The organism is Diaminobutyricibacter sp. McL0608, assembly GCF_039613825.1.
Lineage (GTDB): Bacteria > Actinomycetota > Actinomycetes > Actinomycetales > Microbacteriaceae > Diaminobutyricibacter.
Genome location: NZ_CP154826.1, coordinates 4,084,990 through 4,141,070 on the forward strand (window position 1 = coordinate 4,084,990; position 56,081 = coordinate 4,141,070).

General features: G+C 68.7%; 57 protein-coding genes (2 of these 57 only partly in view). 30 read left to right on the forward strand and 27 right to left on the reverse strand.

The window, feature by feature from the left end:
• Together AAYO93_RS19595 and AAYO93_RS19600 are read right to left on the reverse strand one after the other, a co-directional pair.
• Positions 1-470, reverse strand: partial view of an NADPH:quinone reductase gene (locus AAYO93_RS19595; protein ID WP_345762872.1) — the 5' end (the start) only. The gene continues 562 nt to the left of window position 1, outside the view; 470 of the gene's 1,032 nt are visible here — the first part of the coding sequence; its start codon is at positions 468-470; the stop codon falls past the left edge of the window.
• Between the two features lie 307 nt (positions 471-777).
• Positions 778-1,965 (reverse strand): MarP family serine protease, encoded by a 1,188-nt coding sequence (locus AAYO93_RS19600; protein ID WP_345762873.1) that lies wholly within the window; start codon positions 1,963-1,965, stop codon positions 778-780.
• Positions 1,966-2,100: 135 nt separating this feature from the next.
• On the opposite strand from AAYO93_RS19600, the gene AAYO93_RS19605 reads away from it, so the two are divergent.
• The 3 genes from AAYO93_RS19605 to AAYO93_RS19615 all read left to right on the forward strand — a co-directional run bounded on the left by AAYO93_RS19605 (position 2,101) and on the right by AAYO93_RS19615 (position 5,206).
• Complete coding sequence (locus AAYO93_RS19605) at positions 2,101-3,306, forward strand: sensor histidine kinase (RefSeq protein ID WP_345762874.1); 1,206 nt, start codon at positions 2,101-2,103, stop codon at positions 3,304-3,306.
• Positions 3,303-4,013: a response regulator transcription factor gene (locus AAYO93_RS19610; RefSeq protein WP_345762875.1), complete on the forward strand. Its 711-nt coding sequence runs from the start codon at positions 3,303-3,305 to the stop codon at positions 4,011-4,013. The genes AAYO93_RS19605 and AAYO93_RS19610 overlap by 4 nt, the downstream gene beginning before the upstream one ends.
• A gap of 221 nt (positions 4,014-4,234) precedes the next feature.
• Positions 4,235-5,206: an aldo/keto reductase gene (locus AAYO93_RS19615; protein WP_345762876.1), complete on the forward strand. Its 972-nt coding sequence runs from the start codon at positions 4,235-4,237 to the stop codon at positions 5,204-5,206.
• 96 nt (positions 5,207-5,302) lie between these two features.
• Here the strand turns inward: AAYO93_RS19615 and AAYO93_RS19620 are convergent, their stop codons facing one another.
• The 3 genes from AAYO93_RS19620 to AAYO93_RS19630 all read right to left on the reverse strand — a co-directional run bounded on the left by AAYO93_RS19620 (position 5,303) and on the right by AAYO93_RS19630 (position 7,555).
• The gene (locus AAYO93_RS19620; protein WP_345762877.1) at positions 5,303-5,977 is read right to left on the reverse strand and encodes a copper resistance CopC family protein; all 675 of its coding nucleotides are present in this window, start codon (positions 5,975-5,977) and stop codon (positions 5,303-5,305) included.
• A 1-nt stretch (position 5,978) separates the two neighbouring features.
• The gene (locus AAYO93_RS19625; RefSeq protein WP_345762878.1) at positions 5,979-6,800 is read right to left on the reverse strand and encodes a YcnI family copper-binding membrane protein; all 822 of its coding nucleotides are present in this window, start codon (positions 6,798-6,800) and stop codon (positions 5,979-5,981) included.
• A gap of 125 nt (positions 6,801-6,925) precedes the next feature.
• Positions 6,926-7,555 carry a hypothetical protein gene (locus tag AAYO93_RS19630; RefSeq protein WP_345762879.1) on the reverse strand — a complete coding sequence of 210 codons (630 nt, stop codon included), beginning with the start codon at positions 7,553-7,555 and terminating at the stop codon, positions 6,926-6,928.
• Positions 7,556-7,736: 181 nt separating this feature from the next.
• On the opposite strand from AAYO93_RS19630, the gene nhaC reads away from it, so the two are divergent.
• Genes nhaC through AAYO93_RS19645 form a run of 3 tightly spaced genes read left to right on the forward strand, consistent with a single transcriptional unit; the run spans position 7,737 to position 11,978 of the window.
• Positions 7,737-9,212, forward strand: coding sequence for a Na+/H+ antiporter NhaC (gene nhaC / locus AAYO93_RS19635; protein ID WP_345762880.1), 1,476 nt, complete (start codon positions 7,737-7,739; stop codon positions 9,210-9,212).
• A gap of 33 nt (positions 9,213-9,245) precedes the next feature.
• Positions 9,246-10,703, forward strand: a complete 1,458-nt coding sequence (locus AAYO93_RS19640; RefSeq protein ID WP_345762881.1) for a basic amino acid/polyamine antiporter — start codon at positions 9,246-9,248, stop codon at positions 10,701-10,703.
• Between the two features lie 30 nt (positions 10,704-10,733).
• The gene (locus AAYO93_RS19645; protein WP_345762882.1) at positions 10,734-11,978 is read left to right on the forward strand and encodes an arginine deiminase; all 1,245 of its coding nucleotides are present in this window, start codon (positions 10,734-10,736) and stop codon (positions 11,976-11,978) included.
• A 19-nt stretch (positions 11,979-11,997) separates the two neighbouring features.
• Here the strand turns inward: AAYO93_RS19645 and AAYO93_RS19650 are convergent, their stop codons facing one another.
• A complete protein-coding gene (locus tag AAYO93_RS19650) occupies positions 11,998-12,345 on the reverse strand; it encodes a UBP-type zinc finger domain-containing protein (RefSeq protein ID WP_345762883.1) in 348 nt (115 codons plus the stop codon).
• 71 nt (positions 12,346-12,416) lie between these two features.
• Between AAYO93_RS19650 and AAYO93_RS19655 the strand changes: the two genes are divergently transcribed.
• Together AAYO93_RS19655 and AAYO93_RS19660 are read left to right on the forward strand one after the other, a co-directional pair.
• On the forward strand, positions 12,417-15,458 hold the full coding sequence (locus AAYO93_RS19655; RefSeq protein ID WP_345762884.1) for an alpha-mannosidase: 3,042 nt from the start codon (positions 12,417-12,419) through the stop codon (positions 15,456-15,458).
• Positions 15,459-15,565: 107 nt separating this feature from the next.
• Entirely contained in the window at positions 15,566-17,086 is a 1,521-nt protein-coding gene (locus tag AAYO93_RS19660; protein ID WP_345762885.1) for an arylsulfotransferase family protein, read from the forward strand.
• Here AAYO93_RS19660 and AAYO93_RS19665 read toward each other — a convergent pair.
• From AAYO93_RS19665 to AAYO93_RS19685, 5 genes are all read right to left on the reverse strand, one after another.
• Positions 17,076-18,164, reverse strand: a complete 1,089-nt coding sequence (locus tag AAYO93_RS19665; protein ID WP_345762886.1) for a YihY/virulence factor BrkB family protein — start codon at positions 18,162-18,164, stop codon at positions 17,076-17,078. The two genes, AAYO93_RS19660 and AAYO93_RS19665, sit on opposite strands and share 11 nt — an antisense overlap.
• Positions 18,151-18,471 (reverse strand): DUF3618 domain-containing protein, encoded by a 321-nt coding sequence (locus AAYO93_RS19670; protein WP_345762887.1) that lies wholly within the window; start codon positions 18,469-18,471, stop codon positions 18,151-18,153. The genes AAYO93_RS19665 and AAYO93_RS19670 overlap by 14 nt, the downstream gene beginning before the upstream one ends.
• Entirely contained in the window at positions 18,468-18,896 is a 429-nt protein-coding gene (locus tag AAYO93_RS19675) for a phage holin family protein (protein WP_345762888.1), read from the reverse strand. Before AAYO93_RS19675 ends, AAYO93_RS19670 begins: the two co-directional genes overlap by 4 nt.
• A gap of 75 nt (positions 18,897-18,971) precedes the next feature.
• Positions 18,972-19,457 carry an SRPBCC family protein gene (locus tag AAYO93_RS19680; RefSeq protein ID WP_345762889.1) on the reverse strand — a complete coding sequence of 162 codons (486 nt, stop codon included), beginning with the start codon at positions 19,455-19,457 and terminating at the stop codon, positions 18,972-18,974.
• Positions 19,454-19,807: an ArsR/SmtB family transcription factor gene (locus tag AAYO93_RS19685; protein ID WP_345762890.1), complete on the reverse strand. Its 354-nt coding sequence runs from the start codon at positions 19,805-19,807 to the stop codon at positions 19,454-19,456. The genes AAYO93_RS19680 and AAYO93_RS19685 overlap by 4 nt, the downstream gene beginning before the upstream one ends.
• Before the next feature lie 188 nt (positions 19,808-19,995).
• Between AAYO93_RS19685 and AAYO93_RS19690 the strand changes: the two genes are divergently transcribed.
• Genes AAYO93_RS19690 through crcB (AAYO93_RS19700) form a run of 3 tightly spaced genes read left to right on the forward strand, consistent with a single transcriptional unit; the run spans position 19,996 to position 21,333 of the window.
• Complete coding sequence (locus AAYO93_RS19690) at positions 19,996-20,508, forward strand: universal stress protein (RefSeq protein ID WP_345762891.1); 513 nt, start codon at positions 19,996-19,998, stop codon at positions 20,506-20,508.
• Positions 20,509-20,515: 7 nt separating this feature from the next.
• Positions 20,516-20,959 carry a fluoride efflux transporter CrcB gene (crcB, locus tag AAYO93_RS19695; protein WP_345762892.1) on the forward strand — a complete coding sequence of 148 codons (444 nt, stop codon included), beginning with the start codon at positions 20,516-20,518 and terminating at the stop codon, positions 20,957-20,959.
• The gene (gene crcB, locus AAYO93_RS19700; RefSeq protein WP_345762893.1) at positions 20,956-21,333 is read left to right on the forward strand and encodes a fluoride efflux transporter CrcB; all 378 of its coding nucleotides are present in this window, start codon (positions 20,956-20,958) and stop codon (positions 21,331-21,333) included. Before crcB (AAYO93_RS19695) ends, crcB (AAYO93_RS19700) begins: the two co-directional genes overlap by 4 nt.
• A gap of 4 nt (positions 21,334-21,337) precedes the next feature.
• Here crcB (AAYO93_RS19700) and AAYO93_RS19705 read toward each other — a convergent pair whose 3' ends face one another.
• From AAYO93_RS19705 to AAYO93_RS19715, 3 genes are all read right to left on the reverse strand, one after another.
• Positions 21,338-22,531 (reverse strand): glutamate--cysteine ligase, encoded by a 1,194-nt coding sequence (locus AAYO93_RS19705; protein WP_345762894.1) that lies wholly within the window; start codon positions 22,529-22,531, stop codon positions 21,338-21,340.
• 53 nt (positions 22,532-22,584) lie between these two features.
• Complete coding sequence (locus AAYO93_RS19710; RefSeq protein WP_345762895.1) at positions 22,585-23,418, reverse strand: class II glutamine amidotransferase; 834 nt, start codon at positions 23,416-23,418, stop codon at positions 22,585-22,587.
• Positions 23,419-23,561: 143 nt separating this feature from the next.
• Positions 23,562-23,936, reverse strand: coding sequence for a nuclear transport factor 2 family protein (locus AAYO93_RS19715; RefSeq protein ID WP_345762896.1), 375 nt, complete (start codon positions 23,934-23,936; stop codon positions 23,562-23,564).
• 136 nt (positions 23,937-24,072) lie between these two features.
• Here AAYO93_RS19715 and AAYO93_RS19720 point away from each other — a divergent pair, with 136 nt between their 5' ends.
• Positions 24,073-24,405, forward strand: a complete 333-nt coding sequence (locus AAYO93_RS19720) for a YciI family protein (protein WP_345762897.1) — start codon at positions 24,073-24,075, stop codon at positions 24,403-24,405.
• A 122-nt stretch (positions 24,406-24,527) separates the two neighbouring features.
• Here the strand turns inward: AAYO93_RS19720 and AAYO93_RS19725 are convergent, their stop codons facing one another.
• Complete coding sequence (locus tag AAYO93_RS19725; protein WP_345762898.1) at positions 24,528-25,163, reverse strand: RBBP9/YdeN family alpha/beta hydrolase; 636 nt, start codon at positions 25,161-25,163, stop codon at positions 24,528-24,530.
• A 151-nt stretch (positions 25,164-25,314) separates the two neighbouring features.
• On the opposite strand from AAYO93_RS19725, the gene AAYO93_RS19730 reads away from it, so the two are divergent.
• From AAYO93_RS19730 to AAYO93_RS19755, 6 genes are all read left to right on the forward strand, one after another.
• A complete protein-coding gene (locus tag AAYO93_RS19730; protein WP_345762899.1) occupies positions 25,315-25,752 on the forward strand; it encodes a DUF3060 domain-containing protein in 438 nt (145 codons plus the stop codon).
• Positions 25,753-25,754: 2 nt separating this feature from the next.
• Positions 25,755-26,576: an ABC transporter ATP-binding protein gene (locus tag AAYO93_RS19735; protein WP_345762900.1), complete on the forward strand. Its 822-nt coding sequence runs from the start codon at positions 25,755-25,757 to the stop codon at positions 26,574-26,576.
• A gap of 114 nt (positions 26,577-26,690) precedes the next feature.
• Positions 26,691-27,761, forward strand: coding sequence for a type III polyketide synthase (locus tag AAYO93_RS19740; RefSeq protein WP_345762901.1), 1,071 nt, complete (start codon positions 26,691-26,693; stop codon positions 27,759-27,761).
• Between the two features lie 47 nt (positions 27,762-27,808).
• Positions 27,809-28,354 (forward strand): isoprenylcysteine carboxyl methyltransferase family protein, encoded by a 546-nt coding sequence (locus AAYO93_RS19745; protein WP_345762902.1) that lies wholly within the window; start codon positions 27,809-27,811, stop codon positions 28,352-28,354.
• Positions 28,351-29,412, forward strand: a complete 1,062-nt coding sequence (locus AAYO93_RS19750) for an NAD(P)/FAD-dependent oxidoreductase (protein ID WP_345762903.1) — start codon at positions 28,351-28,353, stop codon at positions 29,410-29,412. The genes AAYO93_RS19745 and AAYO93_RS19750 overlap by 4 nt, the downstream gene beginning before the upstream one ends.
• Positions 29,413-29,580: 168 nt before the next feature.
• On the forward strand, positions 29,581-29,856 hold the full coding sequence (locus AAYO93_RS19755) for a ParB family protein (RefSeq protein ID WP_345762904.1): 276 nt from the start codon (positions 29,581-29,583) through the stop codon (positions 29,854-29,856).
• 131 nt (positions 29,857-29,987) lie between these two features.
• Here AAYO93_RS19755 and AAYO93_RS19760 read toward each other — a convergent pair whose 3' ends face one another.
• The 6 genes from AAYO93_RS19760 to AAYO93_RS19785 all read right to left on the reverse strand — a co-directional run bounded on the left by AAYO93_RS19760 (position 29,988) and on the right by AAYO93_RS19785 (position 34,947).
• Positions 29,988-30,371 (reverse strand): hypothetical protein, encoded by a 384-nt coding sequence (locus AAYO93_RS19760; RefSeq protein ID WP_345762905.1) that lies wholly within the window; start codon positions 30,369-30,371, stop codon positions 29,988-29,990.
• A gap of 308 nt (positions 30,372-30,679) precedes the next feature.
• Positions 30,680-31,657 (reverse strand): phosphotransferase enzyme family protein, encoded by a 978-nt coding sequence (locus AAYO93_RS19765; protein ID WP_345762906.1) that lies wholly within the window; start codon positions 31,655-31,657, stop codon positions 30,680-30,682.
• Positions 31,658-31,804: 147 nt separating this feature from the next.
• Complete coding sequence (locus AAYO93_RS19770) at positions 31,805-32,482, reverse strand: HAD family hydrolase (RefSeq protein WP_345762907.1); 678 nt, start codon at positions 32,480-32,482, stop codon at positions 31,805-31,807.
• A gap of 37 nt (positions 32,483-32,519) precedes the next feature.
• Positions 32,520-32,939 (reverse strand): SseB family protein, encoded by a 420-nt coding sequence (locus AAYO93_RS19775; RefSeq protein ID WP_345762908.1) that lies wholly within the window; start codon positions 32,937-32,939, stop codon positions 32,520-32,522.
• On the reverse strand, positions 32,939-33,634 hold the full coding sequence (nucS, locus tag AAYO93_RS19780; RefSeq protein ID WP_345762909.1) for an endonuclease NucS: 696 nt from the start codon (positions 33,632-33,634) through the stop codon (positions 32,939-32,941). The genes AAYO93_RS19775 and nucS overlap by 1 nt, the downstream gene beginning before the upstream one ends.
• A 56-nt stretch (positions 33,635-33,690) precedes the next feature.
• Positions 33,691-34,947 carry an MFS transporter gene (locus tag AAYO93_RS19785; RefSeq protein WP_345762910.1) on the reverse strand — a complete coding sequence of 419 codons (1,257 nt, stop codon included), beginning with the start codon at positions 34,945-34,947 and terminating at the stop codon, positions 33,691-33,693.
• 130 nt (positions 34,948-35,077) lie between these two features.
• Between AAYO93_RS19785 and AAYO93_RS19790 the strand changes: the two genes are divergently transcribed.
• Together AAYO93_RS19790 and AAYO93_RS19795 are read left to right on the forward strand one after the other, a co-directional pair.
• Positions 35,078-36,145: a LacI family DNA-binding transcriptional regulator gene (locus AAYO93_RS19790; RefSeq protein ID WP_345762911.1), complete on the forward strand. Its 1,068-nt coding sequence runs from the start codon at positions 35,078-35,080 to the stop codon at positions 36,143-36,145.
• A gap of 109 nt (positions 36,146-36,254) precedes the next feature.
• Positions 36,255-37,466 (forward strand): amidohydrolase, encoded by a 1,212-nt coding sequence (locus AAYO93_RS19795; RefSeq protein ID WP_345762912.1) that lies wholly within the window; start codon positions 36,255-36,257, stop codon positions 37,464-37,466.
• 72 nt (positions 37,467-37,538) lie between these two features.
• On the opposite strand, the gene AAYO93_RS19800 is transcribed toward AAYO93_RS19795, so the two are convergent.
• Positions 37,539-38,831, reverse strand: a complete 1,293-nt coding sequence (locus AAYO93_RS19800) for an MATE family efflux transporter (protein WP_434056696.1) — start codon at positions 38,829-38,831, stop codon at positions 37,539-37,541.
• A 128-nt stretch (positions 38,832-38,959) separates the two neighbouring features.
• Positions 38,960-39,886: a Ppx/GppA phosphatase family protein gene (locus tag AAYO93_RS19805; protein ID WP_345762914.1), complete on the reverse strand. Its 927-nt coding sequence runs from the start codon at positions 39,884-39,886 to the stop codon at positions 38,960-38,962.
• Between the two features lie 165 nt (positions 39,887-40,051).
• Here AAYO93_RS19805 and AAYO93_RS19810 point away from each other — a divergent pair, with 165 nt between their 5' ends.
• The 4 genes from AAYO93_RS19810 (at position 40,052) to AAYO93_RS19825 (ending at position 43,989) form a co-directional block, all read left to right on the forward strand.
• Positions 40,052-40,552: a hypothetical protein gene (locus tag AAYO93_RS19810; RefSeq protein ID WP_345762915.1), complete on the forward strand. Its 501-nt coding sequence runs from the start codon at positions 40,052-40,054 to the stop codon at positions 40,550-40,552.
• Between the two features lie 217 nt (positions 40,553-40,769).
• Entirely contained in the window at positions 40,770-41,813 is a 1,044-nt protein-coding gene (locus AAYO93_RS19815; RefSeq protein ID WP_345762916.1) for an ABC transporter ATP-binding protein, read from the forward strand.
• Complete coding sequence (locus AAYO93_RS19820) at positions 41,810-43,441, forward strand: ABC transporter permease (RefSeq protein ID WP_345762917.1); 1,632 nt, start codon at positions 41,810-41,812, stop codon at positions 43,439-43,441. The genes AAYO93_RS19815 and AAYO93_RS19820 overlap by 4 nt, the downstream gene beginning before the upstream one ends.
• 53 nt (positions 43,442-43,494) lie before the next feature.
• Positions 43,495-43,989 (forward strand): GbsR/MarR family transcriptional regulator, encoded by a 495-nt coding sequence (locus AAYO93_RS19825; protein ID WP_345762918.1) that lies wholly within the window; start codon positions 43,495-43,497, stop codon positions 43,987-43,989.
• 64 nt (positions 43,990-44,053) lie between these two features.
• Here AAYO93_RS19825 and AAYO93_RS19830 read toward each other — a convergent pair whose 3' ends face one another.
• A complete protein-coding gene (locus AAYO93_RS19830; RefSeq protein ID WP_345762919.1) occupies positions 44,054-44,674 on the reverse strand; it encodes a DUF805 domain-containing protein in 621 nt (206 codons plus the stop codon).
• 120 nt (positions 44,675-44,794) lie between these two features.
• Between AAYO93_RS19830 and AAYO93_RS19835 the strand changes: the two genes are divergently transcribed.
• Both AAYO93_RS19835 and AAYO93_RS19840 read left to right on the forward strand, forming a co-directional pair.
• Positions 44,795-46,789, forward strand: coding sequence for a M13 family metallopeptidase (locus AAYO93_RS19835; protein ID WP_345762920.1), 1,995 nt, complete (start codon positions 44,795-44,797; stop codon positions 46,787-46,789).
• Positions 46,790-46,855: 66 nt separating this feature from the next.
• Positions 46,856-47,764 (forward strand): serine hydrolase, encoded by a 909-nt coding sequence (locus AAYO93_RS19840; RefSeq protein WP_434056697.1) that lies wholly within the window; start codon positions 46,856-46,858, stop codon positions 47,762-47,764.
• Between the two features lie 139 nt (positions 47,765-47,903).
• On the opposite strand, the gene AAYO93_RS19845 is transcribed toward AAYO93_RS19840, so the two are convergent.
• Positions 47,904-48,980, reverse strand: coding sequence for an NAD-dependent epimerase/dehydratase family protein (locus AAYO93_RS19845; protein WP_345762922.1), 1,077 nt, complete (start codon positions 48,978-48,980; stop codon positions 47,904-47,906).
• 133 nt (positions 48,981-49,113) lie between these two features.
• Between AAYO93_RS19845 and AAYO93_RS19850 the strand changes: the two genes are divergently transcribed.
• Entirely contained in the window at positions 49,114-50,499 is a 1,386-nt protein-coding gene (locus tag AAYO93_RS19850; protein WP_345762923.1) for a glycine--tRNA ligase, read from the forward strand.
• 306 nt (positions 50,500-50,805) lie between these two features.
• On the opposite strand, the gene AAYO93_RS19855 is transcribed toward AAYO93_RS19850, so the two are convergent.
• Positions 50,806-51,477: a GNAT family N-acetyltransferase gene (locus AAYO93_RS19855; protein ID WP_345762924.1), complete on the reverse strand. Its 672-nt coding sequence runs from the start codon at positions 51,475-51,477 to the stop codon at positions 50,806-50,808.
• A gap of 35 nt (positions 51,478-51,512) precedes the next feature.
• Positions 51,513-52,901 (reverse strand): glutamyl-tRNA reductase, encoded by a 1,389-nt coding sequence (locus tag AAYO93_RS19860; RefSeq protein WP_345762925.1) that lies wholly within the window; start codon positions 52,899-52,901, stop codon positions 51,513-51,515.
• 97 nt (positions 52,902-52,998) lie between these two features.
• Between AAYO93_RS19860 and hemE the strand changes: the two genes are divergently transcribed.
• The 3 genes in view from hemE to AAYO93_RS19875 are tightly spaced (at most 15 nt apart) and all read left to right on the forward strand, a layout consistent with a single transcriptional unit that may run on beyond the window.
• Positions 52,999-54,150: a uroporphyrinogen decarboxylase gene (gene hemE, locus AAYO93_RS19865; protein ID WP_345762926.1), complete on the forward strand. Its 1,152-nt coding sequence runs from the start codon at positions 52,999-53,001 to the stop codon at positions 54,148-54,150.
• Positions 54,140-55,693: a protoporphyrinogen oxidase gene (gene hemG, locus AAYO93_RS19870; RefSeq protein WP_345762927.1), complete on the forward strand. Its 1,554-nt coding sequence runs from the start codon at positions 54,140-54,142 to the stop codon at positions 55,691-55,693. Before hemE ends, hemG begins: the two co-directional genes overlap by 11 nt.
• A 15-nt stretch (positions 55,694-55,708) precedes the next feature.
• On the forward strand, positions 55,709-56,081 hold the 5' portion of the coding sequence (locus AAYO93_RS19875) for a hypothetical protein (protein ID WP_345762928.1). Its footprint extends 143 nt past the window's final position; the window shows 373 of its 516 coding nt (coding positions 1-373); its start codon is at positions 55,709-55,711; its stop codon lies off the right edge, out of view.

Consider the following 56,081-nt stretch of genomic DNA (forward strand, 5'->3'; position numbering starts at 1 on the left):
ACGGTCCAGTCAGCGAGGGCTCCCGGCGCGAGCTCGCGCGGTGACCGTTCGGACGCGGCGAGCGCGATGTGCGCGGTCAGTGCGGGGATGCCGAGCGAGGCGCCGACGTCGAAGCTCGCGTCGTCGGGCAACGGCACGACCTGCCGGGCCGGAAGAACTACGAGCTCCTGCGCCGTGCCGTCCGGTCGCTGGTAGGCGGCATCCCACACCCACACACGGTCGCCGACGGCGAACCCGCCGACTCCGGGCCCCACCTCGTCGACGACGCCGGCGCCGTCCTGGTTCGGCACCTGCGGTGCGCCGAGCTCGGTGACCCGGCCGCCGCCGGAGCGCGACTTCCAGTCGGTCGGGTTGACGCCGGAGACGTGGATGCGCACTCTCACCTCGCCCGGACCCGGATGCGGTTCGGCGCGTTCGCCGAGTTCGAGCACGGACGACGGACCGGTGGTGCGGTAGCTGACGGCCTTCATGGTCTCAGCCAATCACGTTCCGGCCGGCCGGAACAATGCCGCCGCCCGCACAGCTGGCGCGGCCGGACGACGCCTGACGCGCACCCGCACCAGCTGTGTCCGGCCGCACTACGTAGACCTAGTGCGGCGAGACGTACCTAGTGCGACGAGACGAACCTGGCTGCGACGCCCACGCATCTGGAGCGGCCGGACAACACCCGAGGCGCACCCGCACCAGCTGTGTCCGGCCGCACTACGTAGACCTAGTGCGGCGAGACGTACCTAGTGCGACGACGCCTCTGGCTCGCGCGACCCCGCCTGACGCGACTCACTCGGTCGCGCATCCCCCCGAGTCGACCGGCGCCGTCCCGACGGTCGCCAGCACCGGCCGCAGTTCGGCCAGCGTCAGCGCATACCCCGTCTCCGGGTCGGTCGTCGAGCGGGCGAACACGACGCCCGCGACCTTGCCTGACGCGTCGAACAGCGGTCCTCCCGAGTTGCCGGGCCGCACAGACCCGCGCAGCGCATAGATCTCGCGGTCGACCGTCGAATGCTGGTAGATGTCGCCTCCTCGGGCGACGAGCTTCTCCCGGACGCGTTCCGGGCTCACCGTGTACGCCCCGTCGCCCGGATACCCTGCGGCGAACGCCGACTCGCCCGTCGCGAGATCTTTCCCGAGCGCGAGCGGCTTCTCGCTCAGCCCGCTCACCTGAAGCACTGCGAGGTCGCGTTCAGGGTCGAACGCGACGAGTGTCGCCCGCAGTGAGCGGCTGCTGTTCACGTCTTTCACGAAGATCGCGTCGGACCCCGCGACCACATGCGCGTTGGTGACGACACGGCCGGGCGCTTCGACCCATCCGCTGCCTTCGGAATCCACGCCGCATCCGGGTTTCGCCGCGAGCACCTTCACGACCGAGTCCGCAGAAGCGTTGACGGGGGCCGGCACGGTGGCGTCGGGAGCGGCGATGGCGTGGATCGATTCCCCGCCCTCGAACACCTGCGGCAGCCCCGCCTGCGAGAGCGCGTCGTCGACCGCGCCCAGCACCGTGGACGACGGCAGCGGCGCGATCGCGTCGAGTGTCGCGACCACCCGGGACGTCGACGCCGCCTGCATGACGGCCGCGAGGTTGGTGGCCTGCGCGAACCCTGCGAACAGCCACACGAGGACCGCCCAGGTCAGCAGCCCCAGGATCGAGCCGGCCAGCGAGTCCAGCCAGCGGATCGGGCCGTGCCTGACCAGTTTTCCGAGCATCCCGGCCAGCGCTGTCGCAAGACCGTAGGCGATGGATGCGCACACCAGGATCACGATGGCGGCCACGATCGTGCGCTGGGACAGCCCGGTCCAGCCGATCGCAGCGAACCAGCCGACGACGATCGGAGCAAGGGCGAGTCCGGCCCACAGCCCCACGATCAGGCCGACGAGGGAACCGGCCTGGCGGATCGCGCCGTTGGACCAGCCGACGGCGAACGCGACCACCGCGAGCACGATGAGTACGGCATCCACCACGATTTCCACGTGATCACCCTGTCGCACGATTCTGGGCAGACGCTGCGGGCGCGCGGGTCGGTGACCGATGAGCTGCGGGGACTCCGGGCGCGGTTTGGCATCCGGTAGACCGTCTGGTCTAGAGTGCAGTGGAGCAGGGGGACCATGGTGAACGACGACCCGACGGCGGAGGCCGTCATCGGGGCTTTGCGGGATGCGCTCGCGGAGCGGGGAAGCAGGCTCGTCGTCGACGGCAGGCTCGACCCGGTGCTGGAGGCCAATTCGCGGTCGATCCTCGGCGAAACGCTTGCGGGAGCCCACGCCGCCCGCGCCGGCCAGCAGCTCGAACTCGTGTCCGTCGACTATGCGAAGCCCGCGGACCTGGCGGCGACCGGCTCCCTCCGCGCGTTCCAGAACCAGCCGCCCGCCGAGAGCCTGATGGCCGCCGAGGTACTGTTCGGGGTGGCCCTGCCGCTCGTCGTCGAGCGTCTGCGCGACGCGTCGGACGGCGAGGCGGATGCTGTGCTCGTCGCCCGTCTCCTCCATCACGCGATCTGGCGGCGCTTCCCGCCCGGCGCGATCGCCTATGTCGAGATCATCCGCGAGCGTCTGTCGAGCGCGCACCAGGACAGCCGGCGTCGCGTGTCGCGCGAGCTCCACGACCGTGTCGCCCACGGCATCCTGGCCGGACTGCAGCGGGTCGAGCTCGCCGCCTACGACGAGGGGTGCGCGGTGGATGCGGCCGCCACGGGTGCACCGGGCGATGCTGCGGATGCGCCGCGCGATGGCGTGGATGTGGCCGCCACGGATGCACCGCGCGATGATGCGGATGCGCGGGGCGGTGATGCCGACAGCGCGAACCCAACCGCAGGCGCGGAGGCACGCCGGGCGCACCTGCGCGACGCTCTCGCCCTGCTGCGGCAGGCTCTCGCCGACGTCCAGGACATGGCGGTCGAGCTGAGGCAGCTCGTGGGCGACCGGGTGCTCGACGATGCGATCGCCGACTACCTGGTGGATTCGGAGGCCGTGTCCGACCGGGTGGTCGTCGAGAGGGTGGGGCGGGCGCGCATCCTGCCGTCCGGTATTGCAGACGAGGTGTTCACGATCGTCCGCGAAGCGATCCGCAATGCGCGCGACCATGCCGTCGGAGCCACCGCGATCACTGTGCGGCTGGAGTGGGCCGACGAGCTGGTGGTCACCGTCGCCGACAACGGTCCGGGGTTCGACCCGGTTGCCGCGGCGGATGCCGGGCTCGGCCTCGTGAGCATGCGGGAGCGGGCGGAGACGATCGAGGCGACGCTCGACTGTGTGACGGGCAGCGGCGGCACCAGTATCGTGGTGCGGCTGCCGCTCGCCGAGGTGCGCTCGTGAGGTCGGGCGAGGTGGATGCCGTGGGTGCGTCGGGCACGCCCGGCGCGTCCGGCGCCGCGCGCGCCTCCCGCCGCACAGGACCCGTCACGATCCTGATCGTCGACGACCACGACCTCTTCCGTGAGGGTGTCGCCGCGATCCTGCGGCACGACCCGCGGATCGCCGTCGTGGGGGAGGGGAGCAGTTCGCAGGACGCGGTCTCGCTCACCGCATCCCTCGACCCGGACGTGCTGCTGCTCGATGTGGAACTGCCGGGGGGACCCGCGCGGGCGACGGTGGCGCGCATCCATCGGTCGTCCCCGCGCACGCGGATCGTGATGCTGACCATGCACCGCGACAGTGTTCTGAAGGAGGAACTGCTCGCAGCCGGAGCGTTCGTCTACCTCACGAAGACGACGCCGAGCGCGGAACTGGTGCAGTCCGTGCTGCACGCGGGCGCGGTCGCCCAGGGTCTGGCGCCTGCGCCCGAACGGGCTGCATCGACCGCCCGTCGTCGCGCCTCGATCCTGTCCGCACGCGAGGAGGAGGTGCTGCACCTGCTCGCGCAGGCGCGCACCAACCGGAGCATCGCCGAAGCCATGAGCATCGCCGAGGGAACAGTCAAACGGCACACGAGCAGCATCTACGCGAAGCTGGGCGCCCGGTCGCGCATGGAGGCCGTGCGCAAAGCGGTGCTGCTCGGCATCTTCAGCCACGACGAGGACTGACCTGCCGCGCGTGGCCCGGCGGGAATGTGACGAATGGCCCATTCCGCCCTCTCGAAGACCCTCGATAGAGTCGCCACGTCCGGGGGGAATCTGCAGGGCCACGGCCGGTCATGCCGACCGTACGGGGCTCCGCGCATCAGCTGACTGTCGCGGCCGCCGCAGGGGGTGCGGGGGCCGCGGCAGTCTACGCAGGCGGGCACACCCGGGCGGATACTGAGACCATGCGCTATACGAAACTCGGCACCACAGGACTCGACGTCTCCGCGCTCGCCCTGGGCTGCATGACCTTCGGGGAGCCCGACCGGGGCAACCATCCGTGGTCACTGCCTGAGGGTGAGAGCCGGCCCATCATCAAGCAGGCGCTCGAAGCGGGCATCACCTTCTTCGACACCGCGAACCTGTACTCCGACGGCTCCAGTGAGGAGATCGTCGGGCGTGCCCTGCGGGACTTCGCCGACCGTGACGCGGTCGTGATCGCGACGAAGGTCCACGGGGTGATGCGTCCGGGCCCGAACGGTCGCGGCCTTTCACGCAAGGCGATCCTGACCGAGATCGATCACAGCCTGCGTCGCCTCGGCACGGACTATGTCGACCTGTACCAGATCCACCGCTGGGATCCGCACACCCCGATCGAGGAGACGCTCGAGGCGCTCCACGACGTGGTCAAGTCCGGCAAGGCGCGGTACATCGGTGCCTCGTCGATGTACGCGTGGCAGTTCAGCAAAGCCCTCTACCTGCAGCAGCTGAACGGCTGGACGCGTTTCGTCACCATGCAGGACCACTACAACCTGCTCAACCGTGAGGAGGAGCGCGAAATGCTGCCGCTGTGCGCGGATCGCGGGGTCGGCACGTTGCCGTGGAGTCCGCTCGCCCGCGGCAAGCTCACTCGGGACTGGGATTCGACCACGGAACGCTCACAGACCGACGAGTTCGGCAAGACGCTGTACCACGAGCAGTCGGACCGGGCGGTGGCGGATGCGGTGGCCCGCGTCGCAGAGGCCCGCGGCATCCCGCGCGCGCAGGTCGCGCTGGCGTGGGTGTCGTCGAATCCGGTCGTGACCGCGCCGGTCGTCGGGGCGCGCACGCCCATGCACCTCGAGGATGCCGTGGCCTCGCTCGACATCGTGCTCACCGACGACGAGCGGGCCGAGCTCGAATCGCCCTACGTGCCGCATCCCGTCGTCGGGTTCTGACCGGCTGTTCTGCCTGCACCGCCGCCGAGGTGACCCGTCAGCGGCGAGAATCGCCGGTCGGAGGGCGATTCTCGCCGCTGGGGGCGATTCTCGCGGCTAGGACGGACCGGTCGGGTCGGACGGGTCGGACGGACCGGACGGGGGACGGCGGCGCGCTGTCAGCACCACGATCAGAACGCCGGCGAGGGCGAGCACGATGATGCCGATCGCGATCCCGAGCACGATCCCGAGGTCGCTCGTCTGCGCGGTCGAGCCGCCTGCCGTTCCGCCGTTCGAACCGGACCCGGTGCTCGCACCGGGCGCTGCCGTCTCCAACTGCCCGCAGGGCGGCCCCACCGCGTTGCCCGCGGATGCGACCGTTCCGGAGGGCGGCCGGTACGTGAACTCGATCGAACTGGAGACGGTGTGCCCGTCAGCGGAGGCGATCTGCCACGTGACCACGTACGTGCCGCCCGCTCCCAGCGACACCGGAACCGACAGCACGCGGTCGAGCACCGATGGGCATCCGGTCTCGTAGTGCCGCTTGTCGGGACCCGTGACCTGCATGAGCGAGCCGCTCCCGTCGCCTTTCAGGTCGAGGATGATGTCGTTGAAGGTCAGCGACACCGTGCTCAGCGGCTGGGTCTGCACCGAGCCTGCCTTCGGCGAGCTGTCGACGAGATAGTCGTGGGCGCTCGCGCCGGTCGCTGGGGCCAGCGCGAGCACGCTCGCGACCAGCAGCGATAGCAGACCGCCCGCCACCACTCCGCGACTCAGTGCAGACCTGGCCATGTCAGACGCCTTCGTCCGAGCCTGTGCCCGGCCCCGACCCGGCTTTCGGGACGGCCCCGGAACCCGGGCTCGAACCTGCTCCCGCTCCCACCCAGGCCGGCCGCCGACGTGTCACCGCGTACACCGCGACCACGAGTGCGATCGCGCCGAGCGCGAGCCCGGCGATCCCGAGGGCGATGGCGACCGTGTCGGAACTGCTCGTCGACGACGAGGCGGCGGGGGCGGGCGTGCTCGTCACGAGCGTGTGCACTGTTTCCGGGTCGGCGGGCGGCGCCGTGTTGACGTAGAGCGTGGGCGCCGGATGCTCGGGCTCCTCACCTGAGGCGGGCGTCGGCTGGTTCCAGTTCACGACCGTGCCGTCGGAGTAGGTCTGCGTCACCGGAAGCACGACGCTCCCTGTGTCGGGGACCGGCCCCGCCTGCACGACGAAGTCCTCGAAAGCGCCGGGGCCAACCTGGACGCCGGGGTCGGCAGTCCAGGTGATGCGGATGGGCGCCTCGGTGACCGTGCCGTCATCCGTTTTCACCGGAGTGGCCAGCTTCTCGGTCACGACGGTCGTCTTCCATCCCGGCATGGGCTGGTAACTCACGGAGCTGAATGGCGTCTTCGTCGGCAGGTCGACTTCGAGCTTGACTGTTCCGGCAGTCGCGGACTCGGTCGGGACGGTGAAGGAGAGCGTGGTGTAAGAACCGGCGGCGGCCTGGTTCGGGTCGATGTGCACGTGTGCGCTCGCCGCGAGCGGGGCTGCGACGACGAGTACGGCGGTCGCCGCAGCCGCCGAGGCGGCTCGGGCGAACGTGCGTGCATTGATGCGTTTTTTCACAGTGGTGATGGTCCTCATCTCGGCCGCGAGAACAGCCGGGTTGCATTGGTGTCGACGCGATCGTGTGCCTGCCCATGATTCGGAGCGGGCACGGTTTCGGATCGCGGAAGCTGCGGATGCGCGCGTCAGGCGAACTGTGCGCGCAGTGACACCGACGGCGGGCCGCGATGGCGCATCCGGCCGATGAGGATGCCGAGGTCGCGCAGCACGGGAGTGTCGCCACCACCGTGCACCGCGACCGGCGCGAAAAGCGGGACGACCTGGATATCAGGCGGCCGCACCACGCGATCGAGTCGCAGTCGCGCCGTCTCGAACAGACCCCAGAACGCCCGCCCGCCGAAACGCAGCGCGATGATCGTGACCAGCGCGGCGGAGGCGTGACTCACCCACATCAGCGGGCTGTCTGGGATGACACTGCTCTCGCTCATGTGCTGGCCGGCCATCGCGATGAGGTGCGATCCGGCATGCACGTGCGACGACCCGTCCGCCGACACGAACCGCGTTCCGCCGGCCCCGAGGCTGAACAGGGCGTGGAACACCGTCTGGCTGATGGCCACCGATGCTGCGAGCCGCCAGGTGGATGCACGGCGGCCGGTCAGCGCGAGCGCGGCCAGCGTGGAGAACGTCAGACTGAGCGTGAGAGCGAGACCGCTCGGCGCCGCACCACCGCCGGCAACGTGGAAGAGTGCCGCGACGAAGGTCGCGAGCGTCGCCGCGACGAGGCCGCGCACGACCCTCGCCCACCGCGTTGCCATTTCGCTCCTGCCTTCGCACCCGTCGTCCCAGTCTATCGGCGGCGTTCCCGCGCGGCCCTTTTGTCCACAGGCCCACGGAACGGGCGATGAACGAAAGAATGCATGCATTGACGCGCGTCTCCGACGGGTTGTAACTTCAGGAACACCGGGCAGTTACGAGCGGGTAGGGGCCGTGGCGAACATGCAAAAGGCGAGACGAGCGGTTCGCGAACCGTCTCTGACTGACGCGATCATTCCCCTCGTCACGCTCGCCGTCCTCGTCGCAGGCTCGATCCTCCTGTTCGGCCTCGATGCCCTGAGCGGGCCGATTCAGGTCGCCCTCGTCCTCTGCGCGATGGTCGCCGCCCTCATCGCGCTCAAGAACGGCCACACCTGGTCCGACGTCCAAAGAGCCGGCCAGGGTGCGCTCTCGTCGGTCACGAGCGCGATGTTCATCCTGCTCGCCGTCGGAGCGTTGATCGGCGTCTGGAACCTCTCCGGCACGATCCCCACCCTGGTCTACTACGGGATCCAGGTGCTGTCGCCGACGTGGTACTACGCAGCGACGGCGCTGATCTGCGGCGTCATAGCGCTGAGCATCGGAAGCTCCTGGACCACCGCGGGGACGATCGGCGTCGGCCTCATCGGAATCGCCGCGATGATCGGCGTCTCCCCGGCGATCACCGCCGGCGCCGTCATCTCCGGCGCCTACCTCGGCGACAAGCTCTCGCCGCTGTCCGAGACCTCCATCCTGAGCGCGCAGATGGTCAAGGTGGACATCTACGCGCACATCAAGCGGCAGGTGTGGACGTCGGTGCCCGCGTTCGTCGTCGCGTTCGTGGTGTTCCTGGTGATCGGAATCGTCAGCGGGCCGGATGCGCATCCACCGCTGTCGACCGCGACCGAACTGCACAGCCTGAACGGCATCTACAACATCACGCCGTGGAACCTGCTGCCCCTCGTGCTCCTCGTCGTGCTGTCGATCCGCAAGGTGCCTGCGTCGCTCGCGCTGGCGTTCTCGGCGATCTTCGCGGGCATCCTCGGCGCGTTCCTCCAACCGACGGTGATGCAGAACTTCGTCGGCGGCGACCTCGGCCCCGTGCTCGGGTCGATCAAGGGCGTCTGGAGCGCGATGGCCAACGGCTTCTCCATCGACTCCGGGTACGCCGAGATCGACCGGCTGCTGTCGCGCGGAGGCATGGACAGCATGCTGATCACGCTCTGGCTGATCATCGCCGCTGTGACCTTCGGGGCGCTGCTGGAGGAGTTCGGCCTCATCTCGCGGCTGATCAACCCGCTCATCCATTCGGCCAGAAGCACAGGCCGACTGTATGTGACCGTCTTCGGATGCGCGCTCGGGCTGAACCTCGTGGCCGGCGACCAGTACATCGCGCTTGTGTTGCCCGCGCGACTCTTCCGGGTGGAGTTCGAGTCGCGCGGACTCGCTCCGACGAACCTTTCGCGTCTCGCCGCCGACAGCGCGACGGTCACGTCGCCGCTGGTTCCCTGGAACTCCTGCGGCGCGTTCATGGGCGCTGTGCTCGGCGTGCCGACCCTCGTGTACCTGCCGTACGCGATCTTCAACTACGTGAGTCCGATTCTGAGCGTGCTCTATGGGATCACGGGTTTCAAGATCGAGAAGCTCACCCCCGAGCCGACCGACGTCCCGACCAACTGATCCAGAGCAGGCGCTCGCGAGCAAGGAGTGATCATGACGACACAGGAAGCGGATATCGCCAGTACGAGCAGCACCAGCAAGCTGAGCGTGCCGGCACTGACGGCGATGGTGGTCGGCTCGATGGTCGGCGCCGGCGTCTTCACGCTCCCGCAGCGGTTCGCGGCCCACACCGGCGTGCTCGGGGCCGTCATCGCGTGGGTGATCGCCGGCGCCGGCATGCTCATGCTCGCCTTCGTCTTCCAGAGCCTCGCGGTGCGCAAGCCCAAACTCGACAACGGCGTGTACGTGTACGCGCGGGCGGGCTTCGGCAAGTATCCCGGCTTCCTGTCCGCCATCGGCTTCTGGGCGAGCGCATGCGCCGGCAACACGTTCTACTGGATCCTGATCACCTCGACCCTGAAACCACTGATCCCGGCCTTCGGCGACGGCGACACGATCTGGGCGATCCTCGTCTCCTCGGTGTGCGTCTGGGGCTTCTATTTCCTGATCATGCGGGGTGTCAAGGAGGCCGCCGGGATCAACGCGATCGTGACCGCGGCGAAGATCATCCCGCTCCTCCTCTTCGTGGTCGTAGCGATCTTCGCGTTCAAGCCGGATGTGTTCGTCGCCAACTTCACCGGCGGCTACAACGCCGGTGGTCCCAGCCTGTTCGGGCAGGTGCAGGGGACGATGCTGGTCACGGTCTTCGTGTTCCTCGGGATCGAGGGGGCGAGCGTGTACTCGCGGTACGCCAAGAAGCGGGAGGATGTCGGCCGCGCCACCGTTCTCGGATTCCTCTCCGTGCTCGCCCTCTTCGCGACGGTGTCGATCATCTCGTACGGGATCCTCCCGCAGTCAGAGCTCGCCCACCTCCGCCAGCCCTCCGTCGGCAGCGTGCTGGAGGCCGCCGTCGGTCCCTGGGGAGCCTGGTTCATCAGCGCCGGACTGATCATCTCCGTGCTCGGCGCCTACCTCGCATGGAGCCTGATGGCAGCCGAGGTCCTCTTCGCTGCCGCCAGAGATAAGGACCTCCCCGCCTTCCTGGGAAACCTGACCAAGAAGGAGGTGCCCGGAAACGCACTCATCCTCACCACCCTCTTCATCCAGCTCCTGCTGGTCATCGTCTACTTCTCCGAGGGCGCCCTCGACTTCATGCTCGACCTCACGGCCGCGCTGTCGCTGATGCCGTTCGCGCTCGTCGCCGGGTACGCGTTGAAGATCACCATCACCCGTGACGGCTACGCGGGCGAGCCGAGCCGAATACGAACGAGGGATCTCGTGGTCGCCGCGATCGCGGTCGTCTACACCCTGTTCCTCATCTTCGCCGCGGGAACGCAATTCCTGCTCCTGGCCTGTGTGCTGCTCGCGCCGGCCACGCTCCTGTACGGATTCGCCCGGCGGGAGCAGGGCGCGAAGCTCTTCACCCGGCCGGGCTGGGTGGTCTTCATCGTGGTCCTCGCCGGCGCGGTCGCCGGAGTCATCGGACTCATCACCGGATTCGTCACCATCTAGGGCAAGCGAAGTCTTCGAGGAAGGAAGATCATGACCGAAAACACCTACGGTGTTCATTCCGAAGTCGGCGAGCTGCGCAAGGTTCTCGTCTGCGCCCCGGGTCTCGCCCATCGGCGTCTCACCCCGACGAACGCCGACGACCTCCTGTTCGACGACGTGATGTGGGTGGAGAACGCTCAGCGGGACCACGCGGATTTCGTCGCCAGCCTGCGCTCGAACGGCGTGGACGTCGTCGAACTGCATGACCTGCTCGCACAGACGATGGCATTTCCGCGGGCGAAGACCTGGCTGCTCGATCGCAAGATCACCGCCAACGAGGTCGGCCTCGGCCTCATCGACGGCACGCGCGAATACCTGGAGTCCCTCGAGCCGCGCCAGCTGGCCGAATACCTGATCGGCGGGCTGGCGACCTCCGACCTCCCCGACCAGTACCGCACCGGCTACGTCTCGCTCGCCCGCGAATCGACCGGCGTGCGCGAGTACCTGATGCCGCCCCTGCCCAACACGATCTACACCCGCGACACCACGTGCTGGCTGTACGGCGGCGTGACTCTGAACCCGCTCTACTGGCCGGCGCGTCACGACGAGACGCTGCTGATGAAGGCGATCTACCAGTTCCACCCGGACTTCAACCAGTCGACCGTCTGGTGGGGGGACCCCGAGCAGGAGTGGGGCCAGTCGACGTTCGAGGGCGGCGACATCATGCCGGTCGGAAACGGGGTCGTGTTGATGGGGATGAGCGAGCGCACCTCGCGGCAGGCGATCACCCAGGTCGCTGCTGCACTGTTCGAGCAGGGAGCAGCCGAGCAGGTCGTCGTCGCCGGAATGCCGAAGCTGCGTGCTGCCATGCACCTTGACACCGTGTTCACCTTCGCCGACCGGGACATCGTCACGCTGTACCCGACGATCATGGATGCGGTCCACACCTTCACTCTGCGACCGGGCGCCGCCTCGCCAGGGGTGACGGTGACGGATGAAGGGAGCACCCCCTTCGTCGACGTCGTGGCCCGCTCGCTGGGCCTGGACAAGCTCCGGGTCATCGAGACCGCCGGGGATGTGTACGCATCCGAGCGCCAGCAATGGGACAGCGGCAACAACGCGGTCGCCCTCCGCCCGGGCGTCGTCTACACCTACGACCGCAACACGGCGACCAACGACCTGCTCAGCAAGGCGGGCGTCGACGTCATCACCATCGTCGGTGCGGAACTCGGGCGCGGCCGAGGCGGCGGACACTGCATGACCTGCCCGATCATCCGCGACCCCGTCGACTTCTGACGCCGGGGCCGCTCGAAGCTCAGTGCAGGTGGTCGCGCCAGTCGGCGGGCGCCCGGCCCTCGGGCCCGGGCGCCGGCTGGTCCTCGGGGTGGTGCAGGGGCGGCGCCAGCTTCGGTCCCTGCAGCAGAACGTCGGTCAGGTAGTCGTAATACCAGTGCTCACCCGGTTCGTACGACCGGATGAGCGGATGCCCGGTGATCGCCGCGTGCGCTCGCGCGTGCTGCGAGGGTGAGCTGTCACAGCATCCGATGTGTCCGCAGGTCGCGCACCGGCGCAGGTGGAACCACCACCCGCCGGTCTCGTTGCATTCGACGCAGCCGGTTCCACTCGGTGGAACAGCAAGGTCGATGACGCTCGAGTCGGTCATGCTCCCATTGTGGCGCGCTCTCCGGCCAGGCGGCAGGGGAAGTGCCACGATGGACGCGGAGAGGCGGCCCCATGCACGACCATTCAGAGCTCGTCCGGCAGCGCATCGACCGATTGGTCAGGGAACGACTGGTGCCGGCGGTCGAGCGGGCGCGCGCATCCGTCGCCGTCGAGGCGTGGGAGGTGCCGGATGAGCCGGTGCCGTTCGCGCAGGCCGTGACGAATGACTTCGCACCGTTCGCGATCGGGCAGGCGTGGGGGAGGCCATGGGGCACCGTCTGGTTCCGGGTCTCCGGGACGGTGCCGGACTGGCGGGCCGACGCAGACGACGTCGAGCTCGTCGTCGATCTCGGGTTCACGGGTGCGCAGGCCGGGTTCCAGGCGGAGGCGCTCGTCTACGCGTCGGATGGAAGCATCCTCAAAGCGATCGAACCGCTGAACGGGTACGTGCGCCTCGACGCGGCTCCCGGCGAGGAATTCGAGGTCTTCATCGAAGCGGCCGCGAACCCCGACATCGGGAGCGGCTTCGTCGAGTTCCGGCCGACCGTGCTCGGCCGCCGGTCGACCGCGCCGACCGAACCGCTGTACGCGCTGCGCCGGATCGACGTCGTGCATCGCGACCGCGAGGTGTGGGGGCTCGTGCAGGACATCTGGACGCTCGAGGGCCTCGCGCTCCAGCTCGCACCGACCTCGCCGCGGCGCGCCCACGTGTTCGCGGCGCTCGAAGCGATGGCGGATGCTGTCGACCCGTCCGACGTCGCCGGCACAGCCGCGCAGGGCCGCGCCGCCCTCCGCCCGGCCCTCGACGCGCCCGCGGCAGCGAGCGCCCACCGCATCTTCGCCGTCGGTCACGCTCACATCGATTCGGCGTGGCTGTGGCCCGTGCGCGAGACGATCCGCAAGGTCGCCCGCACGTTCTCGAACGTACTCGACCTGATGGACCAGGATCCCGAATTCGTTTTTGCGGCGTCGTCGGCGCAGCAGTATGCGTGGATGAAGCGCTTCTATCCTGAGCTCTTCGAGCGCATCCGGGTCCGCGTCGCGGAGGGTCGGTTCGTGCCGGTCGGCGGGATGTGGGTCGAGTCCGACACGAACCTGGTCGGCGGAGAGGCGCTGGTGCGGCAGTTCGTCGAGGGGACGCGATTCTTCCGCGACGAGTTCGGGGTGCACCCGCGCGAGGTGTGGCTGCCCGACACCTTCGGCTTCACGGCCGCCGTCCCGCAGATCGCGCGAGCCGCAGGCACCGAGTTCTTCCTCTCGCAGAAGATCTCCTGGAACGAGACCAACCGCTTTCCGCACCACACCTTCCTCTGGGAGGGCATCGACGGCTCGCGCATCTTCGCCCACTTCCCGCCGGTCGACACCTACAACGCGATGCTCTCGGGCGCGGACCTCGCCCGGGCGGAGCAGAACTTCGCCGACAAGGGCCGGGCGAACACCTCGCTCGTACCGTTCGGCTTCGGCGACGGAGGCGGCGGCCCGACCCGCGAGATGGTCGCGGCCGCACGCCGCACCCGGTCCCTCGACGGTTCGCCGACGGTGCGGATGGCGGCGCCGGCCGAATTCTTCGACGCGGCGCGCGCGGAATTCCCGGAGCCGGCCGTGTGGACCGGCGAGTTGTACCTCGAACTCCACCGCGGGACCTACACGTCGCAGGCGCGAACCAAGCGCGGCAACCGGCGGAGCGAGGCGCTGCTCCACGAAACCGAACTGTGGTGTGCGACGGCCGCCGTCCGGCTGGGGCACACCTACCCCTACGACGAGCTGCGCGAGGCGTGGCAGACCGTGCTTCTTCAGCAGTTCCACGACATCCTGCCCGGCTCGTCGATCGGGTGGGTGCACGACCAGGCCGTGGAGAACTACCGGATCGTCGGCGAGAAGCTCGAAGGCTTGACCGGGGATGCGCTGGCGGCGCTCGCCGCGGGCGACGCCGACGCCGACGTCGATGCCGAGATCCTGTTCAACGCGGCGCCGGTCGACGTCGACGGTGTGCCCGCGAACGCCGCCGGCCCGCGCGCGGCCGGGGGCGCCGTGCGCATCGAGCGGGCCGCTGCGGGCATCCTTCTCCAGAACGACCATCTCGCCATCCGCATCGACGCCGAAGGTCTCATCGACTCACTCCTCGATCGCGCGACAGGTCGCGAGGTGCTTCCCCCGGGCGAGCGCGCCAACCTGCTGCAGGTGTTCCGAGACACCCCGCGGCAGTGGGACGCCTGGGACATCGACCCCGAATACCGCAGGCTCGGCGAGTCGGTCACGACGGTCGACGCGGTCGAGGTCGAGGAATCGGATGAGCGGGTCGCCGTGAGCGTCACCCGCAGCTTCGGCGCATCCACCGTCGTCCAGACGGTCGCGCTCGCGGCGCGGTCGAACGCCGTCGAGCTCACTACCGCGGTGGACTGGCACGAGCGGCAGCGGATGCTGAAACTCGCTTTCCCGATCGACGTCCACACCGCGTCGGCCGCCTCGGAGATCCAGTTCGGGCACATCGTGCGGCCGACGCACACCAACACCAGCTGGGATGCCGCCCGCTTCGAGACCTCGGCGCACCGCTGGGTGCATGTGGCGGATGCCCGGTTCGGCGTCGCGGTCGCCAACGACTCCACCTACGGGCACGACATCAGCCGCCACGAGCGGCCGGGCGGGGGCACATACTCTCTCCTGCGGCAGACCCTGCTGCGGGCGCCGCTGTTTCCGGATCCCGAAGCCGACCAGGGGATGCACACCCTGCGATCGTCGATCGTGGTCGGCCACATCGGGGACGCGATCGCGGAAGGGTACCGGCTGAACCTGCCGCCGCGCGCGGTCGCGGGGTCGGCATCCGCATCCGCCGCACTCCTGCCGCTGGTCTCCAGCGACGACCCGGCGGTCGTCGTCGAGACGGTCAAGCTGGCCGAGGACCGGTCGGGGGATGTGGTGGTGCGGCTCTACGAGTCGCGTGGGGCGCGCGCATCCGCCGGCCTCCGCGTCCACTTCGGGTTCTCCGTCGTCGTCGAGACCGACCTGCACGAGCTGCCGATCCCGGCCGTCGCCGTGACCGCCTCCACGCCCGACCGCGTCGAGCTCGCCCTCCGCCCCTTCCAGCTGCTCACCCTCCGCTTCGAGCGCCCCTGACGCGCCTCCGCCCTGGCGCCGACGCCCGGCCCATCCGATGCGCGAGACTCAGCCTGTTCATAGGGCAGCCCTAGATCAGACACAGTTCCACGCGGATAGTGGAAGTGATGGCAGACGATGACAACACCACGGATCCGACCCGGGAGCAGACCCCGACCGGCAGCCCGAACCTGACGCGGCGGGCGCTGATCACGGGCGGCAGCCTCATCGGCGCCGGCCTGGTGGTGGGCGGCACGCTCCTCGGCCAGCAAATCGCAGGGGCGAAGGCCAGCCCCACCCCGACGACGAACAAGCCGCCCATGCGCACCTTTGCGAGCACCGGCCTCACCACCCCGGTCGTCACCAGCTGGCGCACTGGGACGACCGCGCCCGGCCTCGTCTTCGTCACCCAGCAGGTCGCCGGCTTCAACGGCAGCATCATGGAGGAGAGCGGCGAGCCGGTCTGGATCGAGCCGACCACGGCGAACCTCACCGACCTGAAAGTGCAGCAGTTCGATGGCCGCCCGGTGCTCACCTACTGGACGGGCACAAGTACTGGCGGGCATGGGAGCGGTTCCGGCACCATCCTCGACGACACGTATGCGAAGGTGGCGACGGTCCGGGCGGGAAACGGTCTGGATGCCGACCTCCACGAGTTCAATCTCACGGATCGCGGCACCGCGCTCATCACCATCTACACCGTCGTGAAGACCGACCTGAGCGCCGTCGGTGGTGTCACGAACGGCTACGTGTACGACTGCCATGTGCAGGAGGTGGATGTGCGCACCGGCAAAGTCCTGCTCGACTGGAGCGCGCTCGACCACATCCCGATCGGTGACACCCACCTCACCCTCACCCAGGATCCCGGCCACGACGGCACGGCGGCCGGTCGCGCTTTCGACGCCTACCATCTGAACGCGGTCGAAGAGGATGGCGACGCCCTCCTCGTCTCGGCCCGGCACACGCACACCGTCTACTCGATCGATCGCACCACCGGGAAGGTCCGGTGGCGGTTCGGCGGCAAACAGTCCGACATCGCGCTGCCGACGGATGCGGTCTTCGCGTGGCAGCATGACGTGCGACGCCACCCCGACGGCACGATCACCCTGTTCGACAACCACCTCTATTCAGGAACGGACGGTCAATCCGGCGGACTCCGCTTCAGCCTCGACGAGACGTCGGACATCGCGACACTCGAGCAGACATTCGCGTACGACGGGCATCTCGGGACTGCGATGGGAAGCGTGCAGGTGCTCGCGAACGGCAACGTCCTCGTCGGCTGGGGGACGGACCCGGCCGTCACGGAGTTCACCTATGCCGGGGCGGCGATCTACGAAGCGACCCTCGGGAGCATTTCGTATCGGGCGTCGCGGCATCCCTGGGTCGCGCATCCGTCGACCGCGCCGGACATCGCGGCACGTGCCGAGAGCGGCGGGGTCCGCGTCTTCGCGAGCTGGAACGGGGCGACCGAGGTCGCTCGCTGGCGCATCCTGGCGGGGGATGACGCAGCCACCCTACAGGCCGCCGCGACTGTGCCGCGCTCGGGCTTCGAGACCGCGCACCTCGTCCCGCGTGCGAAGGTCGTCGCCGTGCAGGCCCTCGATTCGGCGGGCGCCGTGCTCGCCACGTCTCGGACCCTCACCGTGTAGGTGTCGCCCTTCCGCCCTGTGCGCCCGAACCTGCGTCCGCGCGGGCGCGGGCATACCGGCGGCGCACCGCGCGCGAGGCGAGCAGGTCGGCGGCGACCGCATCCTGCGCTTTCACGATCGCAGCCGTCGATTTGAGCGGCAACCGCACCGCCTCATCCGCTTCGATGCCCGCGGTGAGTTCGCGGGCGCGCTCGACTTCCACATCCAGTTCCGCGCCGAGCAGCAGGGCGACGTTCGCGATCCAGATCCAGAGCAGGAAGATGATGATCCCGGCGAGCGACCCGTAGGTGCGGTTGTAGTTGCCGAAGTTGGCGACGTACAGACCGAAGAGGGCGGATGCGACGCCGAGCACCACGATGGCGGCGATGGAACCCGTGGTGAGCACCCGGAATCGTGGCATCCGCACATTCGGCGTCGCGTAGTAGAGCAGTGCAGTGAGCAACACCAGCGCGATGATCAGCACCGGCCATTTGATCACCGACCACACCACCTGGACGGTGTCGCCGATGCCGAGCGCGTCGCCGATCGCCGTCGCGACCGGACCGGACACCACGAGCAGCAGGGCCATCAGCGACACGAGCACGAGCGTCGCGATCGTCACCCCCAGCTGCACCGGGCGCAGCGTCCAGACCTTTCGGCCTTCCTGCACCCCGTAGATGCGGTTGACGGCGCGCCCGAACGCACCGACGTAGCCGGACGCCGACCAGATGGCGCCGACGATCCCGATCGCCAGGGCGAGACCGGTGGCCGGGTTGGACGCGAGCTGCTCGATCGGCCCTTTCACCGTGTCGAGGGCCGCACCCGGCGCGACCTGCTGGACGATCGCGAAGAGAGCGTCGATCCCTCGCTGGCTCTGCCCGACGACCCCGAGGACGGACACCAGGGCGAGCAGCGCCGGAAAGAGCGAGAGCACGGCGAAGTAGGTGAGGCCCGCCGCCAGGTCGGTGCACTGGTGCCGGCCGAAACTCCGCAGGGTGCGGCGCAGGATGAAGCCCCACGGCAGCCGGGCCCAGGGCGTCGGATGCGCGTCCCCGACTTGCGGGTCGCGGGCACCCGTCGTGACGTCAGCGCTGCCCACGGGCCCGTCCGCGGCGCAGGCTCAGGAAGGCGCCGGTCGCCGCGGCGACCGCGCCGAGGAACAGGGCCGTGAACAGCACCGGATGCGAGCGGATCTGAATTGCGGGGTTGAAGGTCGCGAAGATGTCGTCGAGGGTTGCGGCGAGCTCGTCGCGGGTCTGGTCGATGTCGAGTTGCAGACTGTGGACGCCCGCATCCGGCGGGAGCGGCGGCCGCGAGGTGCTCGGTCCCGATGCCCCCGGTCCGGCTGCGCCCGCTCCGGCTGCCGCGTTGGTCGCGCCGGTTCCGGTCGCGCTGTCCTGGCTCACGCGCGTTCCCCCTTGAGCGCCCGGAGGTCGTCGCCGAGGCTGGTGACGGTCTCTTCTGGGATGATCGGGGGAACCTTCTTGAGGCTGACGACCCCGATGAGAATCGCGATGCCGGCGAGCACGAGCAGGATGCCGGCGACGATGAGAGCGGCGGCCCACGGCGGGACGATGAGTGCAAACGCGAGGACGGCCGTCGTCACCAGGGCTGCGAGGGCGAAGAAGACGAAGACGAGCGCGCCGACGAAGAGGCCGACTCCGACGCCGGCGTTCTTCGCCTTCGCGCTCATCTCCGCTTTGAACAGGGCGAACTCGGCCGCGATGAGGCGCCGGAGCTGTTCGACCAGGTCCCGGGTGAGCACCGGGAGCGGGCGGAGGCCTTTGGTGGTGCGGCGGCGCTCGCGGGGCAGCGGGGGCTTGTCGCTCATCCGGTCTCCGTTTCGTCGTCCTGCCGCGAACCTACGCCCCTCGGCCGGTTTCGACTACCCCCTGTGTCCGGCGGCCTACCCCTGGGCTTCGATCACTTCGGCGAGCCGGTCCATCGAGTCCCGCACGCCATGTTCCATTCCGTGTTCGATCATGGCGTCGCGCGTCTCGATCGAGGGGAACACGGAGTGGGTGTGGAGCCGGGTGCGGCCGCCGAGGTCTTCGTAGGTCGCGGTCTCGAGCGATACCTGGCCCGGTGCGCCTTCCCATTCGAAGGTCTGGATGACGCGCACACCCGGTTCGACCGAGTGGAAGACGCCGCGGAAGCCGAACTCGTGGCCCTCGGCGTCGCGATGGATGTAGCGGTACCGTCCGCCGTTGCGCACATCGTATTCGTCGATGATCATCTCCAGCTCGCGCGGGCCGAGCCACCGCGCGACGAGGGCGGGGTCGGTCGAAGCACGGAAGACCTGTTCGGGCGTCGCGTCGAATTCGCGGACGAGGTCGACGAAGGGCGTCCCGGGCTGGGCGGTGATCGTGGTGGCGTTCTGGGTGGTGCTCATTTCTCTGTCTCCTTTTCTTTCAGGCCGTCGAGCACGGCGTCGAGCGCGCGGAAGCGGCGTTCGGCGACGAGCCGGTAGGTGTCGATCCAGGCGGTGAGCGCTTCGAGCGCTGCCGGATCGAGGTGGCACGGACGGCGTTGCCCGTCGCGTGTGCGGGTGATCAGCCCGGCGGTCTCGAGCACCTGGATGTGCCGCGAGATCGCCTGCTTGGTGATCGCGAAGGGCTCGGCGAGTTCGTTGACCGTCGCTTCACCCCGGGAGAGGCGGGCGATAATCGAACGTCGAACCGGGTCGGCCAGCGCCAGGAAGGCGCGGTCGAGGTGGTCGTCAGCAGCCGCATCCGCAGTCATCGGTCATTCCGCCTTCATCAACTCTTCCAATAATCAACACAATGGTTTATCAACCGATGTGTTGACTAAACGATACGACTGCGACGCACACATGTCAACACCCCGGCCCCCGCCTCCTTTGCGTGCGGCTCCGCCTTTGACACACTGGACCCAGCGGCGCAAGCCGGAGGAACCAGGGAGAGGCCCTCATGAGCGCAAACAGCAACGAGCAGCGCGGCGCGATCATCGTCGCGGTGGTCGCCGGCCAGCCGACCACCGTGCTCGAGCACGCGGCGACACTCGCCGACGACCTCGACATCCCACTCGTCTGCGCCAACGTCGACGTCAACCGCTACCTCGTCTCCAGCTACGTCGACGGCAGCGTCGTCGCGCTGCCCTACGACCCCGACCTGCCCGAAGTCGAGAAGGCGACCTTCGATCCTGAGCTCGCTGCCAACATCCGTGCCCTGCTCGAACCGAAGGGCATCCGCTACCGGCTCGAACAACTCGCCGGCGACCCCGCCTGGGCGCTGACCCGCCTCGCAGACGAAGTCGACGCCCGCTACATCGTCGTCGGCACCCGTGAGGCCGGCTTCCGGGGGAGCCTCCGAGAGTTCTTCAACGGCTCGGTCGCCGTGCACCTCGCCCACCGACAGCATCGCCCCGTCATCGTCGTGCCCCTCGCGCCGTTGACGAGCGGCGAGAAGCTGCCGTGGGAGTGACAGCGGCGTGCCCATCCACCTCCACTGGCGGTACATCGGACTGGTCTTCCTCGGAGGCGCACTCGGAACGACCGCCCGCTACCTGATCTCGTCGGCCATCCCACCGTGGCTCGGGCTGCCGCTCGGCACCTTCCTGATCAACGTCGTCGGCGCTTTCGTGCTCGGCGTGCTGCTCGAAGCCCTCGCGCTTCGCGGGCCGGATGAGGGCATCCGCCGCAACCTGCGACTGTTCATCGGAACGGGCATCCTCGGCGGCTTCACCACCTACAGCGCGTTCGCGGTCGACACCGACGGCCTGCTGACGTCGAACAACCTGACGGGAAGCATCATCTACGCGGTCGCGACCATCGTGATCGGTGCGCTGGCGTCGCTCGCCGGCATCGCGCTCGCGGCCTGGCGCCACGGACCAACGGGTCCCGGGCGCTCCTCTGCGGTCGGCGGAGACGAGTGACCCCGCTCCTCGCGCTCGCCGTAGCAGTCGCCGGTGGCCTCGGCGCCGTGACCCGGCTCGTCTTCGACGGCTTCCTGCGCAGCCGCATCGCGATCGCGTTCCCGCTCGGAACCACGGTCATCAACGTGACCGGCTCGTTCCTGCTGGGCCTCGTCACCGCCCTCGCTCTCGCGCACGGGCTGCCCACGGAGTGGCGCGTGATACTCGGCACCGGTTTCCTCGGCGGCTACACCACCTTCAGCACCGCCAGCTACGAGACGGTCAGACTCGCGCAGCAGCGCCGATACCGCGCGGCTCTCGTCAACGGCTTCGGGATGCTCATCCTCGCGCTGCTGGCGGCCGGCCTCGGGCTGTGGCTGGGATCGTTGTTCTGAGCCGCTACGCCGTGGCTTCGCGGCTCGCGGTCTCACCTTCCGCGTCGCCGACGTCGCCGCCGATGTCCGCCGGCGGACGCAACACAACCGCCTGCTGCGCGTGCGTCACGCCGATCGCATCCGTCACCACATCCAGAAGGCTTCCGCGCCTGCCGAACGATTGGCGCTGGATCCCAGCACCACCGCCGGTCTCGAGCATTCGCCTGAGCCCCTCCCGCACCGGTTCGTCGTCGCCGTTCGCCGTGAGCGCCCGCTCGACGTGGGTGACCAGCGCATCCACCGCATCCGCGCCTGTCGCCCCGCGTCCGTGGACCGGATGCGGCAGCCTGCCGGTCGCCCCGGTGAGAGCCGCCTGCCATTCGGCCAGTCGCAGCGCGGCGGCCGGCACGGAGACGGGGGCGATCCCGGCCTGCCACTCGTCGACAGCGGTGTCGACCAGGGCCCGGATGATGGCGGCGAGCACGATCGTGTCCCGCGGATCAAGGCAGACGTCGGCGATACGCACCTCCACGGTCGGCTGCTGATGGGGCAGCCGGGCGTCGAGGTAGATCATGCGGTGGTCGAGGATGACCTCGGTGTCGACGAGTGTCCGCTCGAACTCCTCGTAGGCGGCGGCCGACCCGAAGACCTCGGTGGGGCCGGCGCTCTGCCACTGGTGCCAGGCGGCGAAACGATAACTCGCGTAGCCGGTGTCGTCCCCGTTGGAGAAGGGCGAGTTCGCACTGAGCGCGAGGATGACGGGCAGCCAGTTGCGAATGCGGTCCAGGATCGCGACTCCCTCCTCGCGCGACTCGATCCCGACGTGCACGTGGCATCCGCACACGAGAACGTTCCGCGCCGTCGCTCCGTAGCGCTCCATCATGGTTCCGTAGCGCGGCTCGCGGGTCGGATGCGGGACGAACGCGAGCGGGGACATCGCGAGGGCGACTGCGCGCGCACCGTACGGGGCGACGAGCCGGTCGGCCAGCGCGCGGCCCGCGACGATCTCGTCGAACAGGTCGGCGGTCGACGAGTGCGGCCGCGTCTGGGCCTCGAGCATCTCCTGTTTGAACTCCTCCTCGACGCTCGGGCCGAGGTGGGGATCGCCTGCACCGCCGGAATCACCGGCAGCGGCGAGCGCGCGGGGAGCCACGGCCATCGGGATGCCCGTGCGCTCGTCGACCAGGAGCAGCTCCTCCTCGACGCCGAGAGTCCTCATCGGCGCGAGGGGACTCGGGCACGGCCGGTCCTGGTCAGCGAGCGGGCCATGGTCTACGACTGCAGGAACGGCTCGGTCGAGTAGCCGGTGGTGTTGAGGACGGATGCGCTCGACTCGGGCACCTCGATGAACGCGCCGGGCAGGTCGTTCAAGGGCTCGGACACCACCACCCGGGCCGTCTTGCCGAAGGCCTTCAGTCGCTCGATGTCCGGGTACATCTCCTGCAGCGTCCCGATGTCGGCGGAGTGGAAGAGCGAGCGGCTGCGACCCTGCGACGAATACCGGAACGTCCAGATCGTCGCGCCGTCGGTGACCGCCAGGGTCCCCTGCATCGGGAAGTCGATCCCATGCTCGTGGCCGACCTTCTCCACCATGCGGATCGCCTTGCCCATCGCATCCACCGGGTCGTCCTGCAGCCCGAAGGTGAGGGCGAGATGGAAGAGCGCCTCCGAGTCGGTGGTCCCGAGGATGCGCGGGTACAGCGAGGGGTCCACGGCGAAGGTGAGATCGCGCTTCGTCTTGTGGAAGTCCTTCAGGTAGCCGTTGTGCATGAACAGCCAGTTCTCGTAGCGGAACGGGTGGCAGTTCGTCTGCTGGATGGGCGGCCCGGCCGCCGCGCGGACGTGGCTGAAGAAGAGCGGGCTCTCGATCGTGCTCGTCAGCTCACGCAGGTTCTCGTCGTTCCATGCGGGCTCGGTGCTGTGGAACAGGGCCGGCTGCGAGGTCGACTCACCGGTCGGGTACCAGCCGAAACCGAACCCGTCACCGTTCACCGTCTCTTTGCCCAGGGGCGAGTTCAGCGATTGCGCAACGAGGGAATGCTCCGTGTTCAGAATCACTTCGGCGGGGCGCAACGGCTCCCCGGAATAGGCCAGCCAACGACACATCTTCAACACCCTTCATGTCGCGCCCACCACACGAACCAGAACCGCGCGTGCTTTCGGCGAGCGACTGTGCAGGAAGCGTAACCGACCGTTTTCGGGCCGGGCATCACCCGGTTCGAATGACAAGGAGCGCCATTGCGCGGGCCCTACTCCTCCTCAGCGTCGGCCGCCTCCGTCTGGTCCATCCACCATTCCGTGAACTCGCTCGCCCGACCGTCCGGCGCCAGGCGGATGACCCACAGGTTGCTGTACGTCGGGCCGGCGTGATACTCCGTGACGCCCTCCACGAACACGAGTGAGCCGTCTCGGCTGAGGGCACGCCACTCGAAATCGGCGGCACCGGGTTCGTCCTGCGCGTCCAGCCAGCCCTCGACGATCTCGAGATGACCCACCCACGGGTCGGCGAACGGCTCGGTGCGGTACGACGCGTCCTCGGTGAAGAGCGCCCGGATGTCGTCCGGATCGTTCGACTCCCATGCCCGCCGGTACCCCTCGACCCACGTCGTAATCGCGTCGCCCATGCGACCGTTATACGCCCTTTGGACCGGCTGCGAACATCCGCTGCGAAAACCTGTGGAAAGTTCTTCGGGCCGTTAGTCGATTTGGTCGTGCGGCCGTTCGACGTTCACACGTAACGTCTACGACAAGGAGGACGACATGGAGTACATGCTGTTTATCACGAACGACCCCGAGGCTGAGCCGTACGACCCGAAGCTCGACAACATCCAGGACTGGGTCGAGGATCTCGACAAGAGCGGCATCCGGGGACACGGCGACCGACTTCGCCCGCCGGAGGACGCGAAGATCGTCCGTATCCGCCGGGGGCGGCTCGAGGTGACGGACGGCCCGTACACCGAGACCAAGGAATGGATCGCCGGCTACGACATCCTCGACTGCGAGAGCATGGAGCAGGCCGTCGAGATCGCGTCGCGCCACCCGATGGCGCGGTTCGGCCGCATCGAGGTGCGCGCGGTCTGGCCGTTCGAGTGAGCTGAGCGGGCGGGCCGCGCCTGGTGCGTGTGCGCGGCCCGCCCGCTCATTCCTCCGCGCAGCCGCTCGCCGCACTACTTAAGCGCGAGCGCACGTCCTTGTACGAGTGCGCTCGCCGCGAGCTAGTGCTGCCGGACCGAACGCGTGCGGTGGGCGACCGGCTCGGCCGCCGCGTCCCGCCCGACGATCTCGCCTTCCGAATCGAGGCACCAGGCTGTGAGCGCGGGCCAGTGCCCGTACCCGGCCGTGAGCTCCAGGTGCCCGCCGCCAGGGATCACGATCACCGGGATCCCGAGCGGCCCGCCGAACGCGGCCTCAGCCCCTTCCGGGCAGTACGGGTCGTCATCGGATGCGACGATCAACGTGGACGGCGCCCCGGCTGCGAGTGCGCGCAACGGCAACGCACCGAACGCGGCGATGGCGTCGATGCCGGAGACGAACCCGGGGGATGGGGGCGCGACGAGCAGGACGCGGTCGACGGCCGTCGTGTCCGGGTTCGCGCCCAGCCAGAGAAGCGCTGACAGACTGTGGCACACAACCGCCACGGTACGGCCCTCGGCTGCAAGCTCACCGAGCGCGCGCCCGACAGCGGATGCCCACCCCGCGACGGTCGGACGACTCGCGTCGGGCAGTTGCGGGTATTCGACCCTACGGCCCAGCGCCCGCAGGTCGCGCGCGAGTTCGTACTGCCAGTGACCCTCGGGACGGAAATTCTCCCAGCCGTGCAGGATCAGGAACGCGCTGTCCTCGCTCGCCATCACCGCTCCTCCACATCTGCAGAACACAAGTATTGCGTCCACACATTGCCCGCACTAATTCGTGTTTCGCCGTGTTGACGCTAGCGTTGGTGCAGGTGCGCACAGAGGGGTTGCAGGTATGCGTAGATCGTCGAGGGCCGTAGCAGCGGCAGTGGCCGTTTTTTTCGTCGTCACGGGGATCTCCGCGTGTTCGTCGACAGACTCGAAAGACCAGACCGTCGTTTCGCCGACCACGAGCGAAGGCCCCGTCACGGGGTTCGTGCGTGACGGCCAGGTGCTCCATGTCTCCCGCAACGACGTCACCGTGAAGGTGCAGGCGTCGGGGGGCGAGCTGATCCTCCAGGGCGACAACCTGACCGTGACCGTCTCCGGCAACGTCGGCGACCTCATCCTGACCGGGTCGAACAACACCGTCACCTCCGGCGACGCGGAATGGCTCGAAGTGTACGGCTCGAGCAACACCGTGAAGGCGGGCGGGGTGAGCAGCACGGTGCGCATCGAGGGTTCGCGCAACGACGTCTCCTTCAGCGGCGGCCCGAGCGTGCGCGTGCGCGGCACCAACAACACGGTCAACGGCAAACCGCAGTAGCGGTGACAGCGCCGATCCTCAGCGCCCGCCACGTCGACTTCGTGCGCAACGGGCGCGTGATCCTCGACGACATCACCTTCGACGTCAACGCGGGCGAGCACTGGGCGCTGATCGGGGCGAACGGTGCAGGCAAGAGCACCATCCTGAGCATGCTCGGCGCCCTCGTGCATCCGACGCGGGGAACGGTCGATGTCCTCGGCCGGCGCCTCGGCCGCGTCGACCTGCGTGAACTGCGCGGGATGATCGGCCACGTGAACCCACGTCACCAGGTGCGCTCGCCGCTCACCGTCCGCGACGTCGTGCTCACCGGCGCGACCGGAACCACCGAGCTCATGCTGCGCTGGGAGCCGACGCACGCACAACGGATCCGCGCCGACGAACTCATCGAACTGCTCGGGATGTCCGACCTCGCCGACGCGACGTGGCCGAACCTCTCGCAGGGCGAGCGGGGCCGCACGCTCATCGCGCGGGCTCTGCAGCCCGACCCGCACCTCCTGCTGCTCGACGAACCGAGCACCGGACTCGACATCGCGGCCCGCGAGCACCTGCTGGATCGCATCGACGGCCTGCGCGCGCGGCACCCGGATCTCGCCAGCGTGCTCGTAACCCACCACCTCGAGGAGCTGCCGGCCAGCACTACCCACGCGCTGCTGCTGCGCGAGGGTGCGATCGTCGCGCAGGGCGCGGCCGACGACGTGCTCACCAGCGGCCTGATCAGCGCGACGCTCGACTATCCGCTCGAGCTGACGCGCACCGACGGCCGCTGGTCGGTTCGCACTCGGCGAGGCGCATCCGCATCCACGAATCCTCCCCGACCGCACTAATTCGAGCCGGGCGCACCCGTACATACGCGTGCGCCGAGACAGAAGACGTGCGCTGCGACATAAGACGCAAGCGTTCCTGAGTGCAGGTGATGCCGCGCGTGGTACCTTGCGGATGTGACCCGAATAGTGGCGGTCGCTCCCGCCCTCCCGGCCCGTACATACACACAGGCTGAAATCACTGCGGCCTTGCTCGCGATGATCACCACCGATCCGGGTCGGCAGGCCGTCATGAAGCGCATCCACGCCGCCAGCGGTGTCGAGACCCGCAACCTGGTCATGCCGCTCGAGCAATACAGCACGCTCGCGTCTTTCCGTGAGTCGAATGACTTCTTCATCGCCGAAGGGACCACGCTTGCCGAGCGTGCGCTGACGGATGCGCTGGCCATCGCGGGAATCGCGGCATCAGATATCGACTTCCTGCTGTTCACCTCTGTGACCGGCATCGCCGCTCCGTCGATCGACGCTCAGCTCGTGTCGCGCCTGGGGCTACGGCCCGACGTCAAGCGTCTGCCATCGTTCGGGCTCGGATGCGTGGCCGGCGCCGCAGGGATCGCGCGCGTACACGACTACCTCGTCGGGCATCCGAACGAGGTCGCAGTGCTGCTGTCGGTCGAGCTGTGCTCCCTGACCGTGCAGGCGAGCGACGATTCGATGGCGAACATCGTCGCGAGCGGGCTCTTCGGCGACGGCGCCGCGGCCGTCGTGATGGTGGGGGACAATCGCGCCAAGCAGCTCGGCATCGGCGGCCCGGAGGTCGTGGATACGCAGAGTCGCATCTACCCGGACACCGAGGATGTCATCGGCTGGGACATCGGCGGCACCGGGTTCCGCATCGTGCTCAGCGCGGGCGTCCCCGAAGTGATCGACCGGAATTTCGCGGTTGATGCTGCGGGACTCCTGGAGCGCCACGGGCTGACGATCGCGGATGTCGGCGTCTGGGCCGCGCATCCGGGCGGTCCGAAGGTGCTCGAAGCGTTCTCGCGGGCCCTCGACCTTCCGGAGGGCGCCCTCGATGCCAGCTGGCGGTCGCTGGCGCGCGTCGGCAACCTCTCGTCGGCGGCAGTCCTTCACGTGCTCGCGGAGCGGATGGATGCGCATCCTGCGCACGGAACCAACGGCCTCCTGTTCGCACTCGGTCCGGGGGTAACCGCCGAGCTGGTGCTCCTGCGCTGGGTGGACGCGTGATCGCGAGGGACTCATGATCGGGACTGACTCATGATCGGGACTGGCTCATGATCTGGTACACGGTCCTGATTCTCGCGACCGGGCTCGAGCGCATCGCCGAACTGATCGTCTCGACCCGTAACGCGAAATGGTCGTTCGCCCGCGGCGGCGTCGAGCACGGCCGGCGCCACTTCGGGCCGATGGTCGCACTGCATGTCGGACTGCTGCTCGCCTGCCTCGCCGAGGTGTGGATCGGCGGGCGTCCGTTCATCCCGTGGCTCGGCTGGCCCATGCTCGTGCTCGTCTTCGCCAGCCAGGGACTGCGCTGGTGGTGCATCGCGGTGCTCGGCCCGCGCTGGAACACCCGGGTGATCGTCGTCCCAGGGCTGCCGCTCGTCGACAGCGGGCCCTACCGCTGGTTCAAGCATCCCAACTATGTGGCGGTCGTCGTCGAGGGGATCGCGCTTCCGCTGGTGTACACGGGGTGGATCACCGCGCTCACCTTCACCGTGCTGAACGCTGTGCTGCTGTTGCGATTCCGGCTGCCGTGCGAGAACACGGCGCTCGCCTCGCTGCCGCCGGCGAGTGCCGGTCGGTCGACGGCGGTCCGGTGAGCGATACGCCCGGCAGCGGCCTCGACGCCGAGGTGATCGTCGTCGGAGGCGGGCCGGTCGGACTCGCCGCCGCGATCGAGGCGCAGGCTGCGGGGTTCAGCGTGCTCGTCGTCGAACAGCGTGACGGGCCGATCGACAAGGCCTGCGGCGAGGGACTCATGCCCGGCGCGCTCGCGGCGCTGCGCCGGCTGGGCGTCGACCCGGTGGGGCGCGATTTCCACGGGATCGCATACGTCAGTGCGACCCAACGTGTGGAGCACCGGTTCGACGGCGAGGTCGGCCGTGGTGTGCGGCGAACCGTGTTGCACGCAGCGATGGCGGAGCGGGTGGCCGAGCTGGGCATCCCTGTCCTGCGCGGACGCGTCACCGGTGTGACGCAGGAGCAGGCGCGTGTGCGCGTCGAATGGGATGGCGGCGCGGCGCGCGCGAACTGGATGATCGCCGCCGACGGACTCCATTCGACCGTGCGGCGCCTGGTCGGCTGCGAACGACCGCCGGTGGCTGCAGCGAAACGCAGGTTCGGCATCCGCCGGCATTTCGAGGTCGCCCCGTGGAGCGAGCTCGTCGAGGTGCACTGGACTCCGGAGGTCGAAGCCTACGTCACCCCGGTGGATGCGGGGACCGTCGGTGTCGCGCTCCTGGGTCCGCCGCATGTCGATTTCGACGACGTGCTCGCCCGCATCCCGGAACTCGTCGAGCACCTCGACGGCGCCGCCGCGCTGAGTTCTACGCGCGGCGCCGGCCCGTTGCGGCAGCGCACCACTCGCCGGGTCGCCGGGCGTGTGCTGCTGGCAGGGGATGCATCGGGTTACGTCGACGCGCTCACCGGCGAGGGCCTGCGGGTCGGGTTCGCGCAGGCCAGGTCGGCGGTGCGGAGCATCGCGGATGAGGACCCTTCGCGCTACGAACGGGCCTGGTCGAGGGACACGCGGGACTTCCGGATTCTCACCAGCGCCCTCGTCGCTGCGGCGCGTTCGCCGTTGCGCGGGCGGATCGTGCCTGCCGCTGTGGCCAGCCCGGCGCTCTTCGGGCGCATCGTCGACCGTCTGGCGCGCTGATACCGGACTTCCGGCATCCGGTATTTGAGACTCACAATACTTTGAATGCTTTTATAAGAAATATTAACCGGCGATTTTCGTACCCTTCACAGGATCAACCGGTATTCCTTGTATAAGGACGCGATAGGACGGCTGTTATTTGAATGCGCGCCAGAAGGACGAGCACCGATGAGTCAGGTAGAGATCGACGAGAATTCCGCCGAATGGGCGGGTGAGGGACGTCGGCGTACCACCATCACGTTCTACCTCTCCGAGTTGTTGCGCAATCGGGCGCGCGCCGCCTACCGCCTCACCTCGTTCGCCGAGCAGGATGCGAGCTGGTCCGACATGCTCAGCAAGGCGCTGCTCGCAGAAGTCGAGCGCAGGGAGCGGGACCACAATTACGGCGAAGAGTTCACCGGCGGTGAAGAACCGCTCTCGCCGGGCCGCCCTATCGGCTACTGATCTTCTCGTTAACGAACCGGCCAGGTCGTCCACACTTCCGAGGAAGCGGTACGACCCGGCCGGCCCCCGTTTTTAGCTCAATCGACTGGGTTAGCTCAATCGACTGAGTCAGCTCAATCGGCTGGGTCAGCTCATACGGGGCTGACGGCGTACGTGACCGCAGTACCAGGGGTGCTGAGGATCACGGTGTACTTCGGACCGTCGAAGATCGTCGTGCTGGTGTCGGTCGCCTTCGCGTTCGGCTCGGCCTTGAAGCCGGCCTTCTCGAGGGCGGCCTTCGCGTCGGCGAATCCCGTCTTCGACGTGGGGATGACGGTGACGCTCCATCCGGTGTCGGCGTCGCCCTGCGCGACGAGGATCTTGCCGTCGACGACGGGGACGTCGCTCTTCGGGAAGCTCGACGGGAGGGCTGCTGTGCTGGAGCTCGCGCTGGTGCTCGAGCTGGTCGAACCGCCGGAGGAGGTCCCGGTCGAACAACCGGCGAGCCCACCTCCCACTGCGATCGTGATTGCCATGACGGCAGGGACGAACAATTTCTTGCGTGAAAGGTGCATTTGTGATTCCTACTGGTGATTGATGACTTCTACTGGTTTCGCATGTGAAATACGGGTGTTGCAAACACAAAAGTTTACTCTCGGCTGTCTCTGTCGGCGAACCGAGTGGGCCCGTTCGGTCGGCTTCGGGGTACCTGTCTCAGGCCGGCGGATGGTGCTGTGCGAGGTGACGCTCTACCCCACTAATGGTTACACCCGCCCCCGACATTTGCGATGCCCCGAACGTGACAGTTCCGGTCGAGCGCGGCCGGAACTGCGGCTGGCGGCGGTTAGGGTCGAGCGGCGGTGAACGCCCAGCGCGACCGTTCAGCGATGGCCTCGCCCCGTTCGCGGCTCTCCCGGACGAGCTCGGCCGCTTCGACCGGGCCGATGCGGCCCGCGGCGAGATTCCACGCGACGAAGACCAGGTGCCTGGCGCGCACCATCCCCGCGATCCGGTCGACCTCATCCGGCTCCAGCTCAAGACGTTGCCGATAGCCGGCTGCGAGCAGGTCGATGCGGCGCAGGTCTTTGCCGCCCTCCACCCAGAGGAGGAATGCGAGCGACCAGAGTCTCGGGCCTCGCCCGGCGCCGGCCCAGTCGACCACGACCATTCCCGGCGCTGCGGTCGCGACGACGTTCGCGAGCACGAAATCCGGATGCGTGAACGCCAGTGGGAGCCCGTCGCCGCCGTCGGCCTGGTCGAGTTCCCCGAGCACGACGGCGAGGGATGCGCGGTCAGCGGCGGAGGGCGACGCCAGCGCCGCGCTGACCCACTCGCGGGCGGCATCCAGTTCTGCGGTGGGGAGTCCCCGTGCGGCGTGATGCCAGGCGCCGCCGGACTGCGCGGGCGCACCCGCGTCGAGAGGGAGGGCGTGCAGCCTGCCGAGCATGCTGCCCAGTTCACGGAGGCCGCCGGCCTCCTTGACGGTGGGGCGGCGCAGCTCGCGCGGGACCGGATGCACGAACTCGGTCACGAGCACAGGCGAGGAGCCCAGCATCGAGACAGGATCGTCGGTGGCGGCCCGCTCGGCCGGATAGTCGTGCTCTGCCAGCCAGGCCAGCGTCGCCGCATCGCCAGCGACCGCCTCGATCGACTGGTCGGGTGGGAAGACTCGTGCAACCCAGTCGGGCCCGTCGTTGCGCTCGACGCGCATCACACCGGAATCGAGTCGATGCAGGTCGACGGCGTCGACGCCGTAGTGCGCTGCGAGGTGCGCGACCAGCGCGCCAGTGTCGATTTCAGCCGCGGAGATCGATCCGAACACGTGCTGAGAGTACCCCAGCCCGGTGCGCGGTGGCTCGTCGCCGCCACCGCACTAGCTCGATCCCGGCGCACTAGTACAACGTAGTGCGGCGAGACTGAAGTAGTGCGGCGGCGCCGAATTAGTGCGGCGAGGCCCGTGCGGCCCGGCTCAGCCGAGCAGCAGAGCGCTCAGCTGGTCCGTCGAGTGAACGACAGCGATCGCGCCGGCGGCCTCCGCGGGCGAGCCGTAGCCCCACTCGACGAGGATCGTCGGCAGTCCGTGCTCGCTGGCACCTTCGACGTCGTGGGACCGGTCGCCGACCATGACGGTCTGCGAGAGGTCGACGCCCTGCTCGGTGAGGCGGCGCAGCGCCTCGGCCACGACATCCCCCTTCGCACTGCGCGACTCGTCTTCGGATGCACCGCAGATCACGTCGAAGTATTCGGTGAGCCCGAAGTGGTCGAGGATACGTCGCGCCTGGAGCTCAGGCTTGCTGGTGGCGACGGCGAGCGGGATGCCCGCATCTTTCAGCCGCTTCAGAACGCCGCGCACGCCAGGGAAGACGGCCGAGTCGAAGGCGCCGTCCGCGTGGTAACTGGTGCGGTAGATGGCAAGGGCATCGCGGGCTTCGGGCTCGGTCATGTGCGCGAAGTCGCGGAAGGAGTCGAGCAGCGGCGGGCCCACGTATTCGACGAGCTCGGCGGGCGAGGGGATGGGCAGGCCGAGGGTCTGCAGCGTTGCGGCGATCGACTTGGTGATGCCGGGCGCGGAGTCTGTGATGGTGCCGTCGAGATCGAACAGGACGCAGGTCCAGGTACGGGTGACGGTAAGGGTCGGGTTTGTCATAACCGTCCAATAGTAGGTTCTGAACTTCGGGGTTCGCTCAACGTCCGCTGAGAGCAGATTCGATGTGTGAGCGTGCGACCACCATCGTATTCGTGCCCGGATTGAACTGGACTGCAACGAAATCCGCAGTTTCGATGAGTGCGAGCGCCTCCCGCGAGGGGATGATGATCGCCTGCACCTTCACGCCCTTCTTCACGGTTGCACCAACCGCGTCGCGCAACGCTTTCATCGACGTGAACAGGGGGAGTACCGGTTCGCCGGCAGTGGATGCGATGGTGCGGAGGCGCGTCCCGGTCGCCTCTGTCGACCCCGTCACGTCGACGACCAGCCCGCCCGCGAGCGCGGCCTCGAGCAGAGCATCCAGTGCTTCGAGCGTCGGCTCCGCGTTGATCGCATCCAAAGCCTTGCGCACCGCAACGTTCTCGTAACTCTGGGGGAAGCGGCCGGCGGCGTTCATCAGAACAGCCTGCTCTCGCTGTCGTCGAGGCCGCGCATCGCGTCGTAGTCGAGGACGAGGCAGCGGATGCCGCGGTCCTCGGCGAGGGTGCGCGCCTGCGGTTTGATCTCCTGCGCCGCGAACACACCGGTCACCGGTGCGAGGTGCGGGTCCCGGTTCATGAGTTCGAGGTAGCGGGTGAGCTGCTCGACGCCGTCGATGTCGCCGCGGCGTTTCAGCTCGATAGCGACGGACGCGCCGTTCGCATCCCTCGCCAGGATGTCGACCGGGCCGATGGCCGTCATGTATTCGCGGCGCACCAGCGTGTGCCCGTCGCCGAGGAGTCCGATCTGCTCGGCCAGCAGCTTCTGCAGGTGGGCTTCCACGCCGTCCTTCTGGAGGCCGGGGTCGATACCGAGCTCGTGCGCGGAATCGTGCAGCACCTCGTGGATGGATACGACCAGCATGTCGGCGGTCTTCGCCTGGCTGACCCGCCACACTTCGGTGACTCCCGCTTCGGACTGGATCTCGTCGGGCTCGATCACCGTGAGGGTGCACGGCGGGCTCATCCAGTTCAGCGGCTTGTATGAGCCGCCGTCGGAGTGGACGAGCAGGCTCCCGTCGGACTTGAGCATGAGGAGCCGGGTCGCGAGCGGAAGGTGCGCGCTCAAGCGCCCGGCGTAGTCGACGGAGCACTGGGCAATGACAAGACGCACCCATAGAGGTTAACCCACGACGCCGACGCACGTCGCCGCAGTTACCGGAACGCGCCCTACGCGTCCACCCGCACGCGCGGCCCACGCGCGCGCGACGCCTCGCGCACCGCAGGCGCGGCCAGCGCCGACGCCACCATGAGCACGAGCAGCACGAACAGCGCGTTCAGGATCCCGAACGCCTGGCCCAGGAACCCGATCAGCGGGGGGCCGACGAGAAACGCGCAGTACCCGATCATCGCGACGGCGCTGACCCGAGCGGCCGGCTTGTCGGTCCCGTCTGCGGCAGCGGACATCCCGAGCGGGAAGCCGAGCGACACCCCGAAGCCCCACAGGACCGTGCCGATCACGACCATCCAGAGCGGGCCGCCGAGGATGAACAGCAGCAGCCCCACGACGCCGAGACCGGCAGTGACACGGATGGAGTTGGTCCGCCCGATCCGGTCGACGAGCGGGCCGCCGAGGACCCGGCCGATGGTCATCGCTGCGACGAAGCATCCGAAGAAGAGCGCACCTGTCGCGTTGGTCTGGTGGTGTCCGTCGACCACCCCGAGTGCGAGCCAGTCGTTGGCCGAGCCTTCCGCGAAGGCCATGCCGAGCATGACGACGCCGATCAGGATGAGGCGCCAGTCGGCCCACACGGACAGGTTCTCGCGCAGGCGCTCGCCCCACGGCCGCTTCTCGGGTTCGCCGGCTTCCGGATCGCCGAGCTCGACTTCGTTGGGGATGAATCGCACGGCGAGTACCGCGGTTGCCACGACGAGCACGGCGATCGCCATCAAATGCCAGGACACGTCGATGCGCAGTGCGGCCGCCGCGGCTCCCAGCCCCGCACCGATGACGGTGCCGAGGCTGAAGCAGGCGTGCATGAGCGGCATCAGCGTCTTGCCGATCTCGCGTTCGACGGCCGCGCCTTCGACGTTCATCATCACGTCGACCATCCCGTTGCCGAAGCCGAGCATCGCAAGCCCGAGGCCGACGAGCGGGACGAAGTGGAAGAACGACACACCGCCACCGATCAGGACCATGCCGGACGCGACGATGACGAGGGAGATGACCATCCCGCGGTGCGGTCCGACTTTCGCGAGCAGGGGAGCGGATGCGACGAGCCCGAGGATCGCGCCGATGGACATCCCGAGGATCAGCAGTCCGACCTGGGCTGTGTCCAGTCCGAGGCCGTCACGGACGCCGGGGATGCGCGCCACCCAGGTCGCAAGGCTGAGGCCGCTGAGGATGAAGATGACGAACACCGCGTTGCGCCAGGCCGAGAGTTCGCGTCGGCTGCGCGTAGTTGCGGTGGGTGTCGTCTGCGACATGATGTTCCTGATGGTTCGTATGTGGCCGGATGTCCCTGCTGGGGACACCCTCGAATCGATTCGATCGAATCGATTCGACTAAGCTATCGGAGAAAGCGACCGACTTCAACCGGCGTGGAAGGAAATATCCGTGAGCGACGAGCCGAAAGCACCCCCCGGCGTGCGTCCCACTCTAGCGGCGGTGGCGCTGCTCGCGGGCGTCTCCAATTCGACCGCATCCCTTGCGTTCAGCGGAACCGGGCCGGTGTCAGACGCGACGCGCGAACGCGTCCTCGCGGCGGCCCGCGAGCTCAACTATGCGGGGCCGGACCCGCGCGCCCGCTCTCTGCGACGCGGCCGCTCCGGAATCGTCGGCGTCGTCATCGAAGAGCACGTGCGCGACGCGTTCCGCGATCCGATCAAGATCGCCCTCCTCGACGGCATCTCGCAGGAACTCGCCGCCATCGATGCGGGCCTCCTCATCCTCACCGACACCGGCGAGGCCGCCGGGCGCATCCAGGATGCGTCGATGGATGCCGTGGTGCTGATCGGATGCAGCCCTCGCCTCGACGAGTCGGTCGCAGCCCTCCGCCAGCGCGGCATCCCCCTCGTCGCCATCGAGGGCGACCCGTCAGGCGATGTGATGACGATCGGCCAGGACAATCGCGAGGCGACCCGCCTTGCCGCGCAGCACCTGTGGGATCTCGGTCACCGGGACGTCGCGTTGGTGACCCTCCCGCTCGACAGGGACCGCATCCGCGGATCGTTGACCTCCGACCGTGAGGCCCTCGGCAGCTCGAACACGACGATGGAGCGCCTCGCCGGCGCCCGCGATGTCTTCCCGGACGCCGCCGCCTTCACGGCCCGCGGCAGTTTCGTCGAAGAGGGAACCCTCGCAGCGCACGCCCTCCTCGCCGATCCCGAGAATCGGCCGACTGCGATCATCGCCCAGAGTGATCTGCTCGCAGCGGGGGTGATCCGCGCGGCCGAGGAGCTCGGGATCGCCGTGCCGGCCGACCTCAGCGTGGTCGGCTTCGACGGGGTGCGGGTCGACGGGCTCTGGCCGTACGACCTGACGACGCTCGTGCAGCCCGCAGTCGAGAAGGGCCGCGCTGCCGGCGCGGCGATCGTCGAGATGCTCGACGGCGAGATGCCGGAGCCCATCAGTTTCACGAGCGAGTTCCACACCGGGAACACGACGGCCCCGCCGTCGCACTGAGCGTGTGCGGCCCGGCCGCATCCGTCACGCGAAGTCCTGTTCCATGAACAGCCGGTGGATGCGCGTTGCCGGCATGCACCGGCCCTCCCCGGTCACATAGTGTGAATCCATGACCGCCCTCGAAGAGTTGTACTACGACCTCCACGCCCACCCCGAACTCTCGTTCGCAGAGCACCGCACCGCAGGCATCGTCGCCGACCGGCTCACCGCTCTCGGACTCGCTGTGACCACAGGAATCGGCCGCACCGGCGTCGTCGGCGTCCTGGCCAACGGCGACGGCCCGACCGTGCTGCTCCGCGCAGACATGGACGGCCTACCGGTCGCCGAGGAGACCGGCCTGCCGTACGCGAGCACCCAGACCGTGGTAGATGAGTACGGACACGAGGTCGGGCTGATGCACGCCTGCGGGCACGACATCCACATCACCTGCCTGATCGGCGCGGTGGAGCGCCTGCTCGAGACCCGGGGCGAGTGGAGCGGCACGGTCGTGGCCTTGTTCCAGCCGGCCGAGGAGCACGGCGGCGGCGCCCAGGTGATGGTCGACGACGGCCTGTACGAGAAGGTTCCGACGCCGGATGTGGTGCTGGGTCAGCATGTGGCCCCGTATCCGGCGGGGATCGTCGGGGCGCACGCCGGACCGGCCATGGCGGCCGTCGACGCCCTCGACGTGACGATGTTCGGACGTGGCGGCCACGGCTCCCGTCCGGAGACGACGATCGACCCGGTCCTGATGGCGGCAGCGACCGTCATGCGCCTGCAGGGTGTCGTCTCGCGCGAAGTCGCCGCGTTCGACCCCGCTGTCGTGACCGTCGGATTCCTCAACGCGGGCACCAAGAGCAACATCATCCCCGCAGAGGCGGGTATCGGCATCAGCATCCGCAGCTTCGACGAGACAGTGCGCGAACGCGTCGTCGGCGCGGTCGAGCGGATCGTGCGAGCCGAGGCCCAGGCCTCGGGCGCAACGCGCGAACCCGAGTTCGCGGTCACGGAGCGGTACCCGGTCACGGTCAACGATCCGGATGCCACGGAGCGCACGAACAACGCGTTCCGTGCCGCGTTCGGTGACGACCGCGTGTTCGATCCGGGCCTCATCGCCGGCAGCGAAGACGTCGGCAACCTCGCGACGGCCGCGGGTGTCCCGCTCGTGTACTGGTTCCTGGGCGGCGCGGACCCGGACGTCTACGCGGCAGCGGAAGCGGCGGGCACGCTGGACACGGACATCCCGTCGAACCACTCGCCGTTCTTCGCGCCACTGCCGCAGCCGACGATCGACGTCGGCGTGCAGGCACTCGTCGTCGCGGCCCGGGAGTGGCTCGGCTGAGGCCGGCGCCCGCCCGAGTGCGCCCGGCATAACGGTCGCGCTCGACCGGAGCTGACGCCCTCGCCGAGCCACTCACACCCCGGGCCGCATCCACTTCGTCCCGCGCGCCCGCAGACCGAGCGTCACTGCCCGCGCTCCGACGTACCCGAACGCGAACGCGGCGGTCAGCCAGGCGAGACCCGCAGCATCGGATGACGCCCAGGCGCCGACCGCAAGGGCGAGCGGGATGAACGCTGCGACGTTCACGAGGCCGGTCCACGCCAGGTAGCGCGCATCGCCCGCTCCGATGAGGACGCCGTCGAGCACGAAAACGTACCCGCCGAGCGGCGCGCCGACGCCGATGATCACCAGTGCGATCGGAAGCAGTGCGGCGACCGCCGGGTCGTTCGTGAACAGCGCGGCGGCGAACGGAGCGGTCACGACGACAACCGCCCCGAACACCACCCCGCTGAGCACACCCCACTGGATGCAGCGCCTCAGGACCGCGCGCACGCCCTCCACGTCGCCTCCGCCGAGCCCCTTGCCGACGAGCGCCTGCGCCGCGATCGCGAGCGCGTCCAGGGCGAAGGCGACCGTCGCGAAGACGGTCATCGTCACCTGGAAGGCGGCCAGCTCATCCGGACCGAGCCGCGTCGCCGTGAACACGGCGAGCAGCATCGCCGCTCGGAGGCTCGCGGTCCGCACGAACAGCCACCCGCCCGACAAAGCAGACGAGCGGATGCCCGCGTGGTGCGGGAGCAGCGGCGCACCGACCCGGCGGGCGTGCTTCGCGACGACCACGAGGTACACGAGCACCATCGCCCACTGGGCCACGACCGTGCCGAGCGCGGAGCCCGCGATGCCGAGCCCCAGCCCGTAGATGAAAATGAAGTTGAGCACAACGTTGGCGCCGAAGCCCGCGACCGCCACGATGAGCGGCGTGCGGGTGTCCTGGAGTCCGCGGAGCAGGCCGGTCGCGGCGAAGACGAGGAGCATCGCAGGGAGGCCGAGCATCGAGATCGTGAGATAGGTGGTCGCCTGGGCGGCGACCTCCGGCGGAGCACCGAACGCGGCGACGAGAAGTGGGGCGGCGAACCATCCGCACACCGCCAGCACCACGCCGATCCCGAGGGCGAGCCACGATCCGTCGACGCCGGCCGCGACAGCGCCGCGTTCGTCGCCCGCTCCGAGCCGCCGCGCCACCGCTGGCGTCGTGCTGTACGCGAGGAACACCATGAGGCCGATGATCGTCTGCAGGATGGCGCTGGCGATGCCGAGCCCTGCCAGCGGCGTGACGCCCAGATGCCCGACCATCGCCGAATCGGCGAGGAGGAACAGGGGCTCGGCGATGAGCGCGCCGAGGGCGGGGACTGCCAGGCGGAGGATCTCGCGGTCGACGGGACGACGCGTGAAGACCCGATCGCGCGTGCGGCCGGACGCGGCCTCGGGTTCGCCGGCGACGTGCGGTCCGGTGCCGACGTCGGCATCCGACGCGGGTCGCGCGTCCCGCTCCGTCACGCCAGGTGATCGAGGTAGCGCAGGATGATCCCCTCGCGCAGCGCCCACGGCGAGACCTCGAGCTCGTCGACGCGGAATGCGCGCATGGCCTCCCGCAGCACGATCGCACCGGCGACGATCTGGAACGTGCGGTCGGCGGTGATGCCGGGGAGCGCGATGCGCGCCTCGGGCGGAATCTGCGCGAGGCGCGGGACCCAGTCGCGGAGCTCGCTCCGCTTGAGGAGGCTGCGTTCGGTGCCGCCGGGCCCGGGGGCGATCGTCCCCGCCAGCCGCGCAAGCGAGCGGATGGTCTTGGAGGTGCCGATCACGTGTTCATCGCCGGGCCGGTCCGCGAACGCGCCCACCGCATCCGCGAGCAGGGAGCGTGCGTGCCGGCGCAACGCATCGACCTGCGACTCCAGCGGCGGGTCGTCGTGAAGAAAACCGATCGTGCTCCGACCGGCGCCGAGCGGGACCGACACCGCCACATCCGGGATCTCGTCCACGCCCGACGCGATCTCGAGCGAGCCGCCTCCGATGTCGAGCAGAAGGATGCTGCCCGCCGACCAGCCCGACCACCGCCGCACGGCGAGGAAGGTGAGCCGCGCCTCGTCCGCCCCCGACAGCACCTGCAACTCGACGCCGGTACGTTCGGCGATCAGAGCAAGCACTTCTGGCCCGTTCGTCGCCTCGCGGATCGCCGAGGTCGCGAAGGGCAGGAGCTCGTCGATCCCCTCCTCCGCGGCCGATTTCACCGCCGAAGCGATCGAGTCGAGGATCGCCGTGACACCCTCGTCGCTGATCGCGCCGTCGGGCGTGATGTAGCGCATGAGCCGCAGCACGGACTTGTGTCCGGCGGCGGGGATGGGGCGCGCGCCGGGGTGCGCATCCACCACCAGAAGATGCACCGTGTTCGAACCCACATCGAGCACTCCGAGACGCATGTCATGACACTATCGCGCCCGGAGTCACGGCGGACGGCCCGTGTCAAGGCCCTTGTCGCCCCTACCCGATCGGCGTACGTTGCCCCGCATGACTCACAGTCAGAGAACCCAGAGCCAGGTCCTGTGCGGGCACGCGCCCGCCCTACACGAGACGGGGTGTGCAGCATGAGCGCCGCCGGATGGATCGCCATCATCATCGCGGTCGTCGCCATCATCGTGATCGTCCTCATCATCACGATGTCGGGGCGCAGGCGCCGCGAAGCCGATCGCGCCAAGGCGGTCGAGATTCGTCAGAAGGCCGAAGCGGATGCGCTCGGTGCGCGCGAGCACGAAGCCAAGGCTGCGCGCGCGGAAGCGGATGCGAAACAAGCCGAAGTGGACGCCGAACGTCTGCGGCGTGAAGCCGCCGACCGCCAGAACGAGGCGCAGGATGCGCAGGCACGGGCCGCCGAGCAGGCACGCCGCGCGGACGAGATCGACCCGGATGTGAAGGCGGCGCCCGCTGCAGCGCCCGCCGGTGCACACGCTGCTGAGCCGACGGTGGCACCGGCCGCTGCGCCGACCACGGCCGTGCCGACCACCGCACCGGCCACTGCTGCCCCCGAGACGGAGGCGACTCGCGGAGTCGTCGGCCCGGACGGTGTTCGCCGCGACCCCGGAGTCTAGGCCGGCGTGCGGGGCGGAGGCTGTTCCGCCCCGCACGTTCCAGAGTTGATCGCCACGCGCGCTATTGCTCGCCAAAAGTCGTTTGCTCGCCAAAATATTGGCGAGCAATCAACTTCGCACTCGAAGTTTTGGCAACCAATCGCAGCATGACGCCACGCCCGTAAAGATTCCGTTAGGAATATTCACAAATTTGTGAAACCGGCGTATCGTCACGATCATGAACACTGTGATTGAGACCTCGGGGCTCGAGAAGCGCTTCGGTCGCGTGCGTGCCCTCGACGGGCTCGACCTGTCGGTGACGGCGGGCGAAGTGCACGGCTTCCTCGGGCCGAACGGCGCCGGGAAGTCCACCACCATCCGCGTTCTCCTCGGTCTCGCAAAAGCCAGCGGCGGTTCTGCGACCGTCTTCGGCCGCGACCCGTGGAAGGATGCGGTCGATCTGCACCGGCAGATCGCCTATGTTCCCGGCGATGTCAGCATCTGGCCGAACCTGACCGGCGGCGAGGCGATCGACCTGCTCGCGCGCCTGCGCGGAGGAACCACTGACAAGGCGCAATACGCCGAGCGCAAGAAGCGCCTGATCGACGTCTTCCAGTTCGACCCGAGCAAGAAGGGGCGCGCGTATTCGAAGGGCAACCGGCAGAAGGTGGCCCTGGTCGCCGCTTTCGCCACGCCGGCCGACCTGTACATCCTCGACGAGCCGACGAGCGGGCTCGACCCCCTGATGGAGGCGACATTCAACGCCGAGATCGCCAGGGTCTCCGGCGAGGGCGCGACAGTGCTGCTGTCGAGCCACATCCTGTCCGAGGTCGAGCAACTGTGCGACCGGGTCAGCATCATCCGCGCGGGCAGGACCGTCGAGTCGGGCACGCTGGCGGAGATGCGCCACCTGACCCGCACCGAGATCTCGTTCGCGGCCGACGGCATGACGGATGCGGATCTTTCGCGCATCCCCGAAGCCCATGATGTCGCCACCAACAACGGCCGTGTGCGGTTCACCGCCGACAGCGACACGCTGCCCAGCGTCCTCAATGCGCTCGCCGCCCTCGACGTGAAGAGCCTGACCGTCGCTCCTCCGTCGCTCGAGGAACTCTTCCTCCGCCATTACGGCGACCAGCTCGCGTCCCAAGGAGCGGCCGGCACTCCTGCGGGCGGTGCCGGTGCGGATGCGCCGACCACCGCATCCGGCCCCACGGGCACGACAGGTGCCCCCGACACAACCGACAGCACCACCACAGGCACGGAGGCGACGCGGCGATGAAGACCTTCGGTGCGCTGCTGCGCCAGCGCCTGCGCCGTGATCGCTGGCAACTGATCATCTGGGTGCTGTCCATCGGGCTGCTCGGTGCGTTCTCGGCGGCCTCACTCAGCACGACGTACGGGAGCGGCGCGGGCCGCGTCGAACTGATGCATCTCGCGATCGCCAACCCGGCCATCCTCGTCCTCCGCGGCCTCCCGCAGGGAACCGGACTCGCGTCGGTCACCTTCTTCGAGATCTACACCTTCCTCGCGCTGCTCGCCGGCCTCATGAGCACGTTCCTCGCCGTGCGGCACACCCGCGCTGAGGAGGAGTCGGGTCGCGCCGAGCTCGTCGCGGCGACCGAGGCGGCACGTATCACTCCGACCGCGGCGACGATCGCCCACGGGGTGATCGCGAACATCCTCGTCGCGGTCGCCGTCGGGCTCGGCTTCATGTCCAACGGCCTTCCGGTCGCCGGTTCGTTCGTGGCGGGTGCCGCGGTGGGCGGCGCCGGAATCGCATTCCTGGCGGTCGGGCTGTTCACCTCCCAGTTGATGTCCACCTCGCGGGGCGCGAACGGTCTTGCGGCCGCCATCGTCGTGCTCGCCTACTTCCTTCGAGGGATCGGCGACTCGATCGGCACGGTCAAGCCGGACGGTGTGCACATGGTCAGCGGATGGCCGACCTGGCTCTCGCCGATCGGCTGGGGCGAGCAGATGGACGCCTGGGGCGGCAACGTCTGGTGGCCCTTGCTGCTCGACCTCGCGTTCGCTGCGGCCGTGATCGCCGTGGTGTTCATCCTCCAGTCGCAGCGCGACACCGGAGCGAGCCTCCTGGCCGAGCGGGCAGGGCGGGCGGATGCTCGCCCCAGCCTGAACGGACCGCTCGGCCTGGCGTGGCGGCTGCAATGGCCGATCGTGGTCGGCTGGGCCGCCGGTGGAGTTGCGACGGGCATCCTCGCCGGCTCGCTCGGAAGTGTCGTCAGCTCGTCGATCGCCAACGACCCGACGCTGTCGTCGATGCGCAAAGCCCTGGCCTCCATCGGCTCCGGCGGAGGCGGGTCGATGACCCAGATCTTCATCTCGGCGATCTTCTCGATCGTGGGCGTGCTGTCGGCGGCCTGCGCCACCCAGGTGGTCGTGCGGCTGAGGCAGGAGGAGGCGGGTGGCACCGCGGAGGTGCTGCTTGCGACTCCGCTGTCGCGCATCCGCTGGCTCCTCGAGTTCATGCTGGTCGGTGTGATCGCCGTCGTGGTCGTGCTCGCCGCGGCGGGTCTCGCCGCAGGGCTGAGCGCCATGGCGACCGGTGAGGACGCGTCGATCATCAACAGTTCCTTCGCAGCCGCGGCCGCGCAGCTCCCGGTCTCCCTGATCTACCTGGGCGTGTTGTCGCTGGTGTTCGTCGTGCTGCCGAACTGGTCGATCGTGATCGCCTGGGCGGCCCTCGGGCTCGGGGCGTTCCTCGGCATCTTCGGCGGGTTCATCGGACTGACCGACTCGATCCAGAAGCTGTCGCCGTTCGCGCACACGCCCGTCGTGACCGGTCCCTCGCCCGACTGGTCGGGCGGGATCTGGATGATCGTGATCGCGATCGCGGCCACGTTGGTCGCCGCGGCGCTCATCCGGAGACGCGATTTCGCGATCGCGTAGGGAACGATCGCATAGTGAACAGGACTGCGGTGAGACGGATGGGAGACTGAGCCATGGCCAAGGATGAGCAGGCGTTGCACGATGTCGTCGAACACACGGCTGCCATCCTGACCGCGGCAGGTTTTCCCAAAATGCCCGCCCGGGTTCTCATGTCGCTGACAGTCTCCGAGAACGGTGGGCTCACGGCGCAGGAGCTGTCGGCGCAGCTGGGCGCCAGCGCGGCGGCGATCTCGGGGGCGGTGCGCTACCTGCAGACGCTGGGCATCATCCGTCGCCTCTCACAGTCGGGAAGCCGCCGTGACCGCTACGAGCTCCCGGAGAACGCCTGGTACACGGCGCTCACGACGGAGAGTCCGCTCTACGGCGTGCTGGCGTCGCAGGCGGATGCCGGTGTCGCGGCCATCGACGATCCGTCATCGACCGCCACGGATCGGCTGGCGGAGATGGCGCGCTTCTACCGCTTCCTCGAGGTGCGGATGCCGCAGCTGCTCGAGGAATGGGAGGCGGAGCGCCGCCCTGCCGAGCGGGCGCAGGCACCCCGAGCGTGACGGTTCCGGCCGAGAGCGCCTCGCAGAGCGGGCACGCTCGACCGGAACGGTCACACTCGCGCGATCAGGTCGCAGGCGGATACGTCGGCGGCACGGGCGGGTAGCCCGCGGCGGCCGGCTGTGGCCGGTCGAACCGCACGCCCTGCGCGTTCGTGGGGAGCAGGAGCAGCACCAGCAGGATGATGGTGCCCACGAACGGGATGAACGACAGGAAGAAGAACGGCCCGGCGAGGTTCGCGTCGTGCAGGCGTCGCCACGTGATCGCCAGCCACGGCACGATCGTCGCGAGCCACCACAGACCGGCGAGCGCGCCGAAGAACCAGAAGCCGGGCGTCGGGTGGAACCCACCGTTCCGGTACATGGCCACGCCCATCTGGCCGGTCGCGTTGCCGATGATGTTGATCACAGCTTCGATCACCACCCACGCCAGCACCCACCACCACAGCTCGCTGCGGCTGGCGCGGCCCGTGAAGTCGGCGTACTTGCGCCAGAAGCGCTGGAACGCGACACCGAACGGGGCGCCGTAGTACGGGGCCCAGTCAGGGACGGGCGCGCCCGGCTGCTGGTAGGGCTGGCCCTGCTGCGGCGGCGGAGGCGGCGGAGGCGGCGGAGCAGAGGGAGGACCGGCAGGCGGCTGCGCCGGCGGCTGATCGGGCGGCTGGTACGGAGGCTGCTGCGAAGACATGCGATGCTCCTTGTGGATCGGTGAACGATCTGTCGAACATAGTCAACCGCCGGAACGACCGAAATGCCATCATTTCCGACCCCCCTCACGAATGTCGCCGCGACACCATAGGCTGGTCGAATGACTGACGCGGCGCCTGCATCCGGTATCAAACTCGACGAAATCGATCCCGGCATCCGCCCCCAGGACGATCTGTTCCGACACGTCAACGGCAAGTGGCTCGCCAGCACCGAGATCCCGGCCGACAAGGCGCGCTACGGCTCGTTCCTGATCCTGCGCGAAGAAGCCGAAGCGGCCGTGCGCGAGATCATCGACGGGGCGACGGATGCGCAGGAGGGCACCGAGGAGCGTAAGTTCGGCGACGTCTACGCGAGCTTCATGGATGAGGACCGCATCGAGAAACTGGGCGTCACCCCGGTCGAATCGCAGCTTGCGCTCGCGAGCGATGTGAGCAGCATCCCGGAACTCCTGTCCACGATCGGGCGGCTCGAACGCCACGGCCTCAGTGGTTTCTACCAGCTGTTCGTCGACAACGACCCCGGCAACCCGGAGCGCTATCTCGTCTTCGTCGAGCAGGCCGGAATCTCGCTGCCCGACGAGAGCTACTACCGCGACGAGAAGTTCGCGTCGATCCGCGAGGCGTACCTCGCACACCTGCAGCGGATGTTCGAACTGGCCGGACTCGACGGCGCACCCGAGCGTGCGCAGCGCGTCTTCGACCTCGAGACCGCGATCGCCTCGCACCACTGGGACAACGTCGCCTCGCGCGACAGCGAGAAGACGTACAACCTGTTCGCCTGGTCGGATGCTGCGGCGCTTTTTTCCGGTGGCGACATCGGCAGCGGCGTCGCCGCCGGAGCTCCGCTGGACGACTGGGAAACGGCCCTCGGCGCCCCCGACGGCGCGCTTGCCGAGCTCGTGCTGCGCCAGCCCAGCTTCACGAGCGGCCTCTCCTCGCTTCTCACTGCCGACCGCCTCGAGAGCTGGAAGGACTGGCTGGCCTGGCAGGTCATCCACGGTGCCGCGCCCTACCTGAGCGGGGCTTTCGTCGAGGAGAATTTCGACTTCTACGGCCGCACCCTCACCGGAACCCCGCAGATGCGCGACCGCTGGAAGCGCGGCGTCTCGCTCGTCGAAGGCGCGATGGGCGAGGCCGTCGGCCGCATCTACGTTGAGAAGCACTTCCCGCCGGTGGCGAAGGAGAGCATGGATGTGCTGGTCGCCAACCTGATCGAGGCGTACCGGCAGAGCATCCGCACCCTCGAATGGATGGGCGAGGACACCCGCGAGCGCGCCCTCGACAAGCTCGAGAAGTTCACGCCGAAGATCGGTTTCCCCGTCAAATGGCGCGACTACTCCAGCCTGGTCATCGACCCAACGGACCTCTACGGCAATGTGCGCGCGACCAGCCTGTTCGAGTTCAACCGCGAACTGGGCAAGATCGGCAAGCCGCTCGACCGCGACGAGTGGTTCATGACGCCGCAGACGATCAACGCGTACTACAACCCGGGTTTCAACGAGATCGTGTTCCCCGCGGCCATCCTTCAGTACCCGTTCTTCGATGCGGCGCGCGACGACGCGGCCAACTACGGAGCGATCGGTGCGGTCATCGGCCATGAGATCGGCCACGGCTTTGACGACCAGGGCTCGAAGTACGACGGCGACGGCCGCCTCACCGACTGGTGGACGAGCGCCGACCGCGCCGCGTTCGAGCAGCGCACCGCGTCGCTCATCGAGCAGTACAACGCGCTCGCACCCGCCCAGGTTCCCGGCAACCATGTCAACGGAGCGCTCACCATCGGCGAGAACATCGGCGACCTGGGCGGCCTCGCGATCGCCTGGAAGGCCTACCTGATCTCACTCGACGGCCAGGAGCCCCCGGTCATCGACGGGCTCACCGGCGCAGAACGGTTCTTCCTCTCCTGGGCGCAGGCCTGGCAGGAGAAGGGCCGAGACGAAGAGGTCATCCGCCTGCTCGCGATCGACCCGCATTCGCCGAACGAATTCCGCTGCAACCAGATCGTCAGGAACATCACCGAGTTCTATGACACGTACTCCGTCACGGAGAGCGACGCACTCTGGCTGGACCCGTCGGAGCGCGTCTCCATCTGGTGATGTAATGGAACACTGGTGGCCCGGGGGGACCATCCGGACAAGGATTGAGAAGGAATGCCCCCCGCCGTGACGATCCCCACCCAGGATTCCGAACGCCGCAGCCGGCACAGCGCGATCAGGCGCGGTCGGCATCGCGGCGCGGAAGCGTCGCAGAGTTTCAGTCGCGGTTTCGCGGCCCTCGGTCAGTTGGCGCTGAACGGTGTGCAAGTGTCGGCGCGGGCGACGGATCTCGCCACCGGCGCCGTGCTCTTCTCGGTGGACGACCACATCGTCATGCCGACGGCGAGCATCGGCAAAGTGCTGCTGCTCGTCGAAGTCGCGGCGCGCATCCAGAGCGGTCACCTCGACCCGCTCGCGATCCTCGACCGCTCGCTCGAGGACGCGGTCGGCGACTCCGGGATCTGGCAGCACCTCCAGGCGCCATCGCTTCCGGTGGCCGACCTCGCAGCCATCATCGGTGCGACCAGCGACAACCTGGCCACCAACGTGCTGCTGCGCCACATCGGGCTCGAGGCCGTGAGCGCTCGCACGGAGGCGCTCGGACTCACCCGTACGGCACTCCTCGACCTGGTGCGCGACCACCGCGGACCGGACGACGCGCCACAGCTCTCCGTCGGCAGCGCGAACGAACTGACCTGGCTCTTCTCCGCCCTCGCGCGTGGGGAGATCGTCAACTCCGTGACCAGCCAGCGGGTCATCTCGTGGCTGTCGCTGAACGCGGACCTTTCGATGGTGGCGAGTGCGTTCGGACTCGATCCGCTGTCGCACCGCACCGTCGAACACCGCACGCTGCTCGTGAACAAGACAGGCACGGATGTGGGCGTGCGCAGCGAGGTCGGCGTGCTTCGCGGGCCTCGGGCGGGCATCACCTACGCGGTGTCGATGTACTTCGACGACGCGACGCTGGCCTCCCGCCTCGCAGTGCTCGAAGGGATGCGGACGGTCGGCCTCGACCTGCTCGAATACGTGCACTGAGCCGCGCCGCCCATCCCGCATCCGCCGCGCCGCGCATCCGCAACCACGTGTGCTCGCCGCACGAGCTGTGTCTCGTCGCACTAGGTCTACGTAGTGCGGCAGGACGCAACTAGTGCGAAGCGGGTCACATCGTGACGCGTCAGCGGTGCGCGGGCGCACGCCCGGCGAAGTACTCGTCCTCGGCGGCGTAGTCGAACCAGCCGTCGGCCCTGGACCGCGTGACCATGCTGGGGAACACATCCTGCCAGCTCTCCTCGCGCCGCTCGGCGGCGGCCACCTCGCGCGTGACCCAGTCGATGTCCTCGGCCACCGCATCCGCATAGCTGACGGGCTGCCGATATCCGAGCTCGACGAGCGCAGCATCCATGCTCATGACCAGCGGATGCGTGACCGACCAGGGCGTGGAGCCGAGGTTCCCGACGGCCGGTCCCGGATACGTGACGATCTCGACCTCGCGGCCCATGGTCTGGAAGATGACGTGCGCGATCTCGGCGACGGTCAGATTGTCGCGGTCGACCGCATTCAGGACACGCCGCGCCGGGGTGTCGGCGCAGAGCGCGATGAGCTCGGCGACATTCACGGTCGATGAGGTGCTGAACCGGTTGTGGCCGTCGTCGGAGAGCACAACCCGGCGCCGCTGGTCGAGCGCCCGCTTCACGAAATACCACTCGCGGAGAGCGGGGCTGAACGGCCCGTGGATTGCACCCGGTCGCAGGATGCTGACCGGCAGGTCGTCCGTCTCGAGCAGCCGGCGCTCCATAGCCGCCTTGAGCGGGGAGTATGTGCGTTCGGTGTTGTCGACGATCGGGTCGGTCTCCCGGAGCGGCATCGGGAAGTCGGGGAAATCCTCCGGCCCGGTCACGACATCGAGGTAGCTGCCGTTCGCACCGACGTACACAGAGCCGGTCGAGATGACGACCAGCGAACCGACATGGCCGGCGAGCTGTGCGAGCTGATCGGCATGGTGGGTGTCGTAGGCGACCGTGTCGACCACCAGGTCGTGCCCGCGTGCACGTGCGAGGAGGCTCACCGTGTCGTCGCGGTCGAGCCGGATGGTCGTCACATCCAGATCGGCGAGCGACGTGTCACCGGCATGGTTGCCCCGGTGCGCGACGAGAACCGACCAGCCGTCGACCGCCAGTCTGCGTGCGGCGGCGGCACCGAGCTGGCCCGTTCCCCCGATGATCATGGCCGTGCGGGTGGTCGTCGCCTCCATGCCCCCACGGTACGCTCCTGCGCGCACCGGGGAAATCGGCTGGGTGCGGCGACCCCGTAAACTGGCTGGAGCGTTTCGGCGGTCCCCGCTGCCGGACATCACGCACCAACCCTCACGCACCATTGGAGCCACCGTGGCAGCACCCACCCGTCTCGATTCCGTCATCGCTCTCGCGCGTCACCGCGGGTTCGTCTTCCAGGCCGGTGAGATCTACGGCGGATCACGGTCGGCCTGGGACTACGGGCCCCTCGGCGTCGAGCTCAAAGAGAACATCAAACGCCAGTGGTGGCGTTACATGGTGCAGGGTCGCGACGACGTGGTGGGCCTCGACTCGAGCGTGATCCTGCCGAAGCAGGTGTGGGAGGCGTCCGGTCACGTCGAGGTGTTCACCGACCCGCTCGTCGAATGCCAGCACTGCCACAAGCGTTTCCGCGCCGACCACCTGGTCGAGGAGTTCGAAGAGAAGAAGGGCCGCGCGCCCGAGAACGGTCTCGACGACATCGCCTGCCCGAACTGCGGCAACCGCCACACCTGGACGGAGCCGCGTGCGTTCAGCGGCCTGCTGAAGACGTTCCTCGGCCCGGTCGACGACGAGTCGGGGCTGCACTACCTGCGCCCCGAGACCGCCCAGGGCATCTTCGTGAACTTCGCGAACGTCCTCCAGGCGAGCCGCCAGAAGCCACCGTTCGGCATCGGCCAGATCGGCAAGAGTTTCCGCAACGAGATCACGCCCGGAAACTTCATCTTCCGCACCCGCGAGTTCGAGCAGATGGAGATGGAGTTCTTCGTCGAGCCCGGCACGGACGAAGAGTGGCACCAGTACTGGATCGACCAGCGCTGGAACTGGTATGTCGACCTCGGCATCGACCCCGAGAACCTGCGCCTCTACGAGCACCCCAAAGACAAGTTGTCCCACTACTCGAAGCGCACGGTCGACATCGAGTACAAGTTCGGTTTCACCGGCAGCGAGTTCGGTGAGCTCGAGGGCGTCGCAAACCGCACCGACTTCGACCTCACGACCCACTCCAAGGCGTCCGGCAAAGACCTCACATTCTTCGACCAGACCAAGAACGAGCGGTGGACCCCCTACGTCATCGAGCCCGCAGCCGGCCTCACCCGGTCACTGATGGCATTCCTTGTCGACGCGTACCACGAAGAAGAGGTCCCGAACGCGAAGGGCGGCGTCGACAAGCGCACTGTTCTGCGCCTCGACCCGCGCCTGGCGCCCGTGAAGGTGGCGATCCTGCCGCTCAGCCGCAACGAGGCCCTCTCGCCGGTCGCACGCGAGCTCGCGGCGGACCTCCGCAAGTACTGGAACGTCGACTTCGACGACGCCGGCGCCATCGGTCGCCGGTACCGTCGCCAGGATGAGATCGGCACGCCGTTCTGTGTGACAGTCGACTTCGACTCGCTCGAGGACCACGCTGTCACCGTGCGCGACCGCGACACGATGGCCCAGGACCGCATCCCTCTCGCCGAGCTCCGCGGGTACCTGGCCGAGCGGCTGCTCGGCTCGTAAGGGGTGCGCGGTGCGGCCGCGCGTTCCTGTCGCGGTCGGCTCACGCCGCCCGGCGGGTGCTCACGTGGCCCAAAGGTCGGTATCGCGCCCCCATAGCGACACTTTGCACCACGTGACCGATGCTCACAGCGACCGAGAGACACGCGCCGCCGCGCGCCGTCATCGGGGTCGACATGGCACTAGTTGTCGCTTGGCGCGTTTTGCGGGCAACAACGAGTGCCACATGACGGATGCTCACCGCAGTGGCCACGTTGTGACGCGACGCGCGCGTGAAAGACGCTCGGCCGGCGAGCCGGCGTGCGCGGGTCAGGCGGGGTGGGACTCCGCGTACTCGGTGTCGAGCATCCCGAAGATCACCGTGTCGCCCCACTCGCCCTTGAAGATCTCGTTCTGGCGGAGGTGCGCTTCCTTGCGCATCCCGAGCCGCTCGCACAGACGCGCCGACGCTTCGTTGCGCGGATCGAGCTGCGCGAAGACACGGTGGGCGCCCATCGTCCCGAAGCACACCGCCAGCACGGCCTCCGCCGCCTCAGTGGCGTACCCGCGCCCGTGGACCGCCGGGTGGAACACCCACCCGACTTCGAGCTGGGCGTGCGCCGCGCTCTTCAGGAAGATACTCATGTCTCCGATGACGCGCCCGTGCCCGCCTTCGGGGTCGGGCAGCTCGACCGCGTAGATCAGCCCGTCGCCGTCGTCGGCGAGGTCTGTCATCGCGATGCGCTTCTCGAGGTGCTTGGCCGACTCTTCGTGGTCGTGCACTTCCCACATCAGGTACCGCACGACGTCTTTGCGCTTCTGATACGCGTGCACATCGTCGAGGTCGTTCTTGGTGAGCGGGCGCAGCAGCAGGCGCTCGGTTCGGATGTCGACGGCGTTGTAGGGCAGGCCGGTGAGACCGTGCGCCTCCTCGGCGTTTCCCGCTTCGATCGCCTCAGCGAGGTCGGTTTCGGTATCGGTCGAGTGTGCTCCGTTGCTCACTTGTCCTCCAGGTTCCGGTTCGGGAAGGGGTTCGGTCAGGATACGGCTGACTCGCCCTGGTCGGAAATCGGGGTCGAATCACCTGTTCGCAGATCGCGGGGCGGCAGACCCGGCAGGCCAGGCACACCAGCCAGCCCAGACGACCCAGCCAGCCCAGGCACACCGGGCACCTCGACGTCGAGGCCGAACAGCGTGTTGGCTGCCGCAGTGAAAGCAGACGCGTCACCATGCCGTGCGAGTTCGCGCGCCCGCACCGACGGAGTGTGCAGCAGCACCCCGGCGAGGTGGCGGAGCGCGGCCTCGGTCTGTTCGCTCGAGTCGCCGCGGCTGCGCGCCCGGGCGATCTCTGCATCCAGTACGTCGAAGACATGTGCGCGGAGAGCCACGAGCGCCGGTGTGACCGCGTGCTCGGCGGCCTGCGCAGCGAACTCGGCGGCCGCATCGCCGACGATCGCGCGCGCCTCGTCGGTGGCGTTCAGTTCTTCGAGCGGTGCGTGCTTGCTGATGGTCTCGAGGTCGAGCAGCTCGACGCCGTCGATGTGGGCGACGGCCGGGTCGACGTTGCGGGGAAGCCCGAGGTCGATGACGAGGCGGCGGGGCAAGGCGCCGGGCGCCGCGATGACCGCTTGCAGTTCGGGCACCCCGAGGATGATGTCGGGCGCGACGCTGCAGGTGACGACGAGGTCGGATGCCGCGATCGCGTCCACGAGACCGCCCGCGGGCACCGCACCGGCGGCGTGGGCGACGGCGAATTTCTGCGCCCGGCCCGACGGCGAGTACACGTGCACGTCGGTCACGCCGCGCTCGCGGAGGGCTGCGAGGCTCGCGCCGGCGTATGCGCCGGTTCCGACGAGGAGCACTCGAGTCGCAGCCCAGTCGGTGATGCGGCTCTCTGCGAGGTCGAGTGCGAGGCGCACGATCGACCGTCCTGCGCTCGTGATGCCCGTGCGGTTCTTGACGCCGCGCGAGGTGCGCGATGCGACCTGGAAGAGCCGTTCGAGTTCGCTGCTGACGGTTCCGGATGCGCGTGCCGCGTCGAGCGCTCGCCGCACCTGGCCGGCGATCTCGCCTTCGCCGACGACAACGGATTCGAGCCCGCTGGAGACGGAGAAGAGGTGCTCGGCGACACCCTGGTCGCTGATGACGGCACTGGATGCGCGCAGCTCGTCAGCATCCACACCGGATGCGGCGCTGACGGCGCTGATCACGGTCTCGGCCGACACCGCGGCACCGGCGGCGCCTGCAGCATCGGTGTCCACGTCGAGGTAGGCCTCGAAACGGTTGCAGGTCGCGAGCACGACGGATCCGTTGAAGAGTTCGGTGTTCTCTGCGAGAGCTGCGGTGACTGCTGCCGCATGCCGCTCCAGCCGGTCGAGGAGGTCGAAACCGGCGGTGCGGTGGCTCGAGGTGAAGCAGAGTAGCACGAGGGAAGCCTACGCTTGCCCGCCGGCTTCCTCGAATCGAGAGGCCTCGAAACGTCACCCGTACAGCGTGTTCAGATTGGTTTGACAGAATCGTCGGGTGAATACGCTTGCCCCGACCCATCCGCTCAGCTCCGGAACGACCGCTTCGTCGCGGCTGGTCGGCGCGTACCAGGGGTTCCGGCAACCGGTCACGCCGGTGTGGTTCATGCGGCAGGCGGGCCGCTCGCTCCCCGAATACCGGGACCTGCGCGTGGGCACCCGGATGCTCGACGCCTGCCTCGATCCGGAGCTCGCGAGCGAGATCACCTTGCAGCCGGTGCGCCGTCACGGCGTCGACGCCGCCATCTTCTTCAGCGACATCGTGATCCCGCTGCGTCTGGCGGGGGTGGATGTCGACATCGTCCCCGGCAAGGGCCCCGTTCTGAGTGCCCCGGTCCGGACCGCGGCGGATGTCGACCGGCTGACCGCGGTCGACCCGGCCTCCCTGGACACCACCGTCTTCGCACCGATCATCGAGGCTGTGCGGCGCACCACGGCGGAGCTCGCGACACTCGGCACAGGCGACACCCCTGTGATCGGTTTCGCCGGCGCTCCGTTCACCCTGGCCGCGTACCTCGTCGAGGGCGGCCCTTCGAAGGACCACATCCGGGCCCGCACGATGATGCACGCCGATCCGGAAGCATGGGCGCGCCTGATGGCGTGGACCGCCGACGTCACCGGAGCCTTCCTGCGCACCCAGGTGCTGGCGGGCGCGAGCGCGGCTCAGCTGTTCGACTCGTGGGCCGGTGCGCTGTCGCTCGATGACTATGTGACCCATGTGGCTCCCGCATCCGCCCGCGCCTTGTCGCACGTGCGCGACCTCACCTTCGAGTCACCGTCGCCTGACGTCGTCGAGGAGGGCGAAGCCCTCGTGCCTACTGCGCGCAACGTGCCGATCGTCCATTTCGGCGTCGGGACCGGCGAACTGCTCAAAGCGATGCACGAGATCGGTGCCGATGTCGTGGGCGTCGACTACCGGGTTCCCCTTGACGAGGCGAGTCGTCGGCTCGGCCATGTCGTCCCGGTGCAGGGCAACGTCGATCCGGCCATGCTGGATGCGCCGTGGCCGGTGCTGGAGGCGCATGTCCGCGACGTGCTCGCGCGGGGAGCGAGCGCTCCCTCGCACGTGCTGAATCTCGGGCACGGTGTGCCGCCCGAGACCGATCCCGCCGTACTGACCCGGCTGGTGGAGTTCGTCCATGGCCTCTGAGGGCTCGCCGGATGCGGCGGCGCCGGACGGCGAGGCTCGGCGCGACGACCTGAGGCATGCGATCGACGCGGCTGCGACGCGGGTCGTGATCGTCGGCGGCGGCGTCGCCGGTCTCGTCGTCGCGCGCGAGTGCGCGCGACCGGGCTTCGAGGTGACGGTGGTGGAAGCATCCGACCGCCTCGGCGGGACCGTCGCTCGGACCGTCGTCGACGGGATCACGGTCGACGAGGGCGCCGAGAGCTTCGCAACGCGTGGCGGCCATGTCGCCGAACTCATCGCTGAACTCGGGCTCGGCGACCGGATCGTCCAGCCCAACCCGGAGGGTGCGTGGGTGCGCCTGCCGTCGGGAACTGTTCCGCTGCCCAAGGCCGGGCTGCTCGGTATTCCGAGTTCCCCGCTCGCATCCGACGTGGTGCGCGCGATCGGGTGGACCGGCGCCTTGCGCGCCTACCTCGATCGCCTTCGCCCGGTGCTGACCATCGGGCAGGAGCGCAGCCTCGGGGCGCTTGTGCGCAAGCGGATGGGATCCCGCGTGCTCGACCGACTCGTCGCTCCCGTCACGACGGGAATCTACGCAGCCCAGCCCGACGATCTCGACATCGCCGTCGTCGCACCGGGGCTCAATGCCGCCCTCACCCGTCAGGGTTCGCTTTCGGGCGCCGTCAGCGAGCTTCGCGCCAATGTCAAGGCGGGGAGCGCGGCGAACGGTCTGCGCGGGGGCATGTGGATGCTCGTCCAGGCGCTCGAAGACTCGGTCGCCGAACGTGGCGGACGCGTACTCGCAGGGGTCTCAGTGAGGTCGGTCGAGCGATTCGAGGCGGATGCCGCCCAGGAGACAGACGTCAGCCCGGGGACGGACGCCCCCGACCCGCGCTGGACGGTGGGCCTCGCCGACGGCAGCACGCTCCCCGCAGATGTCGTTGTACTCGCAGCGCCGGCCGCAGCATCCATTGCCCTCCTCTCCGTCGCCTCGGACGAGCTCGCGGAGCTCGCTTCGCTGGAGTGGCCGGATGCGTCGAGCGTCGAACTCGTCACTCTCGTTCTCGACAAACCGGCCCTCGACGTCGCGCCGCGCGGAACGGGTGTGCTGGTCGCCGACCTTCCGGGGTCGGGCGTCACGGCGAAGGCGCTGACGCATTCGACCGCCAAGTGGTCGTGGCTCGCCGACGAGACGGGTGGGCGTCATGTGGTGCGCCTGTCGTATGGGAAGGCAGGGCGTCCGAGCGAGACGATCGGCCTCAGCGACGCGGAGGTGCGCTCGCTGGCGGTCCAGGACGCATCCGCCCTCCTGAATATTCCTCTTTCGGAATCCGACGTGACCGGGTTCGCCCGGGTGGGCTGGACGAACGCGCTTCCTCACGCGGCACTGGGTGAGCGGGAGCGGATCGACACGGTTCGCTCGGCGGTGGAATCCGTCGCGGGTCTCGAAGTGACCGGCTCATGGCTGGCGGGCACCGGCCTTGCATCCGTCATTCCGGATGCAAAGGAGGCGGCCCACCGGGTTCGGGGTCTACGCTGGAAAGAACTGACCGAGAATCTCTGACGAACGGGGCGTTCAATGCGGGGAAAGCTTCTCTTCGTTGCCGGTGCAGCCGTGGGCTATGTGCTCGGTGCACGTGCCGGTCGCAAGCGGTACGAGCAGATCAAATCGGCGGCGGCCAAAGTGTGGGAGTCGCCCGGCATCCAGAAGCAGGTGAACGCGGTCGAGGACTATGCTGCGGCGAAATTCGGTGAGATCCCGGGCGTACTGTTCGAGGGCACGAAGAAGGTCGTGGCCACGGTCGTGAACCGGGCCCAGACCGCCCAGCAGCGGGGCTCGGGCTACAGCCGCCCGACACCGGCCGCACCCCCGCCTTCGCGGGCGCCTGCAGCGACGAACACGTCCAGTGTGACGATCGCAGCTCCGCCGGACGAGGAGACGGCGACTGCGC

Coding starts and splice junctions, on each gene's coding strand:
- hemG (WP_345762927.1), top strand. CDS start 54,140: ATGGCCTCTGAGGGCTCGCCGGATGCGGCGGCGCCGGACGGCGAGGCT.
- AAYO93_RS19685 (WP_345762890.1), bottom strand. CDS start 19,807: ATGACTGCGGATGCGGCTGCTGACGACCACCTCGACCGCGCCTTCCTG.
- AAYO93_RS19620 (WP_345762877.1), bottom strand. CDS start 5,977: ATGGCCAGGTCTGCACTGAGTCGCGGAGTGGTGGCGGGCGGTCTGCTA.
- AAYO93_RS19830 (WP_345762919.1), bottom strand. CDS start 44,674: ATGTCTTCGCAGCAGCCTCCGTACCAGCCGCCCGATCAGCCGCCGGCG.
- AAYO93_RS19820 (WP_345762917.1), top strand. CDS start 41,810: ATGAAGACCTTCGGTGCGCTGCTGCGCCAGCGCCTGCGCCGTGATCGC.
- AAYO93_RS19605 (WP_345762874.1), top strand. CDS start 2,101: ATGGTGAACGACGACCCGACGGCGGAGGCCGTCATCGGGGCTTTGCGG.
- AAYO93_RS19630 (WP_345762879.1), bottom strand. CDS start 7,555: ATGGCAACGCGGTGGGCGAGGGTCGTGCGCGGCCTCGTCGCGGCGACG.
- AAYO93_RS19645 (WP_345762882.1), top strand. CDS start 10,734: ATGACCGAAAACACCTACGGTGTTCATTCCGAAGTCGGCGAGCTGCGC.
- AAYO93_RS19715 (WP_345762896.1), bottom strand. CDS start 23,936: ATGGGCGACGCGATTACGACGTGGGTCGAGGGGTACCGGCGGGCATGG.
- AAYO93_RS19755 (WP_345762904.1), top strand. CDS start 29,581: ATGAGTCAGGTAGAGATCGACGAGAATTCCGCCGAATGGGCGGGTGAG.
- AAYO93_RS19720 (WP_345762897.1), top strand. CDS start 24,073: ATGGAGTACATGCTGTTTATCACGAACGACCCCGAGGCTGAGCCGTAC.
- AAYO93_RS19660 (WP_345762885.1), top strand. CDS start 15,566: ATGGCAGACGATGACAACACCACGGATCCGACCCGGGAGCAGACCCCG.
- AAYO93_RS19745 (WP_345762902.1), top strand. CDS start 27,809: ATGATCTGGTACACGGTCCTGATTCTCGCGACCGGGCTCGAGCGCATC.
- AAYO93_RS19725 (WP_345762898.1), bottom strand. CDS start 25,163: ATGGCGAGCGAGGACAGCGCGTTCCTGATCCTGCACGGCTGGGAGAAT.
- AAYO93_RS19835 (WP_345762920.1), top strand. CDS start 44,795: ATGACTGACGCGGCGCCTGCATCCGGTATCAAACTCGACGAAATCGAT.
- nhaC (WP_345762880.1), top strand. CDS start 7,737: ATGCAAAAGGCGAGACGAGCGGTTCGCGAACCGTCTCTGACTGACGCG.
- AAYO93_RS19845 (WP_345762922.1), bottom strand. CDS start 48,980: ATGGAGGCGACGACCACCCGCACGGCCATGATCATCGGGGGAACGGGC.
- AAYO93_RS19785 (WP_345762910.1), bottom strand. CDS start 34,947: ATGTCGCAGACGACACCCACCGCAACTACGCGCAGCCGACGCGAACTC.
- AAYO93_RS19680 (WP_345762889.1), bottom strand. CDS start 19,457: ATGAGCACCACCCAGAACGCCACCACGATCACCGCCCAGCCCGGGACG.
- AAYO93_RS19690 (WP_345762891.1), top strand. CDS start 19,996: ATGAGCGCAAACAGCAACGAGCAGCGCGGCGCGATCATCGTCGCGGTG.
- AAYO93_RS19810 (WP_345762915.1), top strand. CDS start 40,052: ATGAGCGCCGCCGGATGGATCGCCATCATCATCGCGGTCGTCGCCATC.
- AAYO93_RS19640 (WP_345762881.1), top strand. CDS start 9,246: ATGACGACACAGGAAGCGGATATCGCCAGTACGAGCAGCACCAGCAAG.
- AAYO93_RS19770 (WP_345762907.1), bottom strand. CDS start 32,482: ATGACAAACCCGACCCTTACCGTCACCCGTACCTGGACCTGCGTCCTG.
- AAYO93_RS19795 (WP_345762912.1), top strand. CDS start 36,255: ATGACCGCCCTCGAAGAGTTGTACTACGACCTCCACGCCCACCCCGAA.
- AAYO93_RS19675 (WP_345762888.1), bottom strand. CDS start 18,896: ATGAGCGACAAGCCCCCGCTGCCCCGCGAGCGCCGCCGCACCACCAAA.
- AAYO93_RS19805 (WP_345762914.1), bottom strand. CDS start 39,886: ATGCGTCTCGGAGTGCTCGATGTGGGTTCGAACACGGTGCATCTTCTG.
- AAYO93_RS19775 (WP_345762908.1), bottom strand. CDS start 32,939: ATGAACGCCGCCGGCCGCTTCCCCCAGAGTTACGAGAACGTTGCGGTG.
- AAYO93_RS19655 (WP_345762884.1), top strand. CDS start 12,417: ATGCACGACCATTCAGAGCTCGTCCGGCAGCGCATCGACCGATTGGTC.
- AAYO93_RS19815 (WP_345762916.1), top strand. CDS start 40,770: ATGAACACTGTGATTGAGACCTCGGGGCTCGAGAAGCGCTTCGGTCGC.
- AAYO93_RS19710 (WP_345762895.1), bottom strand. CDS start 23,418: ATGTGTCGTTGGCTGGCCTATTCCGGGGAGCCGTTGCGCCCCGCCGAA.
- AAYO93_RS19760 (WP_345762905.1), bottom strand. CDS start 30,371: ATGGCAATCACGATCGCAGTGGGAGGTGGGCTCGCCGGTTGTTCGACC.
- AAYO93_RS19825 (WP_345762918.1), top strand. CDS start 43,495: ATGGCCAAGGATGAGCAGGCGTTGCACGATGTCGTCGAACACACGGCT.
- AAYO93_RS19650 (WP_345762883.1), bottom strand. CDS start 12,345: ATGACCGACTCGAGCGTCATCGACCTTGCTGTTCCACCGAGTGGAACC.
- AAYO93_RS19705 (WP_345762894.1), bottom strand. CDS start 22,531: ATGAGGACTCTCGGCGTCGAGGAGGAGCTGCTCCTGGTCGACGAGCGC.
- AAYO93_RS19615 (WP_345762876.1), top strand. CDS start 4,235: ATGCGCTATACGAAACTCGGCACCACAGGACTCGACGTCTCCGCGCTC.